Origin of the sequence: Butyrivibrio sp. VCB2001 (assembly GCF_000423965.1) — a bacterium.
Taxonomy (GTDB): Bacteria; Bacillota; Clostridia; order Lachnospirales; family Lachnospiraceae; genus Butyrivibrio.
Map to the genome: position 1 here is coordinate 230,686 of NZ_AUIZ01000002.1, position 57,671 is coordinate 288,356.

Annotated in this window: 50 protein-coding genes and 1 tRNA gene (2 of these 51 only partly in view); 6 read left to right on the plus strand and 45 right to left on the minus strand. The window is 43.5% G+C overall.

Annotation, left to right across the window (positions count from 1 at the left end):
- The 4 genes in view from glmS to nagB are tightly spaced (at most 7 nt apart) and all read right to left on the minus strand, a layout consistent with a single transcriptional unit that may run on beyond the window.
- Window positions 1-424 carry the 5' portion of a glutamine--fructose-6-phosphate transaminase (isomerizing) gene (gene glmS, locus G589_RS0103735; RefSeq protein ID WP_026521158.1) on the minus strand. The gene continues 1,448 nt to the left of window position 1, outside the view, so 424 of the gene's 1,872 nt are visible here — the first part of the coding sequence; its start codon is at window positions 422-424; its stop codon lies off the left edge, out of view.
- A 7-nt stretch (window positions 425-431) separates the two neighbouring features.
- Window positions 432-1,778: a phosphoglucosamine mutase gene (gene glmM, locus G589_RS0103740; protein ID WP_026521159.1), complete on the minus strand. Its 1,347-nt coding sequence runs from the start codon at window positions 1,776-1,778 to the stop codon at window positions 432-434.
- On the minus strand, window positions 1,778-2,440 hold the full coding sequence (locus G589_RS0103745) for an acyltransferase (protein ID WP_026521160.1): 663 nt from the start codon (window positions 2,438-2,440) through the stop codon (window positions 1,778-1,780). Before G589_RS0103745 ends, glmM begins: the two co-directional genes overlap by 1 nt.
- A gap of 2 nt (window positions 2,441-2,442) precedes the next feature.
- A complete protein-coding gene (nagB, locus tag G589_RS0103750; protein ID WP_026521161.1) occupies window positions 2,443-3,246 on the minus strand; it encodes a glucosamine-6-phosphate deaminase in 804 nt (267 codons plus the stop codon).
- A gap of 139 nt (window positions 3,247-3,385) precedes the next feature.
- On the opposite strand from nagB, the gene G589_RS0103755 reads away from it, so the two are divergent.
- Both G589_RS0103755 and G589_RS0103760 read left to right on the plus strand, forming a co-directional pair.
- The gene (locus G589_RS0103755; protein ID WP_196811843.1) at window positions 3,386-4,342 is read left to right on the plus strand and encodes an SH3 domain-containing protein; all 957 of its coding nucleotides are present in this window, start codon (window positions 3,386-3,388) and stop codon (window positions 4,340-4,342) included.
- A 72-nt stretch (window positions 4,343-4,414) separates the two neighbouring features.
- Window positions 4,415-4,487 (plus strand) — tRNA-Thr (locus G589_RS0103760).
- Window positions 4,488-5,700: 1,213 nt separating this feature from the next.
- Here the strand turns inward: G589_RS0103760 and G589_RS0103765 are convergent.
- The 5 genes from G589_RS0103765 to G589_RS18810 are packed head-to-tail and all read right to left on the minus strand — an operon-like array spanning window position 5,701 to window position 11,550.
- On the minus strand, window positions 5,701-6,219 hold the full coding sequence (locus G589_RS0103765; protein WP_026512577.1) for a DUF4364 family protein: 519 nt from the start codon (window positions 6,217-6,219) through the stop codon (window positions 5,701-5,703).
- 13 nt (window positions 6,220-6,232) lie between these two features.
- Entirely contained in the window at window positions 6,233-7,387 is a 1,155-nt protein-coding gene (locus G589_RS0103770; protein ID WP_026521163.1) for an NAD(P)-dependent malic enzyme, read from the minus strand.
- Window positions 7,388-7,414: 27 nt separating this feature from the next.
- Window positions 7,415-9,223 (minus strand): DUF5722 domain-containing protein, encoded by a 1,809-nt coding sequence (locus tag G589_RS0103775; RefSeq protein ID WP_026521164.1) that lies wholly within the window; start codon window positions 9,221-9,223, stop codon window positions 7,415-7,417.
- A 29-nt stretch (window positions 9,224-9,252) separates the two neighbouring features.
- On the minus strand, window positions 9,253-10,596 hold the full coding sequence (locus G589_RS0103780; RefSeq protein WP_026521165.1) for a replication-associated recombination protein A: 1,344 nt from the start codon (window positions 10,594-10,596) through the stop codon (window positions 9,253-9,255).
- Between the two features lie 60 nt (window positions 10,597-10,656).
- Window positions 10,657-11,550: a ComEC/Rec2 family competence protein gene (locus G589_RS18810; RefSeq protein ID WP_026521166.1), complete on the minus strand. Its 894-nt coding sequence runs from the start codon at window positions 11,548-11,550 to the stop codon at window positions 10,657-10,659.
- Between the two features lie 96 nt (window positions 11,551-11,646).
- Between G589_RS18810 and G589_RS0103790 the strand changes: the two genes are divergently transcribed.
- Window positions 11,647-12,066 carry a hypothetical protein gene (locus G589_RS0103790; protein ID WP_026521167.1) on the plus strand — a complete coding sequence of 140 codons (420 nt, stop codon included), beginning with the start codon at window positions 11,647-11,649 and terminating at the stop codon, window positions 12,064-12,066.
- Here G589_RS0103790 and G589_RS0103795 read toward each other — a convergent pair.
- The 32 genes from G589_RS0103795 to uxuA form a co-directional block, all read right to left on the minus strand.
- Window positions 12,063-13,502, minus strand: a complete 1,440-nt coding sequence (locus G589_RS0103795) for an MATE family efflux transporter (RefSeq protein WP_051192165.1) — start codon at window positions 13,500-13,502, stop codon at window positions 12,063-12,065. The two genes, G589_RS0103790 and G589_RS0103795, sit on opposite strands and share 4 nt — an antisense overlap.
- Window positions 13,499-14,446 (minus strand): DMT family transporter, encoded by a 948-nt coding sequence (locus G589_RS0103800; RefSeq protein WP_035775277.1) that lies wholly within the window; start codon window positions 14,444-14,446, stop codon window positions 13,499-13,501. The genes G589_RS0103795 and G589_RS0103800 overlap by 4 nt, the downstream gene beginning before the upstream one ends.
- Window positions 14,447-14,464: 18 nt before the next feature.
- Window positions 14,465-15,553: a YibE/F family protein gene (locus G589_RS18815; protein ID WP_242826410.1), complete on the minus strand. Its 1,089-nt coding sequence runs from the start codon at window positions 15,551-15,553 to the stop codon at window positions 14,465-14,467.
- A 52-nt stretch (window positions 15,554-15,605) separates the two neighbouring features.
- Window positions 15,606-23,249 carry a CehA/McbA family metallohydrolase gene (locus G589_RS20920; RefSeq protein ID WP_051192167.1) on the minus strand — a complete coding sequence of 2,548 codons (7,644 nt, stop codon included), beginning with the start codon at window positions 23,247-23,249 and terminating at the stop codon, window positions 15,606-15,608.
- Between the two features lie 130 nt (window positions 23,250-23,379).
- The gene (locus tag G589_RS18825; protein WP_051192168.1) at window positions 23,380-24,288 is read right to left on the minus strand and encodes an alpha/beta hydrolase; all 909 of its coding nucleotides are present in this window, start codon (window positions 24,286-24,288) and stop codon (window positions 23,380-23,382) included.
- A gap of 30 nt (window positions 24,289-24,318) precedes the next feature.
- Window positions 24,319-25,263 carry a TIGR01212 family radical SAM protein gene (locus G589_RS0103820; protein WP_026521170.1) on the minus strand — a complete coding sequence of 315 codons (945 nt, stop codon included), beginning with the start codon at window positions 25,261-25,263 and terminating at the stop codon, window positions 24,319-24,321.
- Window positions 25,253-26,287, minus strand: a complete 1,035-nt coding sequence (locus G589_RS0103825) for a hypothetical protein (protein WP_026521171.1) — start codon at window positions 26,285-26,287, stop codon at window positions 25,253-25,255. The genes G589_RS0103820 and G589_RS0103825 overlap by 11 nt, the downstream gene beginning before the upstream one ends.
- Before the next feature lie 100 nt (window positions 26,288-26,387).
- A complete protein-coding gene (gene hflX, locus G589_RS0103830) occupies window positions 26,388-27,704 on the minus strand; it encodes a GTPase HflX (protein WP_035775281.1) in 1,317 nt (438 codons plus the stop codon).
- 16 nt (window positions 27,705-27,720) lie between these two features.
- Entirely contained in the window at window positions 27,721-28,575 is an 855-nt protein-coding gene (locus tag G589_RS18830; protein ID WP_051192169.1) for an SMP-30/gluconolactonase/LRE family protein, read from the minus strand.
- Between the two features lie 20 nt (window positions 28,576-28,595).
- Window positions 28,596-29,633, minus strand: a complete 1,038-nt coding sequence (locus G589_RS0103840) for an aldo/keto reductase (protein ID WP_026521173.1) — start codon at window positions 29,631-29,633, stop codon at window positions 28,596-28,598.
- Window positions 29,634-29,653: 20 nt separating this feature from the next.
- Window positions 29,654-30,304, minus strand: a complete 651-nt coding sequence (gene sfsA / locus G589_RS0103845; protein ID WP_026521174.1) for a DNA/RNA nuclease SfsA — start codon at window positions 30,302-30,304, stop codon at window positions 29,654-29,656.
- Window positions 30,305-30,366: 62 nt separating this feature from the next.
- Window positions 30,367-31,131, minus strand: coding sequence for a hypothetical protein (locus G589_RS0103850; RefSeq protein WP_026521175.1), 765 nt, complete (start codon window positions 31,129-31,131; stop codon window positions 30,367-30,369).
- A 6-nt stretch (window positions 31,132-31,137) separates the two neighbouring features.
- Entirely contained in the window at window positions 31,138-31,560 is a 423-nt protein-coding gene (locus G589_RS0103855) for an HIT family protein (protein WP_026521176.1), read from the minus strand.
- A 79-nt stretch (window positions 31,561-31,639) separates the two neighbouring features.
- Window positions 31,640-32,389 (minus strand): nucleoside/nucleotide kinase family protein, encoded by a 750-nt coding sequence (locus G589_RS0103860; protein ID WP_026521177.1) that lies wholly within the window; start codon window positions 32,387-32,389, stop codon window positions 31,640-31,642.
- Window positions 32,390-32,455: 66 nt separating this feature from the next.
- On the minus strand, window positions 32,456-32,944 hold the full coding sequence (gene ybaK / locus G589_RS0103865) for a Cys-tRNA(Pro) deacylase (protein ID WP_026521178.1): 489 nt from the start codon (window positions 32,942-32,944) through the stop codon (window positions 32,456-32,458).
- Between the two features lie 15 nt (window positions 32,945-32,959).
- Window positions 32,960-34,600, minus strand: a complete 1,641-nt coding sequence (locus G589_RS0103870) for an NERD domain-containing protein (RefSeq protein WP_026521179.1) — start codon at window positions 34,598-34,600, stop codon at window positions 32,960-32,962.
- A 118-nt stretch (window positions 34,601-34,718) separates the two neighbouring features.
- Entirely contained in the window at window positions 34,719-35,711 is a 993-nt protein-coding gene (locus G589_RS18835) for an ATP-grasp fold amidoligase family protein (protein WP_051192170.1), read from the minus strand.
- A gap of 1 nt (window position 35,712) precedes the next feature.
- Window positions 35,713-36,621, minus strand: a complete 909-nt coding sequence (locus G589_RS18840; RefSeq protein ID WP_051192171.1) for a hypothetical protein — start codon at window positions 36,619-36,621, stop codon at window positions 35,713-35,715.
- Entirely contained in the window at window positions 36,602-38,050 is a 1,449-nt protein-coding gene (locus G589_RS0103885; RefSeq protein WP_035775283.1) for a lipopolysaccharide biosynthesis protein, read from the minus strand. The genes G589_RS18840 and G589_RS0103885 overlap by 20 nt, the downstream gene beginning before the upstream one ends.
- Window positions 38,051-38,133: 83 nt before the next feature.
- Window positions 38,134-39,255 (minus strand): EpsG family protein, encoded by a 1,122-nt coding sequence (locus G589_RS0103890; protein WP_026521181.1) that lies wholly within the window; start codon window positions 39,253-39,255, stop codon window positions 38,134-38,136.
- Between the two features lie 65 nt (window positions 39,256-39,320).
- On the minus strand, window positions 39,321-40,349 hold the full coding sequence (locus tag G589_RS0103895; protein WP_026521182.1) for a glycosyltransferase: 1,029 nt from the start codon (window positions 40,347-40,349) through the stop codon (window positions 39,321-39,323).
- A gap of 24 nt (window positions 40,350-40,373) precedes the next feature.
- Window positions 40,374-41,279: a glycosyltransferase gene (locus G589_RS0103900; RefSeq protein WP_026521183.1), complete on the minus strand. Its 906-nt coding sequence runs from the start codon at window positions 41,277-41,279 to the stop codon at window positions 40,374-40,376.
- Window positions 41,280-41,438: 159 nt separating this feature from the next.
- Entirely contained in the window at window positions 41,439-42,140 is a 702-nt protein-coding gene (locus G589_RS0103905) for a sugar transferase (RefSeq protein ID WP_051192172.1), read from the minus strand.
- Window positions 42,141-42,330: 190 nt separating this feature from the next.
- Window positions 42,331-43,248, minus strand: a complete 918-nt coding sequence (locus G589_RS0103910) for a Uma2 family endonuclease (protein ID WP_026521185.1) — start codon at window positions 43,246-43,248, stop codon at window positions 42,331-42,333.
- Between the two features lie 101 nt (window positions 43,249-43,349).
- Window positions 43,350-43,991: a hypothetical protein gene (locus G589_RS0103915; RefSeq protein WP_242826411.1), complete on the minus strand. Its 642-nt coding sequence runs from the start codon at window positions 43,989-43,991 to the stop codon at window positions 43,350-43,352.
- Between the two features lie 7 nt (window positions 43,992-43,998).
- Complete coding sequence (locus G589_RS0103920) at window positions 43,999-44,271, minus strand: helix-turn-helix domain-containing protein (RefSeq protein WP_026521187.1); 273 nt, start codon at window positions 44,269-44,271, stop codon at window positions 43,999-44,001.
- Window positions 44,264-44,515, minus strand: a complete 252-nt coding sequence (locus G589_RS0103925; protein WP_026521188.1) for a type II toxin-antitoxin system RelE/ParE family toxin — start codon at window positions 44,513-44,515, stop codon at window positions 44,264-44,266. Before G589_RS0103925 ends, G589_RS0103920 begins: the two co-directional genes overlap by 8 nt.
- A 43-nt stretch (window positions 44,516-44,558) precedes the next feature.
- Window positions 44,559-44,867 carry a hypothetical protein gene (locus G589_RS0103930; protein WP_026521189.1) on the minus strand — a complete coding sequence of 103 codons (309 nt, stop codon included), beginning with the start codon at window positions 44,865-44,867 and terminating at the stop codon, window positions 44,559-44,561.
- 9 nt (window positions 44,868-44,876) lie between these two features.
- Entirely contained in the window at window positions 44,877-45,362 is a 486-nt protein-coding gene (locus tag G589_RS0103935) for a hypothetical protein (protein ID WP_026521190.1), read from the minus strand.
- Window positions 45,363-46,371: 1,009 nt separating this feature from the next.
- On the minus strand, window positions 46,372-46,962 hold the full coding sequence (locus G589_RS0103945; RefSeq protein ID WP_026521192.1) for a zinc-ribbon domain-containing protein: 591 nt from the start codon (window positions 46,960-46,962) through the stop codon (window positions 46,372-46,374).
- A 72-nt stretch (window positions 46,963-47,034) separates the two neighbouring features.
- Window positions 47,035-48,648: a mannitol dehydrogenase family protein gene (locus tag G589_RS0103950; protein ID WP_026521193.1), complete on the minus strand. Its 1,614-nt coding sequence runs from the start codon at window positions 48,646-48,648 to the stop codon at window positions 47,035-47,037.
- Between the two features lie 283 nt (window positions 48,649-48,931).
- Window positions 48,932-50,002 carry a mannonate dehydratase gene (gene uxuA, locus G589_RS0103955; RefSeq protein WP_022769808.1) on the minus strand — a complete coding sequence of 357 codons (1,071 nt, stop codon included), beginning with the start codon at window positions 50,000-50,002 and terminating at the stop codon, window positions 48,932-48,934.
- A 137-nt stretch (window positions 50,003-50,139) separates the two neighbouring features.
- Here uxuA and G589_RS0103960 point away from each other — a divergent pair, with 137 nt between their 5' ends.
- Window positions 50,140-51,033, plus strand: a complete 894-nt coding sequence (locus tag G589_RS0103960; RefSeq protein ID WP_081647167.1) for an AraC family transcriptional regulator — start codon at window positions 50,140-50,142, stop codon at window positions 51,031-51,033.
- On the opposite strand, the gene G589_RS18845 is transcribed toward G589_RS0103960, so the two are convergent.
- Window positions 50,957-52,363: an MATE family efflux transporter gene (locus tag G589_RS18845; RefSeq protein ID WP_051192182.1), complete on the minus strand. Its 1,407-nt coding sequence runs from the start codon at window positions 52,361-52,363 to the stop codon at window positions 50,957-50,959. The two genes, G589_RS0103960 and G589_RS18845, sit on opposite strands and share 77 nt — an antisense overlap.
- Window positions 52,364-52,501: 138 nt before the next feature.
- On the opposite strand from G589_RS18845, the gene G589_RS20925 reads away from it, so the two are divergent.
- Together G589_RS20925 and G589_RS0103975 are read left to right on the plus strand one after the other, a co-directional pair.
- A complete protein-coding gene (locus G589_RS20925) occupies window positions 52,502-53,365 on the plus strand; it encodes an AraC family transcriptional regulator (protein WP_026521194.1) in 864 nt (287 codons plus the stop codon).
- Window positions 53,366-53,484: 119 nt separating this feature from the next.
- Window positions 53,485-54,522, plus strand: coding sequence for a glycoside hydrolase family 5 protein (locus G589_RS0103975; protein WP_026521195.1), 1,038 nt, complete (start codon window positions 53,485-53,487; stop codon window positions 54,520-54,522).
- 619 nt (window positions 54,523-55,141) lie between these two features.
- On the opposite strand, the gene G589_RS0103980 is transcribed toward G589_RS0103975, so the two are convergent.
- From G589_RS0103980 to G589_RS18855, 3 genes are all read right to left on the minus strand, one after another.
- Entirely contained in the window at window positions 55,142-56,563 is a 1,422-nt protein-coding gene (locus tag G589_RS0103980) for an InlB B-repeat-containing protein (protein WP_026521196.1), read from the minus strand.
- Between the two features lie 309 nt (window positions 56,564-56,872).
- Window positions 56,873-57,430, minus strand: a complete 558-nt coding sequence (locus tag G589_RS0103985) for a M48 family metallopeptidase (protein WP_022770605.1) — start codon at window positions 57,428-57,430, stop codon at window positions 56,873-56,875.
- A 14-nt stretch (window positions 57,431-57,444) separates the two neighbouring features.
- Window positions 57,445-57,671: the 3' end of a TIM-barrel domain-containing protein gene (locus tag G589_RS18855; protein WP_051192173.1), read on the minus strand. The gene runs 1,810 nt beyond the window's last position; the window shows 227 of its 2,037 coding nt (coding positions 1,811-2,037); its start codon lies off the right edge, out of view — the gene reads right to left on this strand; it ends in the stop codon at window positions 57,445-57,447.

Genomic DNA, 57,671 nt, shown 5'->3' on the forward strand with positions numbered 1-57,671 from the left:
TCAGAACCTCAGTATCAGTATCTGAATAGAACTTGTAATTATGTCTGATGAGCTTTTCCTTGAGTTCCTGGAAATTCTCGATAATACCGTTGTGAACACCTACAACCTCAGATTCTACTTCTCCGGAACCTGATCCTGTGCAGTTTCCGCTCACATGTGGATGTGCATTGATAAGGCTTGGTGCACCGTGGGTAGCCCATCTGGTATGACCGATACCACACTCACCTGCAAGTGCATATCCTCCGTTAGTTTTATTGGAGAGATTCTCCAGTTTACCTACAGCCTTTACGACTACTGCCTGATCTGAACCGTTTCTTACTGCGATACCGGCTGAATCATATCCTCTGTACTCAAGTTTTGAAAGTCCATCAAGCAGAATTGGTCCTGCCTGCTTATGGCCTATATATCCTACTATTCCACACATATATTATTTACTCCAAATGACCTTTCTTCTGGATCACATCAATTACCTGATCCACATATTTTTCGCAGATTTCATCGCTCTCTGCCTCAACCATTACACGAATAACAGGCTCTGTACCTGACTCTCTTACAAGGATACGTCCTGTATCGCCGAGGGCCTTAGCAACTTCATCAACTGCATTCTGTACATCAGGATCGTTCTGTGCATCAGGCTTACTCTTTACTCTTACATTCTTAAGAACCTGAGGATAGAAAACAACAGGAGCTGCAAGAGCGCTAAGAGGCTTCTCTTTTGCAAGCATAACCTCCATGAGCTTAAGAGATGTCAAAATTCCGTCTCCGGTGGTTGCATACTTGGTGAAGATGATGTGTCCTGACTGCTCTCCACCTACGCGGTGACCATAAGTTACCATGTTCTCGTAAACATACTTGTCACCAACCTTGGTCTTCTCGTACTCGATACCAACCTTATCTAGAGCCTTGTAAAGGCCAAAGTTACTCATTACGGTTGTAACAACCTTGTTGTTTGCAAGAGCGCCTCTCTCCTTGAGGTAAAGGCCGTAGATATAGATGATGTGATCACCTGTGATAACATTACCCTTCTCATCTACTGCAAGGCATCTGTCAGCATCGCCGTCAAAAGCAAATCCGACATCAAGGCCCTTCTCAACAACAAACTTCTGCAGATGCTCGATATGAGTTGATCCGCAATCTGTATTGATATTAAGACCGTCAGGCTCATTGTTAATAACATAAGTCTTGGCACCAAGTGCATCAAATACTGCCTTTGCAACCTGCCAGGAAGCGCCGTTAGCGCAGTCAAGTCCGACCTTCTTATCCTTGAAGCTGAACTTGGAGTTGGAAATAAGGTATCCTACATAGCGGTTTCTACCTGCAACGTAGTCAACTGTTCTTCCGATATCTGCTCTTTCTGCAACAGGGATCTCAATCTTGCCGTCGATATAATCCTCAACGCGAAGGATTGTCTCCTCGTCCATCTTCTCACCGTTGCCGTTAAAGAGCTTGATACCATTGTCATAGAATGGATTGTGAGATGCGCTGATCATGATACCACAGTCAAAATCATCAACTCTTGTAATGTAAGCAACTGAAGGAGTTGTGGTAACGTGCATGATATAAGCATCTGCTCCGCTGGCCATAAGACCTGTACAAAGAGCGTACTCAAACATGTAGCTGCTTCTTCTTGTGTCTTTTCCGATAACAACCTTAGCCTTCTTGCCATGGTTAGCACCATAGTACCAGCCAAGATATCTACCGATCTGTACTGCATGCTCAAAGGTCAGGTTCTTGTTAGCCTCTCCCCTGAAGCCGTCTGTTCCGAAATATTTACCCATTATCTCTCCTCCTTGTGGATGATCTCTCCACTGTTCTTATAAATAGAATTCTCAGGAACAACTCCTCTTACGCAGGAAGTCGGATAAACGTTGGAATTACGGCCGATCACGGTACCCGGGTTGCAGACTGAATTGCAGCCGACCTCAACGTGGTCACCCAGCATAGCACCGAATTTCTTCATGCCTGTCTCGATATTCTCAGTTCCGTTGTGGACTACAACGAGCTTCTTGTCACTCTTTACATTGGAAGTGATGGAGCCTGCGCCCATGTGTGAGTAGTATCCGAGGATACTGTCACCTACATAGTTGTAGTGAGGAGTCTGAACATGATCAAAGAGGATAACGTTCTTGAGCTCAACGCTGTTTCCTACTACGCAGTCAGCACCTACAAGGGCTGATCCTCTGATGAATGCACCGTGTCTGACCTCGGTGTTAGGTCCGATGATACATGGACTTCCAAGGTATGCGCTCTCAAATACAGTAGCGCTCTTGTGCACCCAGACATTCTCCTTAACCTCTGTATACTCATCTCCGAGCTTTGGTCCAAGTTCAAGGATGAGATCCTTGATTCCCTTTAAAGCCTCCCAGGGATAAGTGAATTGACGCAGATAGTCTGCGGCAAGTGTATGATCGAGATCATACAGATCTGTAATAGTGTACATAATTACAGCCTCTCTTTCTTCTCTATATCGAGGAAATACTTGTAAGTATCTACAGTAAGTTCCCCACAAGCCGGCTCATCGCAGGCTATGATAGCACCGTTGTGCATCTGAAGTGCACTGCAGGTCCATTTTGAGCTGACAGCACCCTCTACAGTTGCTGCAAGTGCTCTTGCTTTGTTATGACCATTTATAAGTATAAGAACTTCCTTGGAATCTGTTACTGTTCCAACACCAACAGAGAGAGCCTGTGCAGGTACTGCCTCAGGGTTGTTTCCAAAGAATCTTGAGTTGACAATTCTTGTATCAGATGTAAGATCTCTTACTCCTGTACGTGATGTAAGACTTGTGTATGGCTCGTTAAAAGCAATGTGGCCATCTACACCTATACCACCCATAAAGAGGTCGATACCGCCGTAGGATGCGATCTTCTTCTCGTACTCTTCGCACTCTTTTACCGGATCATCAGTCATGCCGTTAAGAATGTTGATATTCTCAGGCTTCATGTCCACGAGGTGATTGAAGAGATTGTCATGCATGAAATACCAGTAGGACTGGTCGTGCTCACGAAGAAGCCCTAAGTACTCATCCATATTAAATGTAACTACGTTGGCAAAAGAGATCTCTCCTGCCTTATTCATTCTTACCAGTTCCTTGTAAACCCCGATTGGGCTGGATCCTGTAGGAAGTCCAAGTACAAACGGACGATCCTTCTCAGGTCCATTGTTGTGTTCCCCAACACGCATCTTGATATAATTTGCTGCCCAAACGCACATCTTTTCGTAATTGTCCTGAATTACTACTCTCATAAGTTTCGTTCCTTTCTTAGGTTTTATGTGCATATAGAGTAATTATATGTTTTCACATTCTGTTAGTCAAATTACAGAAATTTGACATATTTTTAAGGCAGATGTAAAATTTCTACCGATGAAGAACAATCGTATTAATATGAAGAACTTAATATTGCTTTCTGCATTTGCAGCATCATTTTCAGTACTTGGATGTCTGGCAGCTTATTCAGACAGAGCACAGATAGACGCTGTTCCTGCTGATATATCAGGTGAGGAACTTACCGCTGCTGTTGCAAGCTCAATCGATGACGCAGCAGAGCAGGTGATCGCATCCGGTACAGATTTATCTACCGAGACATTTAATGTTACTACTGAAGAGACAAGTGCTACTCTTGAGAGAACAGTTTTTACCGTAACTGAGTATGAAGCTCCGGTCACAATGTACACCAGTGACACTGTTAACGTGCGCAGCGGTGCAGGAACCGACTACGACAAGATTGGCAAGCTCAGATGGGGGTCTGAGACCCAGGTTACAGGCGAGACCGACAACGGCTGGTATGAAGTTGCCTTTGGCGACACCACCGCATTTATTATTGGCGATTACATGGTCACAGAGCTTCCGAGCACACCACTGGTATTCGTCGGTGATTCAAGAACCGTTCAGATGCAGAAGGCCGTTGGCTCCACAGACAAGGCTTACATCGCCAAGATCGGTGAAGGTTACAGCTGGTTCAAGAACACAGCTCTTTCAGAGATTCCAAGCTATGCAGGAACAGGCACCACAATGATCATCAACTTCGGTGTCAACGACCTGGCAAACGCAAGCAAGTATATACAGCTCGTCAACAGCAACATCGACGCCTGGACAGAAGCAGGCATCACAGTCTACTACGCAGCCGTAACTCCGGTTGGTAACTGCAGCAGCGTTTCAAATGCTCAGATTGAGAACTTCAACGCAAGACTTCAGTCAGAGCTTGACCCGAGGGTTCAGTGGCTTGACGGCTACACATACCTCACTCAGACAGGTTTCTCAACCGCTGATGGCCTGCATTACAACAATGATACATACAGAAGTTTGTACTCCTACTACATGTCAGTGATCACTCAGGCTTAATTTTATTTTTCAATTGACATCGACTTCACATCCCGTTATAATAGTCTTTGCGATTGCCGAAAAGGCAAGCAAGCTGTTGTAGCACAGTCGGTAGTGCGTCGCATTGGTAGTGCGGAGGTCACGAGTTCGATTCTCGTCAGCAGCTTTTTTAAATTAAAAAGCTCTCAGTTCCATTCGGAACCGAGAGCTTTTCTTTTTGCATTCATGAGTCACCGGGGACGTTTCAGTTTGACTCATTGCATACAATGAGTCAATGGGGACGGTTCTCTTTGACTCCCTACAAAGTCTATTTAAACGAGTCAGGGGGACGGTTTTTTTGACTTCCTGCCATGGCTATCTATGCCCTGCTGCCCGAGGGTTGTAGCAGAAGTGGAAGTTCCCGGCTTTGGGACATGACAAATTCAGACAAATGAAACTCCTCCTGGCTTAAATCTGTGGCAAATACCCAGGTTATATCTACCGGGACATGAAAAATGCAAGCACAAGGGGCTCTTCCTGGCTTGAATCTGTGGCAAACATCTAGCTTATTGCTTCCGGGACATGAAAAATGCAAGCACAAGAGGCTCCTCCCGGCTTAAAATTGTGGCAAATAGCCAGATTATAGCTTCCGGGACACGAAAAACAAGCACAAGAGGCTGGTTCTAAGCAGGGGATTTGTGCTCAGGAAAGTGACATAACAAGTAGCAAAATCTATAATCTGAGGATTTTCTATACATATGAATAAAACCGGGGGCGGGATATGGAAAATGTGGAGGATCAAAAACTTTGGTTCTTGTTATTTCTATATATAGCTTTGTAACATGCCTTTAGGTATAGAAATCTGTTTACGGGCCCGAATAGCTTTCTATATATATGATCAAAAGTAAGTAAAAGATATAGAAATAAAGGCTTCCAAAGTTTTTGTGCAAATTTCTTTTCTATATATATCAAGTAAACTCCTCGCAGTGTATAGAAAACACAGCAAACAAAGAGTTTTTGAACAAAATCTTTGAATCCTTAGTCATGCAGAGCAAATCATTCGCAGGTGATATTTTTCTACAGCACATGCCTGTAGCACTGTGACGCAGAATTGGCACTCCCGGAATCACACTTTCCTTCATGACCCGCTTAGTGACAAAAAATGCCTTAGCAAATGAATGTCAATGGCACCGTGGAATACCGCAGCACGCTTTTTGCGAGGATATGCCGCGAAAGGCCATTGATATTTATTTGCTAAGGCATATAATTCCTAAGCCGCGAGTCATGAAGATGGGAAGTCACAAGAACCGTTCCCTGACTTGATGAAGGAAGGAGTCAAAGAGAACCGTCCCCATTGACTCATTGCGCGCAATGAGTCAAACTGAAACGTCCCCGGTGACTCATGACATAAGCTGTGAAAAGAGATATTGATAGATCTCTGTGTTCTTCTCCTGCCAGTTATCGATCATATGCTGGGCAATTTCTTCCGTGGGAACCGGAACTCTTATATCAATAAGATTCTGTCCGTTTTCCTTGGCAAGGAGCTGCACTGTGTATTCATTCTCTCCTACTTTCCTGTAATCGCCGAGGATTGAGGAATCGTTTCTGAGCTTCATGCTGTTTTCCTTAAGGTAATCATCAATCTGCTCTTTGATGGCAGGATTTATCCTGTTTCCGAAAAACTCCAGGGTCTGGGACCCTTCATCTGTTATCTCGAGATAGGTCCTGTTGGCCATGGTCTTTTCGGTTATGAGGTTTGAAGAAGCCAGTTCACTGAATACTTCCTGCAAAGTAAGGAAGGTCGTATACTCTTTTTCCAGAATAAAATCGTAAATCTGGGACTTGCTAAGGGTGACATCGCACCTCTTTAGCATGTACAGAACTATCATCTTGTATAACGTCAAATACTGCGAACTCAATTTAAAACTCCAATCAATCTACTACATGTGCCTTTACTGCTGCGCTGACAACATCAGCTACTCTTGGATCAAAAGCTGCAGGAAGGATGTTCTCATCGCTAAGTTCATCATCAGGAACAAGTCCTGCGATGGCTGTTGCTGCTGCAAGCTTCATCTCCTCTGTGATCTGCCTTGCTCTTGCCTCAAGTGCTCCCTTGAAGATTCCGGGGAATACAAGAACGTTATTTACCTGATTAGGGAAGTCGCTTCGTCCTGTGCCGATCACGCGAACTCCTGCCTCTTTTGCAAGGTCAGGCATGATCTCGGGAACCGGGTTTGCCATAGCGAACATGATGGCATCCTTGTTCATCTTCTGAGCCATCTCTTTGGTTACAATGCCAGGTGCTGAAACACCAACGAAAATGTCTGCTCCTACGAGAGCATCTGCCAGAGATCCCTTAATCTGATCCGGATTTGTCACATCCATCATCTTCTTCTGCATCCAGTTGAGGTCCTCAGACTCCTTGTGAAGGATTCCGGACTTATCACACATGGTTACATTCTTAAAGCCATATCTGAGAAGGAGCTTAGTTATAGCAATACCAGCGCTTCCTGCGCCATTTACGATAACCTTGCAGTCTTCCTTTTTCTTGCCGACAACCTTAAGGCCGTTTATGATTCCTGCAAGCACAATGATGGCTGTACCGTGCTGGTCATCGTGAAATACCGGGATGTCCAGCATCTCTTTTAACCTCTCCTCAATTTCAAAGCATCTGGGAGCTGAAATATCCTCCAGATTGATTCCGCCAAAGCCGGGAGCAAGGTATTTAACTGCCTTGATGATCTCCTCTGTGTCCTGAGTGTCCAGGCAGATAGGAACAGCATTAACGCCGCCAAACTCTTTAAAAAGAACTGCTTTGCCTTCCATAACAGGCATTGCTGCGTATGGTCCGATGTTACCCAGGCCAAGAACAGCGCTTCCGTCAGAAACAACCGCGATGGTGTTGGACTTAATGGTGTATTTGTAAGCCAGCTCTTTGTCTTCAGCAATCAGCTTACAAGGCTCAGCAACTCCCGGAGTATAGGCCAGGGCCAGATCCTCCTTGGAATTAACCTTGGACTTGGAGGTTGTCTCCAGTTTTCCCTGCCACTCTTCGTGGAGTTTAAGTGCTTTTTCTGCGTTTGTCATAATAATGCTCCCCTTTCAAAATCACAACTAGAAGGTCGTGCCTACTATATCATAGGCAAAAGAGACGACCTCGTTCCGTTTATCTGTATCAATATATTTAAAGACATTCCAGATCTGCTTCTTGCCTCCGCCGGTGGTCTGAAGACCAAGGGCAAGGCCAAGGGCCGCGATCTCATCGCCGGCATCGGTCTGTCTTGAGAGCATAAGTGCGTCGATATAGCCGTTCTTTTCCATTTTGGTGTAGGCGTAGGCAAATGCTGCTGCCTGAAGTGCCTGTCCGGAGCTGGATGAATAGCCAACCTCACTCAGGATAATGCTCCTGACATTTCCTGAGGAATCAAGCATCTCCGGCCTCTTCATGTAATTGGTAAGAACTTCTATGTTGTCCATGGTTATACATGGTGTGGTATCTGAGTGGTTAACGTACTTGGACGAATTCCAGAAAGCCGTATTTCCGTTGGGGAATGAGTACGGATGGGCAGCAAGGCCCCAGTCAATGTTTCCGTAATCAGACAATGATGCAGCGAATATATCAATAACGTCTTTTGCATCATAGTCGCCGGTCTTCTCGGTATTATAGGTCCAACGCTGGTCGATAGGAATATAAACCTTAGCTGCGCTGTTCTGGCTCTTAATGGCGTTGTAGAACACCCTGAAAGCCCTGGTGAAAGCAGCCGTGTAGGTGCCAACGTCAGTATAACTCATGTAATTGTACTCTTTTCTGGCATTGACCTCGTTGGCAATAATCCACATGCTGACATTGCCATGGCCTGAGCCTGAGTACCTGTTTGCAAGAAAGCTTCCGATGGCAGCCAGAGCCTTAACTCCGCTATCATTGGTCGCATTGAACATGTAGTAAGGCGCCGAGGATCCACTCCTTGCGCTGGGATGAGTGATCTCAGGAAACGCTGAAGTGCTGGCATTGTTGAGGATAATGGCCGCAACATCAATACCCATGCCATTAAGGCGCTTAAAGAGATTGTCGTAGTCGTTTATGATCTGTGCGTTGAAGTGATAAGTCACTCCGCCGTAGGAAAAAGGAATTCCACCCGAAGTTACCAGGATATTACTCAGCGGAATATTGTAGGCTGCATATTCACATCCAAGGTCAGCCAGCTCGCCGATCCTCAAAGGGTCAGGAAGAAGTCCCTTGATGGACTTGTGCTGCATTCCGCCGTAGCTGTAGCCTGCACAGGCACCGGGATTGGTGATGTACTTGGCGTGGCTGATGGAGACGAAGCTGTCGTTCATCTTGACCGCTACCTGGAACTTGGAAAAGAGCCTTGAATTAGCCGCACCCTTGTTGAGGTCCACACTAAAGGAAGTGTCATTGCTCTTGTAAACCTTGGCAATGGGCTCACTTCCCTCGACAATTCCGTCATCATAGGTTGCTTCTTCAAACAAGTAATAATACTTATCGTCACTCTTTGGTATTCCATCTGAAGTAACGGTTATCTCAACTTTGCCTGAGCTTACAATGTTGCAGCTCTCAATCTTGGCAAATTCCGCTGTGTTTTCCGCGGTCATTTCAACTGTGGCAGGTCTTTGTAAAAGAGCTTCCGACACCGTATGTCCGCCTTTGACAATGGCGTCAATAGTGGATTCGTTAATAAACTCTTCGTTCTTCTCTTCCTCTATTACCAAGGACGCCTCGAAAATCTCTTCCTGCTGGGCCTCCTCCTGCTCAGGACTCTTGCCTCCACCAATAAAGAGCCATCCCATCATGGCTCCAACCAGTACAACAGCAAATACTGCAAGTACCCCGGAGAGAATAACGATTATTCTATTTCTTCGGGCCTTCTTGCCCGTTCTGCGTTTGCGTTTCTTAATCTCCATCAAACCCGATAATTCCCTGAAAATTGTTATTAGTTATTGCTATCTTCGCCTTTATCCCTGTTCTTAAGTCTCTTCATGTGGTCTCTGATCTTCAGCTCATACCCGTTGCCTGTAGGATTGTAGAACTCTTTTCCATTAAGCTCATAGGGCTTGTACTGCTGCTCCACATAGTGGTCGGGATAGTCGTGGGCATACTTATAGCCTATGCCATGGCCCAGCTTACCTGCAGACTTATAGTGAGCATCCTGAAGATGCGGAGGGATAGGAAGATTACCCGTTTCCCTCACGGTCTGCATAGCTTCATCTATCGAAAGATATGCTGCATTGCTCTTGGGAGCAGTGGCAACATAAGTAACTGCCTGTGCAAGAGGAATACGACCTTCCGGCATTCCCACTCTCTCAACTGCAAGAGAAGCGGCAACTGCCACCTGAAGTGCCTGTGGGTCTGCATTTCCCACATCCTCTGAGGCGCATATCATGATACGCCTTGCTATAAACTTGGGATCCTCGCCGGCATTGAGCATACGTGCAAGATAATACACCGCTGCATCCGGATCCGACCCTCTCATACTCTTTATGAATGCGGAGATGGTGTCATAGTGGTTATCTCCGTCCTTGTCATATCTGGCAACCTTTTTCTGGATACACTCTGAAGCCACTTCCCTGGTGATATGGATAAGGCCGTCCTCACTTCTCTGTGTTGTGAGGATGCCCAGCTCTATGGCATTTAAGGCATGTCTTGCATCGCCGTCAGCTATATCTGCAAGGAAATCTGCAGCGTCAGGCTCAAGCACAGCCTTGTAGGAGCCCATTCCACGCTCTGTATCTGTGACTGCCCTGTTCAGCAGCACCTTGATATCATCGCTGGTAAGAGGCTTAAGCTCAAATATGATTGACCTTGATATAAGAGCCCCGTTGACCTCAAAGTAAGGATTCTCCGTGGTTGCACCGATGAGCACAACAGTTCCGTCCTCAACAAAAGGAAGCAGGTAATCCTGCTGGGACTTATTGAACCTATGAATCTCGTCTATGAAAAGAATAGTCTTCTTCCCATACATTCCCTGGTTATCCTTGGCTTTGTTTATGACATCTTCCATGTCCTTCTTGCCTGCAACCGTGGCATTTATCTGAGTAAACTCCGCCTTGGTTGAGTTGGCGATAACCTTGGCCAGTGTGGTCTTGCCCGTTCCGGGAGGTCCGTAGAATATTATTGAACTGAGTTTGTCTGCTGAAATTGCACGATAAAGAAGCTTGTCCTTAGCAATGATGTGCTGCTGCCCAACCACCTCATCAAGGGTCCTTGGGCGCATCCTTGCGGCAAGCGGAGATTCTTTTTCCATATTGTTTTCGCGCATATACTGAAACAAGTCCATAACACTACAATTCTACTATTTTTGCTCCGATTTTGCCATACCCATTAAATGACTTTGGCACTATTGTGTTATGGAGATGTTATCGGGTGACATGGTTATAGTAATATTGCCCTCGCGATTGAGATAAGTTGTTACACCTGCAGCCTCAAGAATCTGCATAACTTCCGCATCCTCAGGCTCAATTGTGCCGGAGGTAATGATGGCATACTCCGGAGATACCTTTTCAACCAGAGCTGCCATGTTCTTCTCGTATCTGCCGTGGTGCGGAACCTTTAAGATCTCTGCCTGAATATCTTCCATCTCAAGAAGCTCGCTTATGCGCAGCTTTTCTGCATCTCCGGCAAAGAGCATGTTGTTATCGCCGCAGCTCACCATTATTACAAGCGAAGAATTGTTGCTTGGATCCTTCTCATAAGTTGTGCTCTGAGGAGGATAGATATCATAAGAGACTCCGTCCATTTCAAAAGAGATCTCGTCTGTAACCACAGTTTCTGTAAGCCCCTTAGAACTGAGGGCAGCGAGATAATTATCGATCTGATCAGAGTCTTTTGACTTATAAGTAGTGTAGATAGTGCCTATATCAAAGGCATTTATCACATGATCCGCTCCGCCTACATGATCCTTGTCGAAGTGGGTGATTATGAGGTTATCAACCTTGGAAATACCCTGCTCTTTCATGAATGAGACAAGTTCCTCTCCATTCTCATCAAGCCCCGTATCTATAACAGTTACGTGATTCTCTCCTACGATGACAAAGGCATCATAAGCCTCGTCAGTCTCTGCCGAAAAGCCGGTTATAGTGACAGAAGGTCCGGTAGATAAAGACGCAGTCTCATCCGTCTGAGTCTCTACCTCTGTCTCAGTATTTAAAGAACCTGTATTTTCTGTATTTCTGCCGCATCCTGCCAGCAGCATAAGAGCCATAAACAGGCCTATCATCTTTCTAATCCGCATGATAATTCTCCTTTGACATGATTTGTTATGCGCATTATTATTGTATAGGCATTACCTAAAAAGAACTTTAAGCATTTATGAAAGGACACTAAAACAATGAAAGCAGCTAAGGCTTTTGGAATAACACTTTTTGTAGTTCTCCTAATCGGAGTGATCTTCCTCGTGGGCAGGAATTCAATCATGAAGGATGTAAAGAGCACACAGGAACAGGCCACTACCACCAAGACCAGCACAGCCAATCCCATAACCAAGGCGATTGTCAGCGAGGCACTTGATACCTACGCAGAGAACTCAACAGGTAAGACAAAAGAAATCTACGAATCAATGTCAGAAGAGGACAAGGATACAGTTACAGAGATCATCGCAAACAACGTAAGCATCGACTCCGTATCCGAGGTCCAGTCCTATGTAAACAGTGGAGATACAAACGGGCTTATGGAATACGCCAAGGACAATCTCTCCGAAGAAGAGGTAAAAGAGCTTACGGAGATCATGTCAAAGTACGTAATGCCCTAATCTTCTTTTACTATGTTTCTCACCCAGATACCACTCTTTACCAGGCAGAATCCAATAATGCACTTAATGATCTCCAGGCTGTTTACGATGATGAATATGTAAATTGCCGGGAGATTTGTATATCTACTGAGAATAAAGGATGCCGGTACTGAAACAAGCCATGCAAAGCAGCTGTCAAAGATAAATGTGATCAGCGTCTTGCCACCTGACCTCAGCGTGAAGTAAGAAACGTTTGCATAGGAATGAATCGGCATACAGCATGCCAAAACCAGGATAAATCTGGTTGCCAGCGCTTTTGTCTCGGGCGTGGTGTTATACACCTGAGGAATAAAAGGCGCAGCAAGCGCAAGGAGCGACCCCATAACAATAGTGCTCATAAAACTAAGAGCCGCCATTCTCCAGGCACTTCTTCTGGCTGAAACCAGCCTGTCAGCTCCAAGCTCCTGTCCTACTATGATTCCCGTAGAGTTTCCAATCGACAAAAAGACCTCGTTGAATATCTGAGATATTGTACTGCTGATGGTCATGGCAGATACAACCGCAAGGCCTCTTACCGAATATGCCTGAAGAAGTCTTGCCTGAGCAAAGGACCATAAAAACTCATTCAAAAACAGTGGCAAAGTCCTGGACAGGATAGGCCATATGAGACTTATCGGAATCTTAAAGCCGTTGTAGAGCCCCTTAAAGAAGGTATAAGACGTGCCCCTTCTGTGGGCGCCTATCACAACAATGGCAAATTCTACAAATCTTGAAATTACTGTTGCTACAGCAGCACCTCTTACTTCAAGTCTTGGAAATCCCAGATAACCAAAGATCAAAACAATATTGCACAGGAAGTTCACAACCATGGCTACCATACTGGCCACCATAGGCAGCGTTGTCTTTCCCGACTCTCTCATGGCGCTGGCGTAAACCTGCGTAAGAGAAAAAGGCACAAGGCCTATCAGCATTATGTGGAGATACGAAAGTGCGTACCCAAGGGTCTCAGCCCTGGCTGCATCCGTAGTGTCTTTTGCTATATAATCAAGGATCAGAGCCGGTCCGTTAAAGTACAGGATTGCGATGGCAACAGTAAATATCGTAATGGCTGTAAGGAGCTTGAACCTGATGGCATAGCGAACACCGTCCATATCTCCTTTGCCGAAAAACTGCGTGCTAAAGATACCTGCGCCGGCAAGCGATCCCCAGATGCACAGGTAAAAGACAAAAAGGAGCTGATTGACCACAGCCACAGACGGAATCTGCAGTGGTCCAAGGCGCCCTACCATTACGTTATCGAGTAGTCCCACAATGTTACTTAAGGTGTTCTGAATGATCATGGGAACCACGACCATTGCTACTCTTCTGTAGAAGGCAGCATCGCCAAAAAAGCATTCCTTCAATGTGAATTTATATCTAATTGCTTCTTCTCTGTTTCCGGTTTCAAATGTTGTCATGATTTCTTCTCAAACTTATAGTTGACCAGGAATATTCCCAGCGATACGAGTAACAGCGAGAGTATGCTTCCTGCCGAGAACGCTTCATTTCCCTCTCCCAGGAAAAGAGCTGACAGAAGAACTCCCATTATTGGATTGATAAAGCCAAGCACCGATACGCGGCTGACGGGGTTGTACTTAAGAAGTATTCCCCATAGCGTGTATGCACCGGCTGAGATAAATCCCATGTATATCAGATTAAGATAACATCCTGCGCTGTAGAACACAAGACTTCCGCCCATGATAAGTCCCACAAAGAACAGTACCAGGCCACCAATAAAGAACTGATAGCCGCTGAGGATTACAGGATTTTCATACTTGGAAAATATCTTGATACAGCACCCGGAGATTGCATAAAACAGGGCTGCGCAAAGCATAGCGCCCTCTCCGGCAAAGGTTATTCCGCCCTCTGTCAGGGATGATATTCCTCCAAAGAACAGGATTATCCCTGCAAATCCCACAGCACAGCCTATCAGTTTCTTGGCTGCAGGGGCTTCTAAGCGAAGTATGAACATGGCAATAAGAGGTGCCAGGAAATTGCCCGAGGCGTTGATGATGGATCCTCTGACTCCCGATGTATTGGCCAGGGACATGAAGAAAAAGTAGTACTGGCCGATGGTCTGGAACAGGGAGAGAATGATTATATACTTCCAGGATGTCTTTTTCGGAATAAGAGCCTCCCTGCTTATGAGAGATCCGAAGATTATGGCCATGACTCCTGCCAGCACAAATCTTGCTCCCGAGAGCATGAGGCGCGACGGCGTGTCAGATGCGTCTATCCTGAAAAGTTCATATGCAATTTTAATAGCCGGTGAAGCACTTCCCCACAGAACACAGCAAAAAACTGCAGAGAGTACTACCACCGGCATATATGTCCATAAACTTGTTCTATTTGATGATTTCAACTTAAGCTCCACCTATCCTTATTTCTTACGAGTGTATAGGAGGGCTGCGATGATTGAAACGCAGGGAACAGCACAAATGATTCCCACGCTTCCGGCAATTGCTCTGATGATCTCAATTGCCACAAAATCCGTATTAAGAAGCTGCCTTAGGCCAACTCCGTAGGAATAGATAAGTACGCACATATTCAGTGCACTTCCCACGTATGCCAAAACCAGCGTGTTAGCCATGGTTCCCATGGCATCCCGGCCGATATTCATGCCGGATTTGAACAGCTCTTTTGCATCCCTCTCAGGATTAATATTATGAACCTCCTCGAGAGCTGACGCAATAGACATCGCGATATCCATTACTGCGCCCATGGCCGCTATCAGTATTCCGCTGGTGAAAAGACCTCTAAGCTTAATGGCAGTCGTGCTCTTAAGAAGGAGCAGTGCTTCCGCCTCATCCATCTGGAAGGTAGAGATTCCGCCAATATTCGCTGCCACCTGCGCAAGCAGTGCTGCGATAAGGACTCCCGAAAAGCACCCCAGAGCCGCTGCTATGGTCTTCCTGCTGATTCCTCCGATAAGGTAGAAGCATACCACACTGGTGAAAAAGATGATCGCACAGGTGAGCGGTATTGGCTCTACACCTTTAAGAGTCAGAGGAAGCAGAATACCAAAGATGCAAAGGACTGTGTAAACAAGACCTGCAAATGCCTTAATTCCCTGAAGCCCGCCTATTATGGCAAGACTCAGGAAAAAGATGACTACAAGGGCAATTACCAAAGGTACCCTGTTGTAGTTATAAATGCTGCAATTGTAAATGCCATCTCCTGTTGTATCTATGCGGACACATACGGTATCTCCGGCCTTTACATCAACATTATAAAGAGCACTGAAATAGTTGGTAACAAAGCAGATATCGCCTTTGTACCTACCGGTGAGTATCTCTACCTTTAGCTCAGTGCTCCCTCTTAGGACATCTTCGTTGTCCCGGTCGATCACTGAGTTATCCTCAGTAACGGCCAGGACCTTGGCATTTTCATACTCAACTCCGGTTTCCCTTGTCGTGGTATATTCCGGCTTGTCCTTGTTAGCAAGGACAAGCGCAAGAATAAGTACCAATGAAAAAGCTATTATCACGAAGATATTTTTAATTGTTCTTTTTTTATCCAAATTATTTAATAACATGTAACAGTAATAACAACCTTCTGAGTCCGATTGCAGCAAGTCCAAGTCCTGAAGCAACAACTACTGTTGCTGCTGCAGCCTTGGCTGCCTTTTTAGCCTTTGATTCAGGCTTATCTGTTGTAGGGGTTGCCTCCTCAACAATTGTAGCAGTTTTGTCGTCACCTGTCTCTACTATAGCCTGCTGGTCATCTGTGTTCTGCTCGGGTGTCTCTACTGCTGCCTGCTGATCATTATCTCCGGTAACACTTCCGACTACTTCGCCTTCAGATGTGCCTGTTGTAGTCTCTGTAGTATTGTTCTTGTTACTTCTTCCGAAGATTCTGCCAACAAAGTTGTTGACTCTTTCTGCAACAGTGTTAACTACTGATTCAACAGCCTGCTTAATAGCTCCAAGAACTCTCTGAACAGGTGTCTGGTTAGATGAACCTGAACCACTGTTTCCACCGTTGTCTGAGGAACCTGATCCTGAGCCACTCTCTGAACCTGAGCTGCTGCCTGATCCTGATCCGCTTCCTGAACCTGACTCGCTGCCTGATCCTGATTCAGTTTCAGGAGCTGCTTTTACAAGCTCAATGTCGTCACAGTTACGAACTCTGAATACAGGAACTGAAACATCTGAGTCTCCTTCAGGATGCATGTAAAGGACACCTGCTGCTGAAACTTCAGCGCCAACCTTTACAAAGTCGTTAAGTGCTGCCTTACCCTCATCTCCTGTTGTACCTGACTTGATATAACCATCGATGAAGATTGCTGCCTCTACTCCTGTATCATCTGCAAGCCAGAACTCTTCGATGTTGCCGTCTGCTCCGACTGCTACTCTTGTAACCTTACCGGTTGTCTTAAGGAGTGATCCACCAAGAGCTGCATAATCCATAGCTGTCTTGGTATCAACTACCTTAGGCTCCCATACGTAAGGCTCATCATCAAGGATCTTGGAAGAAATAACCTTGAGCTCCATATCTCCCTGGTACTGGGCAACAAAACCTGTGATACGTACCTTGGTACCAATCTCAAGACCTGCTGTAGCATAAGGGAAGATATCAATACCTGCTGTCTCATCCTGGATGTAGATTGTATCAAAGAACGTTGTATCAGGGTTTGATGTTCCACTGGTTACATAACCTTCAACTGCGAATACTTCGTTCATCTGACCTGCACGAGCCTGTGCAATTGTTGATGTAGGAAGCTCTACAGTTACACCATCAAGGATGTTGTTGATGATTGTGTAGTTAGTGTAAGGAAGAGAATCTGCATTATCAATCTCTGCACTTACTTCAAAGTCTGAAATGAATACTCCGCCGGCTACGTAAATATCTCCGCCTGCCTTGGTGTGCTGGGTTGCGAGGAAAGTTACGTTTCCTTCGTTATCGTTCTTGATACCCTTTACGCCGTTAGGAAGTGCTCCTCCCTGAGAGTTACCTGAAGCATCCTTACAGTCAACTGAGTAAGTTGTGTCAAATCCCTTTACAATCCATTTAGCTGCATCTACAAAATCTGTCTCTGTAGCATTTGAAATATCTACTGAGCAGCCTGAGTACTGGCTGTACTTCTGACCATCACGAAGGCCTGCGAACAATCCTGCTGCCTCGTCTACGTTGTAGGTAGTAGGATACATTCTGTATACCTGACCACCGTTGTTTGTATCATCGCAAACCTCATCTGAGCCCATGCGGATTGTTGCTCCGATAGCTTCGAGAAGCTTGTTCTGCTCTGTAACAGTCTGGCCGTCTGTTGTGTCTGAATAATCCGCAAGACCACATACGATAACTGATCCGCCGCCTGCTACATAATCCTTAACCATTGCAAGGAAGTCATCTTCGTAGTGTGAAACAGTGTAGTCTCCTGCGCCGGCTGTTCCTGTCTTCTTGGCAGGTGCTGCAAGAACAAGAAGTGAGCATGCTTTCAGCATCTCAGGTGTGATCTTGCTTGTTACTACCTGAGCTCTGATGTTCTTCTGAGCACAGATCTTGATGAAGGATGACATGTTTCCGCCATAGTAGCCGGTCACATAGTCATTATAGTGTGTGCCGTCGATGAGAACATCTGTAACCATCTCAGGTACTACATAGCTTAATGTAAGCTTATCTGTATATTTCTTAGGAACACCGTTAAGTGTTGCATTTACTGTAACCTCATAGGTTACCTGTCCGGGAGTATCATATACAAAATCTGTCTTGTATGTAGCTGTACCATTAGGAGCAACGGCTGTGATGCCTGCTTCCTCTCCGGTAACATTTACAACGTCTGTCTTTTTGGCATCAACATCACTGAGTTGAATCTCAATGCTGTCGATCACAAGATCTTTTTCTTCGTTGTTGTAAAGCTCTACGTTAACATCAAGAGATTCTCCTGCTACTGCAAGAACCTTACTTGTGTATGTACGGTTAATACCACAAGCCTCAACATTACCAACCCATACAGGAGCTGTTACAGCGATATCACCGTCATTCTCTGTGATCTTCAGATAGTAGTATGAGTAAGCAGAAGGAACATTAAATTCAACTGTTGCTTCACTTTCAGCTACTGTCTGATGAGCGATGGACTGACCACCGTTTACGATAACTTCAACCTTACCGATAGAAGAATCTGTAGGGTCAACGATATCTGCCTTGATGTTAAGGTATTCACCAACAGCATCCTTTTCAAGGATTGTTCCCATGATATTACCTTCAAGTGTGTAATAGATGGAAAGATCGTTATCCTCTGTAGCATAGATACGGTAATTTCTCATCGCATCATAGATAGCTGTCTCATCATTTGTATCAGCAAGCATTACAGTACGTGCTGTATTTGCATCTCCCCACTTACCCTTGTGGTTATCCTGGTTGTTTGTAGGAGCTACATGCCATCCCTTATCAAGAGCACGTGTGTAGTACTCGTATGATGGGAAGTAACCGGAAGATCCGATTGTTCCTTCACCGTTACCAACCTCGATCATTGTGATAAGAGCATCGTTCTCTTCTGTGTAGTAAGAGAAATCCTGGAAATCACCAAAGGTTGTTCCGGGGTGGTTGAACTGGCTGATTGAATCAGGAACAGTTCTGAGTGCTGCATAGTAATTCTCAAGTGCTGTTGAGTATGTAGAATACGCTGTCTGTGTACGACTCTGGAATCCGGGAGTGTTGTAGGTGTTGATATGTCCAAGACCGTTACTCCAGGTCATCTCATAACCATAAGCAGCTGTAAAATCATCTGTTGTGTACTGCTTAACAAGGTTGTGAGCATATGTCCACTCATCATTTTCAGAAGTATCAACATTCTCGGTAATCTTAGAACCGGACTCATTATCAATTGAGTTACTGTGGTCAGTGATAACGATGTAATCAAGGTTATCTACGTTTGATGCATGCTTAAGTGCATCATCAAGTGATCCGGCGCCGTCTGAAATACTGGTATGTGCATGGATCTGACCAAAGTAGATGTTGTACTTAGCATTTTGTCTCTTAGTAAACTTAAGATTTGTTACCGGGCTTTCCTTATAGCCTTCCAGTACAGCCTTTACCTGCATCTCGCAAGGAAGATTCTCAAGCTTGATGGATCCAGAGTACTCAATCCAGTCATCATGTTGCTCTTCCTCAACTACCTCTGTAGTAGTTTCTGTTGTTGCCTCTGTTGCTCCTGTTGTAGCCTCTGTTGTTTCTGTTGTCTCTGTAGTTGTCTTATCTGTTCCTGCTGCGTCATCGGTCTTATCAGCTTCTTCACTCTTTTCATCATCTGCAATCTCTTGAGCAGTCTTGAATCTGTAAAGAATATGTGCGCCTTCTGTAGCAGTCTTGAATGAAACGAACTGGCCTTCAAATACTGCGCCGCCGTTTGGAGAAGCCTTAACTGTTGCTACTTGTGCCTGAGTATACTGATAATTTACTGTAATACTCTTTGTAAGGCCTTCCTTTGTTGCATAAGCTCTGATTGTTGCAGGAAGCTCACTAAGTACTACCTTATTCTCGTCGTCATACTTAGCAAACTCTTCGCCGTTTACTGAGTAGTAAATCTCTGCTCCCTCAGTATCTGATGAAAGAGTAATCTCCTGTCCTACAGGAACCTCTCCAGATGCAGGATCTGCCTTAACATAAGCTGTTACGGAAGAATCCACTACAGGGTTACCTGTTACCTTAACGCTGTCAACACGGATAACGCCGCCACTTGCAGGAGCTTTGTCACCCTTGGCGCTAAGTCCGCCTGTAGGTACAAGTCTGATCTGAAGATTCTCAGCGTTTGCTGCTGCGTTAGGAATCTCAAAAGTAAATGTTACGTAGTAAGTTGGTGCAAGAGATGTCTTAGCAATTCCGTCTGTGATATCACCTGATCCGCTTACTTCGAAAGGTTCAGAAATAGCCTTTCCCTCTTCATCTACCTTATCTGTCTTCTTATATGCTGTGTACTTATATGAGTAAGTACCCTTCTTTAAATTACTGAAATTCTCTCCGTCAGTTGAGTACTGAAGCTGGAATGCTCCGGCTCCGGTATTGGATGCTCTCATTCTGAACGCCAGGCTCATGTTGCCATAGCCGGCTGAAGGGAATGAAAACTCCATGTAGTCAGACTCAGTTGCTACTCCGGTTGAACCCATGTAGTAGTTTGTTGAACCGGTTGTAGTACTCTTTGCTGATGTCCATGGCTTGGAAATGCTTCCGTTTACTACTGCTGTGAACTTAGCGTTAGTATCAAGCATATCGTTGGTAGCATAAAGGTCACCATTGATATACTTATCTGAATTATCAGTTTCATCATAATGAGCATTACCTGCCCACTGAGCCACTGTAAGTGATGTATCCTTATCGTACTCAAAGCTTACGACCTTCTCACCTTCTTTAAGAGCATAGAAGCTGAACTCAAAAGCTTTGTCCTCTTTGAATCCATACAGTGAAAATCCGCTATAATACTCAAGGGCTTCAATATATGAACCACTCTTGGCAAACGCATTCTTTAAGTAATACTTTCCGGCTTCGCTGGCAGCCTCTTCAATCCAAAGGCTGTTATCTGTTTTTTCATCTGCAAGTATAAGATTTGCATATGTCTTCTTTTTGCCGTCTACTTCCTTCTCTTCAACTGTACCTGTAAGATACTTACCATCAGCAGTTGTGAAGTAATAGTATCCGTTATCATCAAGTGCAACAGTTAAAACAGCAGCATTTAAGTCTTTTGTCTCAAGTGTTCCATCTTCTGCCGGTGTAGCTGCGACATCCTTAAGTTTTCCATTTGTGGTAGCCTCAGAAGTCATGAGCTTCTTGCCTGCAGGATAGTAAACAACTACCTCATCACCATCATACAGTTCTCTTGTAAGAAGCTTAGCTACTGTGTTTACAGGTTCTTCTGCATCTGTGAATGCATAAGCTGTAAATGTGTATATATTCTTTTTGCTCTCGTTGAATCCATATGTTGTAAAGCCGCTGTAGAACTCAACATACTGGGAGCTGTTATTATAAGCCGCATTTACATTCTTGAGATAAAATGCTCCTTCTCCCTGATCCTCAATTGTCCAAAGACTGTAATCATCTTTTGTATCTACGAATGAAAGTCCGTTTCCTGTAGCCGGACATGTGAGGAACTTAGAACCGGAAACAATGTAGTACTGATCCTCAACATCAGATTTCTCAAGTTTTAATGTTGCATAGTTATCTGAATAGACAAGCTTCTCGTCTGCGCCAAATGTTGCATCAGCGCCGGCAAGTTTCTTACCTGATGCCTCAGATGAAAGAGTTTTCTCTTTATTGTATACAAGTGAGAACTCTGCGCCATTGTAGAGCTTGCTAAGATCAGTAACCTTAACTCCAAGCTTCTCTTCTACGGGAGTCTCAGCTTCTTCAAGCTCAGGCATTGTGTATGCTGCAAAGGTATAGATATTCTCTTTGCTCGTATTAAAGCTATATGTGGTAAAGCCACTGTAATACTCCAAATACTGAGGCTTTGTATTATTATAAAGAGCATTTACATTCTTTAAATAAAACTCACCTGTTTCCTTAGACTCAAATGTCCAAAGACTATATTCATTCTTCTCAGTCTCAAATGTAAGGCTACTTCCTGTAGGTCCTGATGTGAGATACTTGATTTCTGTTTCAGTTGTAAGATTGCCATTCTCTATTACAGGGAACTCAGAAGTGATGTAATACTGTCCTTCTGTCTCAGCCTTTTCGAGATTGAGTCCTACAAATGAAGCATTTTCATCTGTATATGTAAGATGCTTGTCATCATTAACCTTAACATCAGCACCGGCAAGTTTACTATCGCTTGCTGTTCCTGTAAGAGCAGTCTCGTTATTAAATACGAGAACAAAATCCTGGTCTGCTTCAAGCTTTGTTACATCAGTGATCTTAGATCCTGCTACGAGCTCATACTTAAACTCAGCTCTATCACTCTGTGTTCCATCAAGTTCAGCATATGCAGAAAGAGTCACGTTCTTAGTAATTTCAACTGCACTCTCATAGCTTTTGAACTCTCTGCCATCAAGGCTATACATGATCTTAGCGCCTTCTGTTGTGCAAGAAAGCTCTACCTTAGCCCCGAACTCAACCTTTGATCCGCTTTCTACAGATGCTGTAGGTGCAGCAACTGAAACAGAAGCTGACTCCTCAACAACATAGAAATCTACAAGGCAATAATTCTTATTATTTGCATTGTTAGTAAGAACTGAAAAAACATTATTCTTGCATGATAAATACTGATTCTTGTTATTAGACGTAAGAACTGTATTGCTCTTTACGTTAAAGTGGCCTGAAGCATCTTCCAAAAACCACTTGCCACAATCTGTGTCTGCAGAACCCAGCTCATCTGCAAATACAAGTCCCTGTGATGTTGCAGAAGGTGTAGCAAGGTATTTGCCTTCATCATTCTTAAATGCAACATAAGAATTTGCCAAAGACTCAACTGTAAATACTGCAACGTCATTATTCAAAGTTGCAACATCATCAGATACAGAAACTTCAACTGAATCAAGCTTATTGTTTGAAGCAGTAGTCTTAGTCAACGCTCTGTTACTAACAACAATGGCAACTTTGTCGCCGTCGTTCAATTCGCTTGCTTTAGTTCCTGTGATCTCAGCTGTAGCTGCAAGCGCTCTCATTACAGACTTGCTGTCATCAACTGCCTCAATAGCCTTGTACTCAAACTTAACCTTCTCTCCGTCAACGGCATCCATAGACTCTGAGTCATAGCTTGCGTATGCCCAGATCACGATGTCCTTGGAAGTATCAAGTTTGATCTTATCTTCATATTTTACAAAGCCGTTCTTGCCGTCTTCGTTATATGAGTAGTAGATGGTAGAACCCTCTACACCACAAGACAAAGTTACATATCCGTCCTCTTTAGACGCAGTAACTGTGAGGTCAACACTCTCCTGTGCATCTGTCTGTGCAACAGTTTCAATGTTTACCCCCTCCTTAATTTCCTCTGTCTTCTCGGAAGCATTACTCTCTTTAGTTACATCCCCGGTAACTGTCTCTTCCTTTGAAGCGCCGACTGTAGCTGTCTTTGTTTCACTGACAATTTCTGTAGCGTCAGTTTCAGCTGTCACAGTCGTTGTAATAGCTGTGGGCTCACTGGCCTCTGCAACTAAAAAAGCATTTCCGAATGTAGAGAACACAATCAGAAATGCTGATGCAAAGGACAAAAATCCCCTGGTCGCGCGTTTCATAACATATCTCTCCCTTCAACAAAATTTCATTTTTATCTGGTCCCCACCAAATAAAGTTGCGAGTAGGAGAATCGTACCAATATAGCATACGTTATGTCAACTAAAAAACGACCAAAGTTTTATAATTTTTTTAGACTTTTTTCATAATTGACTGCAATACTTTTTCAAGAAAATTCCCCACATGCTCACTGTAAGCATCCGGCGAAGCGATGATGGATTCAGCATGTCCCGCCCCGGGAATCATGTAAATTTCTGCATATCCGGCAGTTGCCTTCTTCATATCTTCTGAGTTCTTTGGAAGAATGAAATCATCCTCAGCACCGTGGATAAAGAGAATAGGCACTGTATTTTCCGGAAGAGAATCGATAGGTCTCATGTCTTTTAATGACAAATGAAACCTCATTCTTGCACCAAAGTCTGCAATATTAAAAAGCCACGCAGGCAGTTTCATGCTTACGTACGCACCTCTGATCACGTTCTCAATATCAGAAAATCCGCAATCTGCCACAACAAAGTCAATTTCAGGCTTATATTTCAGCGCTGTAATGGAAGTTGCAGATCCCAAAGACTCACCATGAATGCCAAGAACAGCTATATCAGCAAAGCGCTTTCTGGTATCCTCAATTACCTTACACAGGTCTTTTGCCTCATAAATACCGTATGTAGTGCAGGCAGGAGCATTCTTCCCGTGTCCGCGAAGGTCGTAGAGCACGCAGTTAAAGCCATAATCAAGGTACATCTTGACGTACTTAAGGTCGCCGTTCCTATTGTCCGTATAGCCATGGGAAATGATCATGTATTTGTCAGTAGGCTTAGGGTTCTTTAAGTAAAGTGCATGAAGAACGTAGCCATCATGCCCATCGATAGTATATTCTGTCTTCTCCAAGGGATCGTAAAATGTGGTGTCGTAGTGATCCTTCTGCCAGTCAAAGGCTTCCTCCAGAGTCTGCCTCTGTCCTGTCATCACGTAGCCTGCCATCCACCAACACAAGCCAAGAAACAGTATGATCAAGACTATAACAATGCATACCAAAATCATTTACTTCGTAACCCCCTACCCCTAATGATTTTATGTCAAAAGGCCTTTCGTCTTGGCCGTAAGCATGTTCAGAACCCGCTTTTTATCAAGGCTCCACAGTGGCTCCACAAGAAGCTTCCTCGGTCCGTCACCGGTCATCCTGTGCACAACAGTCTCTTTCGGCAAAAGAGCTATTGCCTGTGCCACAACATCAGTATACTCCTCCATGGACATAATGTGAAACTCTCCATCTCCTCTTTCTATGCTATCCATGTATTCCCCATACATGTCAGCCCCTTTAAGGATCTGGAGATTCTGTATCTTGATGCCATCAAGGATAGGCTCAAGGCCTGCCAGAAAGCGGATCGTATCAAGCATATCTTCTTTGCTCTCACCGGGAAGCCCGAATATCACGTGAACGATAACCGTTATTCCCGCCTCTTTCAGACGCCTGTAGGCATCCTCAAAAACAGACAGCTCATATCCCCTGCGGATCCTTGCTACCGTTTTCTCATGGATGGTCTGAAGTCCCAGCTCTATCCATACAGGTTTTATGGCCGAAAGCTCTTTTAACATATCCATAACTTCCGGTCCCAGACAATCCGGCCTTGTTCCGAGAGAAAGCGCCACTATATCCTCGCGGCTTATGGCCCTTTTGTAGAGCTCTTTTAACCGGTTCACATCGCCGTAGGTGTTGGTGTAAGACTGGAAGTACGCGATAAAATGCCGGGCGTCCGTCTTTTGGTGTATGAGCTCCTTGGCCCTTTCAATCTGAGCATCGATATCAAAAAACTCCGGTGATGAGCTATGGTCCTGATCTCTGATAAAACCCGGACCCTGTGCAAATTCACCGGAGCCACCCTCCGAGCAGAAACTGCAGCCCCCATATCCTATACGGCCGTCCCTGTTTGGGCAGCTGCAGCCTGAGGATAATGAGAGTCTGTAGATCTTCTCGCCATATGTATTTTTCAGATAAGTTGATAGTTTAACCGGCATTGTTGTTTGCGTAATTGCTGTTAGCCTGCTGAAATCTTAGCGCATTGAAATAGTTGCTGTTCTCTGCTGTATATCCGAAGCGCACCTGCGGATTGTAGTATTGGATAGCATTAAAGATCGTCATCTCAGCCTGTTTCTTCTTAGGTGTGAAAAGACTCATCTCAGCAATGCCAAGAGTTCTGAAATCGCTGGTAAATACCTGGATATTTGAATAGATCGGAATGAAATTGTATCTCTGTGTAAACTTGTAAGTCCAGAAAATATTTGCATAAGGAATAACAGCGCAACGGCTTCCAAGGCTTACAATAAATCTTGGTGTAAGATATGTATGCGCCTGCTTAACATAAACGGTCTGAGGACTGTCAAGCTCAGCTGCGATAAGCTGCTGATCCATCTCTGACATACGTCCGAATGCGCTACTGAATCTTGAAAGCTCGACGATACCTGCGATCAAGGTGATAAGTCCGAACACTATAAGCATCAATGTTGCAAAGAGAAGGATTCCCTCAGCATGTGTAATATCGTGCACAGAAAGCGCAACATCCTGGAAGTACCAGTCGAAATCTTCTCTGTTTATGATCTCTTCAGGGTCATCTTCGTCTTCGTTATATACCTCGATTGCCAGATCAATAACTTCCTCATCAAGCTTGGAGATAGTACCTATGCACTCATAGCTGCCGTTTTCTTTGACCTGCTGTGCTATCTCGTTATACTCACTCTCGCTGCACTCGATGATATAAAGATCGTAACCATCAGCTACATAGTAGAACTGACGCGCCTCTCCGTAGCTTCCGATACCATATGGCTCCTCTGTTATATCTATATAAACATAGATGTCTTCATCGAGCATCTCATCGTTGTAAGCCTGGGCAAAAGCGACCTTGTCAAATCTCCTGTCTACCCTGATGTTCTCCCTCACAAAGAAGCATGCAATTGCTGCAAGCAGCATTACTACTCCCGCAATAAGGCATACAATTTTCCCCCTGCGTGCCTTTCTTACCTTTGGATGATTCTTAAAATTCATTTTTAACTCCCACTTCCTAACAAAACTATTGTAATTTCAAACGTCATAAATCTACCATATTACGTCTTGGATTACAATGTCGAAGTGGGGGTTTTCCAAATCACGTCAAGTATTTCTCGTATTTCGAGATGTCTTTTGCGGTTAAAAGAGCTTTCACAAGAACGCCGTCTTCCTGATATTCGGAGGATTTTACTATGCCACGGCTGTTAAGCTCTCCAAGGATAGCGCCTTCCTTATAAGGAAGAAGCATCTCTACTTCTGTCTCGCCCTCGGCAAATTTTTTGTCGATTACCTCGATCAGCGCATCGAGACTGTCCTTGTCCTTGGCTGAAATATAAACCCTGTCAGCTCCTGTTCGAGGGAACTCAATTGGAAGACTTCCGCTTTCTATCTGCTCATCCTGAAGGATGTCTGATTTGTTAAAGACATAGATAACAGGAATTTCTCCTGCCCCTATCTCCTGAAGTGTCTGCTGGGTGACCTCCATGTGGTGCCTGTACTCAGGGTCAGAGAAATCAATGACTTCCAAAAGAAGGTCTGCAAACTTAGCCTCCTCGATGGTTGAGCGAAATGCTTTAACAAGGTCATGTGGAAGCTCGCTGATAAATCCTACAGTATCCGTTAAAAGAAACGGTCTGTGGTCCTTCGGTTCAATCTTTCTTACGGATGTATCCAGGGTTGCAAAGAGCATGTCTTTTTCAAAAACCTGCTTGTCTTCTGTTCCTGAAACGCCGTAGAGGTCAATGAGTCCGTTAAGTATTGTCGATTTGCCTGCGTTGGTATAGCCCACAAGAGCAACTTCCGGAAGACCCGAGCGCATTCTTCTGCCCCTTTGGGTGTCGCGCTCTTTTTTGATTCCTTCAAGATCGCGCCTCAGCTCTGCCATGCGGTGCTCGATGCGTCTTCTGTCCAGCTCAAGCTGTTTCTCACCGGAACCCTTGTTGGACAATCTTCCGCTTCCGCCTCCCTGACGGGAAAGAGATGTTCTCATGTGTGCAAGTCTCGGAAGCATGTACTGGAGCTGCGCAAACTCAACCTGAAGGCAGGCTTCACGGGTTTTGGCTCTTCTTGCAAAAATCTGAAGTATAAGACCTGTCCTGTCGATTACCTCAGTGTCCAGCGCCTTTTCAAGGTTTCTTGCCTGCATCGGAGAAAGAACTCCTCCGACAACCACAAGGTCGATGTCAAACATATCAAGAGAAGCGGCAATTTCTTCTACTTTACCGCTTCCTATGTAGGTGCTGCGATCGGGAGATGGCAGGGACTGAGTAACCGTCAGTGCCGTCTCAATGTCGATTGCTTTCACAAGCTCTTTTAACTCATCCATGGACCTGTCAAAATCGGATGAACTTATTCCTGTATTAAGTCCCACCAGAACTGCTCTGGTGGGACGTGTCTGTGTAATGTTTTCTATCATGTGTTTACTCGTTTCGTCAGATCATTGCGTAATCCGGAGCAAGGCCCTTCTCATCTACCTTGCAGGTAAACAGGCACCCGTCATAGTCTCCGGAGAGTTCATTTCCACTGGTTGTAATAAAGAGTTCGTCTAAGTTATCTCCAAAGAAGCAGCAGGAAGATACGTGCTCTGCAGGAACTTCTACAAGTGCAAGAAGTTCGCCGGTCTTTGAGCTTCTCTTTTCAATACGCCTTCCGCCCCAGACTGCGATCCAGAGGTTATCCTCACTGTCGATGCACATTCCGTCCGGCACTCCGTCTTCAATGTGGATCAGCTCCGTGCGGTTCGCAATATTTCCTGTCTCTAAGTCATAGTCATATACGAAGACTGCATGGTACTCGGAATCAGCAAAGTAGAATTTGGTTCTGTCGGCGCTCCACGCCATTCCGTTAGCAATGATGGTATCAGGCTGCATAAGCGCAACTCGTCCGTGTTCATTTCTGTAAAGATCACCTGAGGGTTCAATCCCCTCGCCCTCTGCCATTGAGCCAAACCAGAGTCTTCCTGCCGGGTCAGCCTTGGCGTCGTTGGAGCGGTGGTAAGTCTCATAGATGTCTTTTAAACTGCGGTTCAGAGAAATCTTTTTTCCGTCATAAACATAGAGTCCATCGGCAGCTGCAACCAGATAAGAACCGGCCTTCTCCGAAGGGACAGCTGCTCCGATCTTCTGACCAAAGTCTGCTTGTTTCATAAGGCCTCCGGCTTCTATTATGTAGAGCTTGCCTGCGATAATGTCTACAAAGGAGCGGCACTTTGTTCTTGGATCATAGAACGGTGACTCACCCAAAAGATATTTTCCAAGTCCGAAAGGTTCAGCTTTGTATGTCTTCATAGGTTGGCCCTCCTGTATTCTTAGTTTACGCGGCGATTGCCTGCAAGGACTTCACGGTAGTCCTCAAGGTTCTTTCTAAGAAGAGTAGGTATCTCAAGCTCGTACGGGCACTTTGAAAGACATGCTCCGCAGCCTATGCACTCCTCAATCTTGTTCATCTCTGCCTGCCAGTGGTCAGAAAGCCAGCTTTCACTGGGTGCTCGGCGAAGCATCAGTGACATACGGTTGCACTGATTTATCTGGATGCCAACGGTACATGGCATGCAGTAGCCACAGCCTCTGCAGAAGTCTCCCATAAGGTCTTTTCTCTCGGATTCGATGAAGGCCTTCAGCTCATCATCAAGCTCAGGGGTGTTGTCCATATATGAGAGCCACTCATCAAGCTCTTTTTCCTTCTGGATGCCCCAGATGGGAACCGCTCCGTCGAACTGACTGATGTAGGCCATTGCTGCCTTTGAGTTGGTTATAAGTCCGCCTGCGAGACCTTTCATGCAGATGAAGCCCACGTTGTTATCGTTGCACATCTTAATGAGGTCAGCCTCATGGTCAGTTGCAAGGTAACTGAAGGGGTATTGGACGGTCTCATAGAGTCCGGATTCTATCAGCTCTTTTGCAATGCCGATCTTATGAGCTGTTCCGCCGATGTGACGAATCTTGCCCTGCTCCTTGGCCCTTAGCATGCACTCGTACATGCCTGTGCCATCGCCGGGCTTCCAGCACTGTCCCATGAGGTGGAACTGGTAGATGTCGATGTAATCGGTCTTTAAGTTATTTAATGAAATGTCCAGCTGCTGCCAGAATTCTTCAGGTGACTTGGCTGCTGTCTTGGTGGCGATCACGATCTCATCTCTCTTTACATATCCGTCGCCAAACGCTGCACCAACCTTCTCCTCGCTGTCGGTGTAGGCTCTTGCTGTGTCAAAGAATCTCATTCCGCCATTGTAGGCCTTTCTGAGGATCCTGACTGCATCTTCCAGCGGGATTCTCTGGATCGGAAGCGCTCCAAAGCCGTTCTGTGGTACGGTTATGCCTGTGCGTCCAAGTGTTATGTTCTTCATAAGAAATCTCCTTCCGGATGTCAAACTATGTTTAAAGTGTCCGGTGTAACTTTGCATTTAAGGTTTAAAACCTGAACTCCTGCGCTTTGTGCCTCGTAAAAAGCCTTGGCAAATTCAGGGTCTGTCTCGGTGTTGGGCTCAACGCGATCGATACCCTCGCCCTGGATCACAAAGGCGATGATTGCTTTATATCCTGCTTCCTGTGCTTGTGCGAGTTCGCGGAGGTGCCTTGCTCCGCGCTCAGTCGGCGCATCGGGGAAAAGACCTATCCCATTTCTAAAGAGCGTACAGCCCTTTACTTCCATGAGGTATTTATCGGGGCCTTTCTCCATGTAAAAGTCTATTCGAGAGTCGCCGTATTTGTGCTCCGGTTTTACCAGGTCGTACTCACCAAGGCGCTCCAGATACTCTTTTACCACCTTGTTGGGTGCCTGGGAGTCGATGTTTATGATCTTGCCATCATGTTCGACTGCCACCAGGTCGTAAGGCGTCTTGCGCTCGGGATTCTGAGCCTTCTCAAGATATACAGTGCTGCCGGGGAGCAGAAGTTCCCTGCATCTTCCGGTGTTCTTGACGTGGACGGCGAGCTTCTTGCCATCAAGCTCTACGTATGCGATGAAGCGATTCGGGCGGGATATGAAGTTGGCCTGTACTACTTCGGTGTAGGTCATGTGGATCTCCCGGGTTCTGCGTCATTGTTCAGGCTCACTTGCGTTCGCCCTGTTCTGCTTGCTCAGCCACCAAGGAACTGGCTCAGATCAAACTCTTTCCCTGTATGGTTGTAATAGATTTCCTCGTAATTGCAGCCCTGGTCCTGGGGATCAAAGTCAACATCACGAGCGTGAGGCTTCATCGGATCGTCGTCGGAAATCATGACGTAGGCCAGGTTGTGGACTTCCCACTCGTATACCATGTCATCAGCCGTGCGGTAACTCACCATGTCTTTTCCATGGATCTGATGCTGATCGATGAGGGCCTGACATATGATATACATGTCAGCCTCGATGTTGATGTCGTAAGAGTCCTTGATCTTCCAGTGATCCGTGGTATGGATTGCTGTGTACTCTTTATTGTCGTAAGTAAATGTGTAGTTCTTGCCCTGATCGTCCTGTGGTGTGAGGGCGATGTCTGCAGCTGATGTCAGAAGACCGGTCTGCATGCTTGATAGTGCAGATGATATGTCCTCCTGGCTGGCATCGTAATTGCCGGCTTCTTCGATGGCCTTCTTTGCAGCTTCTTTGGCGCTTTCTTTTGCTTGCTGCGCAAGGTCCTGGGCCAAGTCTTTTGTATTTTCTGTCACCTGCTTGGCAGCCTCTTTCGCCGCTTCTTTGGTGGCTTCTTCTATCTTGTCTTTTGACTCATCGATGACCTGGCTTGCGAGGCTCTCAGCTGCTTCCTGGGCCTCCTGCGTAAGGCTGTCGGAAGATAGGCTGCAGCCGGCGAGAAGAGTTGCGAGCAGGGTTGATGCCACTATTTTTCTAAATAACTTAGTCTTCATTGTTCTTTAGAGATTGTCCTTTATTTTCTGGATAAGTTCCTCATACTCAGCATCTGTGAGGAACTTCTGCTGTGGGTTCATCTCGAATACACCGCCCCACTCAAAGCCATCCTTGTACTTAGGTACAAGGTGCATGTGAAGATGACAGCCTGTATCGCCGTATGCGCCATAGTTTACCTTGTCAGGATTGAAAGCCTTGTGGATAGCTTTGGCTGCTCTGTTAACATCTGCAAAGAAAGCATTTCTCTCCTCATCTGAGATATCAACGATCTCGCTTACGTGGTCCTTGTAAGCTACGATGCATCTTCCAAGGTGGCTCTGCTCCTTAAACAGGATCAGCTGGCTCACTCCAAGGTCACAGATCTTTATTCCGAACTTTGCGAGAGGCTCTCCTCCTACGCAGTATCCGCAGTTGTTGTCTATAGTCATTTTATTTTCCTCCGTTATGTTGTTTTTAATGTGTTTTGCTATTCTATTTTACTCTGTTATAGCTGTTGTAAAAAGGGTTTTATTGGGAGATTTTCTTTTCCACATAGTTATTATCTGATTTCAGAAATAGCTCCAGATCAGCTTTCTTGGAGTGGTCCAGGCAGAGCCTTACGTTTCGCATATCGCTATAGTCCACGAATTGCTCAGCCTTTTTGCGGCTGTTGCCACTCTTTTCCTTGCGGTCGATAAGGCGCGTTCTAAGCATTTCAGGGTCTGCGGCGATCTTGATTGTGTAGTCTGCAATGCTTGATAATTCGTCCCAGCCGGGAGCATCAAGAAGTAGATAGTTTCCTTCAAGGAGTAGAATATCTGCATCAAGCTTTATGGCATCTTCTACAGGATTATGAAGATGCCTGTCATAGGTTGGCCATGCTTTCCTTTTGCCTGCCAGGACGTCCTCTATGCTCTCTCTGAGCTTGTCCAGATCAAAGGTCTCAGGGCAGCCCTTTACATCAACCATCCTGACCTCTTGCCCGTCAACGATTGTTGTGTGTTCTATCAGATATTCCTGCCTGCGATGGAATCCGTCCATCCCGATGGCCTGTACCTTGAATTCCGGAATAATGTCTTTTGCCAAATATTCAAGAAAGCTCACCAGAGTGCTCTTCCCTGCTCCGGGTGGCGCAGCAAGCATAACAAGAAGCGTCTTGTTCTTGGTCTTACGCATGTTTGCCAGTTTGAGTAGCAGAGGCCTGAAGATGGTCTCTATTGAGTCCGCGTTGTAGCCTGCGTGTACATCTATGCCGTTGATATTGATGTTGTAGTCCATACAATCTCCTGTATTTAACAAAAGGGCCGACATGCGCCAGCCCCTGATTACCTGTTTTTGTGTCCTTTATTCTGCGTCAGCCTTAACCACATCGGCATACTTATAGCCTACCACTGACTGAAGATCTGCCGGTGTAAGTTCTACCTGAAAGCCGACTTTCCCTGCACTGACAAAGATATGGTCAAGCGCCTGTGCTGTTTCATGCACAAAGGTCGGAAATTGCTTCTTCATGCCAACAGGAGAACATCCGCCATGAACGTATCCTGTAAGCGGTAAAAGATCTTTTTGCTTGATCATGGCGATCGCCTTCTCGCCTGCTGCCTGAGCAGCTTTCTTAAGATCCAGCTCTGCCTTGACCGGAACAACAAAAACATAGTATGCTCCGCTCTTTGCCTGCGTCACCAAAGTCTTAAATACCTTTTCCGCATCCTCTCCGAGAATTGCTGCAATCTCCTCACCGGACATTGTTGCATCCGGCTCGTAGGAGTGGCTCTTATATTCTATTTTCTTCGAGTCAAGGACTCGCATTACGTTGGTTTTATCGTCTTTCTTCATAGTTACTCCGCTACATTACGCACTAAGCTTTGATTTCATGTGTTCATAGGCTTCATGCATCTTTTTGAAAGTATCTGAATCTCCGCTCTGTCCATCCGGATGGAAAGTCTTGCAGAGATTTCTGTATCTGGCATTAAGTGTATCAAGATTATCGCATCCTGCAAAGAACATCTCTTCTACACTCATATTCTGCTCAGGTTCAGGCTTTCTTTTCCTTCTGGCATTTTGATCCTGTGAATTTTGCCCGGAGCTCTTTTGCCTGTATTTCTCAGGAAGTACGTACTGTCTTCCCTGTCTCACGCACTCATAGGCGTCGCAGATATCTATAGGGTCATCAAGGCGAACCAGTATTCTTCCAAACTCAGGATCCCTCCAGCAGAGGTTGTTTCCTCTGATTTCAAGCACATCATACATACTTACCATGTATGCGCCACCCGGCAAAAGTCCCATTATGTGCAAGCCGTTGGACTTGATAAGACAACCTCTTTCTGCGTAGCTCTCAGCATAGAAGAAGGAATACGGGAACTTTTTGTACTTAACCTGCTCACGGTGCCTCATATTTATAAGCTTCTGCTCTTCGGTCATATTGATAAGAGGTAAAAGAGCTTTCTCAATCTTGGCCATGTGCTGAGGGCCAAGCATATCGGCATTATTATCATACTCGCCTCTGGCCTTTGCATTAAGGAGCTGATCAACCTGCTCTATAAAGCTCTGTGCCAAGGCTGAGTTTTTACAAATCTGATATGAGCCGAGTCTTAGTGTGTCAATTGTATCAGTTGCCATATTCCAGTTTATATCACCATCCCCTGCGAGAACGACATAGTTGAAATAATATGGGTTTATCTGAAGATCAGCTTTATCATTAAGGTAATGATCCAGAGCTGAAACGTGCTCATTATTCTGCATGAGCGGATTATACACGACGTTTCCGGATCCATCAGAGCTATATAACTCCCAGTCGTGATCTGAAATATGCGACATCATGAAATTTCCGCTTCGGTTTTTGGCCTCGATAACAAAAACTATCCCGCCAAAAATCATAAGTGCATCGATTTCCTGGAAGGACTGTCCATCCCGTTCAGGTATCTGAAGATTGTAATAAATTCTCGTCTGAATGCCCGGGCGTGCTGCCAACAGTTGCTGATAAGCAACGTCAACAAGGTATTCTCCCATCTTTCCTTTGTCACAGGCTACTGCTTCAAATGGATAACGAGTCTGATTGTAATAATTGGAATTGTAATAGTTATGAACATAACGTTCCGGATTGTCATAGCGAGTAGCACTGATTCCCGCAGCAACCAAAGAACCCAAAAAGCCAAAATTTGTTAATGCATTTCCCGCATAAGAAAGATAATTGGGGCCTATAATAGATGTCCCACAGAATCTGCAGTTCAGATCCCCATACTGAGCTGCTCTGATCCTGTCAACGTAACATCCGCATTTAAAGCAATAATAGCCTGCCATATTTGCAACTTTGGTAAGTGATGACTTAGCCATCATCGCTGTCTGCGCAGCACCTGCAGTTTGCGTGGTTCTAGTTGCTTGAGCGGATCCTGCAGTCCCCACTGCTCCGCTTCCTGCCTTGACAACCTTTCCGCACTGGTTGCAAAACTTAGCCGCATCCGGAAGCCAACCTCCACAATAAACGCAAAACATTATAGTTTCTCCTCCAACTCTAAGCGATATTTAGAGGGTAGCATGAAAGGTGGGGTGTGGCAAGGGAAACCGGGGAAGGGAAGATTGGGAATGGCACCAGAATATGAGACATAGACATTTACTGTCCAGAAATATCTATCAAATCTCCCACAGATCTATTGTTTTTGTAACTAATCCAGTTGCCGCGTCCCACGGCTGGAGTAAATGTCATTTCGCCAAATTTTATATTTCCATATGTAAGGTATAAATCAACACGAACATAATCGAATCCTTCACTTAGCTTAGCGGCAATGTCCAACATTTCATCAAGTTTCTCAGGCTTCTCAGGAGCTTTTTCATACTGTGTGAAGGTATGATACATACAATCATTTCGATTCCAATCAACATCAAAAAAAGCCTCCTTAGCCTCATGTGTGATCATATTCCTTTCTCCAATAACTTGTATTATTGTAGGCTTACCACTAAAACAGTGTATTTTGTAATCTTTGATTCCTCCTTCTTGTGATATGTATTCCTCGGCAAATACTTTTCTATCAATGCTAAAATAGTGGGGTTCTGGTCCTTTCCATCCAAAAAGGGACTTCATCCACGCATTTACAACTTTTTTAATATCACTTTTATTTACTCTATCCTTATCCTCTACTACTATTACAAATCCACTGCCGTGATTTGCTTTAATAACAAATCTGGAAGGTAAACATGAAAAGTCAATTTCTTCAGCGTTTTTCCAAGGCCCGCCAATAATCGGAATCAGATACTGATTACCTACTCTTTCCGCCACCCAATCTCTTACTAATACCTTATCTGAAAGAATCGATTTCAGATCACTATCATCATTTAACTCAAGGTATATAATTTTCTCATTGAATGTTTTGGGGGATTCTATATCTAATTGTTGATCACTCCAAAACACTCTATTCTGAATGAGACTTTCTTGTTTTATTCCATCTTTATTCAAATCAAGATAATACTTAAAAAAAGACTGATCCTTTGCTTGTAGAACAAGTAATTTGTTCTCAGATATCACCCCTGTTTTAAACAAAATACCACCAATAATATGCCACCATCCATTTCTTTTTATGTAATACCACATCTTGTGAAGTACATTCATTTCATGCCCCTTCTGTCGTTTCGATTATTGATCTGTATTCATCTCTTAGTATAGAATCAAGTTCAGGATATTCTTTTAACATATTGAAAAAATCTTTCCAAAAAAGCATGTCACCATAATCATTAATCTTGCATAATGCCCCATTCGTTTGTGAGCCTTTTACCGTCAAAATATTCTTAGAAAAGCTTTTCCTGACAGGAAAGACCTTTGTCCCATTAAGCACTCCCATCAACCAAAACCAAACGTCATCATTAGTTGTACACTTTTTCATGAATATATCTTCTCTGAATAAATCTTTGTAAAAACACCCCGGTGGATATAATACTCCACCAACTCCTGTTAGCTTATTTAAGTAACAGGCAAAATTCCAAACATCCACACCTCCTACAATGGTTTTATATTCATTATCGATTAGTACTATTTTTGTCACTCTATGCGCACAAATATCTTTAGGATTTTTTAAATGAGCTTCATATAGCTCAAGCAGCCACTTTTTTCTGTAATAAGTATCATCATCAGCCGTAACAATTATATCTTTTGGCCATTCTTTTACAGCCGGAATCAGTTTTTTATACGATTTCGTGTCTTTGCACCATCGTATCTCCAGTCCATAGTTTTTTAATTCCAGCAATTCATGTGGCAGTTCAGATTCAAGTCCTTTAAATTGTTCTTGTGATAGCCACAATATAATACGATCAGGCTTTAAAACCTGAAGCAGCAATGATTGAATAGTTTTGAAAACATAATTAATTCGCCCAGGATAAGACGTTAAAGAAACAATTATTCGTTCTTTTCTATCCCCTTTATAAACACCAAGTGGAGAATTGCTGCGACAAAATAACCACCAGCTTATAGTAATGCATATAAGGGAATACTTTTTTTCAAGAAAATTAACTATTTTTTTTATCACTTGAACGCTCCTTATATATCGCCAAAATTAGTTCTTTAAAGCATGTATTGGCAGTTATATGAAGCACGCTAGTTACCAATATATAAAAGAGCAACCCACATATAAACTGAAGTATTACAACCAACCCTGTTGTAACGGGCAAGAAACAAAAAAACCACACAACAAATCCGCTTAAAGCTGCGCATGTCACGCTGGGAATAATATCTTTTAATTGTGATAAATACCCGTACCCAAGCAGCTTCTTATTTGGGTAACTGTTTATAATTTGATTAAAAAAATTATCAATCAAATAACCGAAAATCACTGCTTTCATCCCATATTTTAGTGTCACCAAAAACACAATAATGCCTACGAATTTCTTTATCATTTCAATTCGTAAAACCAAATCACTTCGGCCTATCGCTTTTAATGCATTGATATTTGCAGTATGAATAGGCTGCATCATATATATTATGCAAAAAATCCGAACATACAGAACACATGGCAGCCACTTTTCTGTCAATAGAAAGCCAATCATAGTGTATGCAGAAAATGTCATCACCATAAGTATAGGCGCCATAAGATAATTGCTGACTATAATTGCTTTTTGAGTTATTTTTTTTACTTTTTCTGTATTATCTTGTTCTTTTGACAATACTGGAAAAAGAACACTGTCTATTGACGTGTTGATATTTCCTACAATAGTATTTGGAATGCTCCGCCCTCGATTAAAAAAAGCAAGATCATTTGGGAGAAACACTTTTCCTATTACCAATTGCATAAAATCACCATACACAGAATCAATTAGCGTTGATGCCAATAACTTCCATCCATAGCCCAATAATCTACGCAGCTTAGATAAAGAAAAAACAAATTCGGGTCTCCATCTTGAGGTGATTGATAGTACAAGTGTATCTATCATTGCGTTAGTAACAAATTGAGCCACTAATGCCCACGCACCATATCCATTTACTGCCATATTTATTCCTACTATGGCAGATACCAAAGTACCTATTATAGTGGAGAAAAAGAAGCATTTAAACCTTAGCTCACGTGTAATTATGGCCTGTTGAACATTTTTTACTCCTGAAATAAGAACAACTATTCCAGATACGCGAAGAAGACCGGTTAATTCATCACTACCATAAAAAGCAGCAACAAAAGGAGACAGAATAAAAAGTATTAGATATATTACAGTACAAAAAAATATATTAAAGAAAAACACTGATGAGCAATCGGTATTGTCAATTTCTTTTTGCTGGATTAATGCATTTCCCAATCCACCATCAATCAATACTTGCAAGATTGAAATGACAGCAGTAATGATAGCAACACTACCAAAAACTTCCGGTTCGAGAAGTCGAGCAAGCAATATAGTTACTATCAGCTGAATGCCCTGCGCTCCAGCTCTCTCAAGAAATCTCCATATAAAGTTGCTGAATATTTTCATTTGCACACTATGCACCCACAGAAAATCAGTCGGACAGAAATCAATTAAAGAATTATCAACAAGTAACTCAGTTTAATATAATATTATGTCTGCCAAAACGTGTAATATGGAATAACTGCATGCCACCCCTTAACTACAACTCCAAAAACCCAAACAGCAACTAATAGTCCTAGTATAAGGGTTTTTGCAATCGCCCTACTTTTCCAGTCATTACTGACAATCTTTAAAATCTGTGGGATTACAAATATTACCCAGATTTCAAAGAAACAAAAGACTCTCGATGCATATCCCATATTTTTAGTCAAAATAGTACTAATCAACAGTATAAACATCATATACAGTAAAAAAGATCTATTTATCCAAGTTTTTTGTAAACGTGTACAATACTTACAAAGCAATAGAATTATCAATCCGATAGTTCCAAACAATAAATATGTTTCATTGAAATTACTAGCTTTTGAAGACCATGCTAATGAAGAGCTGTAAGAAGACTTGGAAATACGAAATATCTTAACCAGATATATTCCTGTAGTTTTACCTAATGATACAAAGTTTACTGTTCCAAAAATAACTAGTGTACATACAATAAACTGATATAAAGTTTTTAGTCTACTTTCAACCATCCAGTAGACTGCATATATACATATTCCGATGATTGCAGTGTAATGAAAACTAATTGCAATACAAAGAAACAACAGCGAATTTAAGTATTTCTTTTTCATAAACTGGTTCAGGCCCAGCGCGATAAAGGTAATCGCTATTTGTTGCCTTACCACATTGTAACCTTGCACATAGTACAAAAACAAAAAAACCGCTAGAGTAATATCCGGTTCCATTTCAACTCTGGCTTCCCAAATCAAATAGAACATGGGAACAATAATCAAAGTCATGTTTAGCGCATGCACAAATGCAAAATGCCCCATACGTGCACCAATATATGTTACTAACGAATATCCTGGTTCCTCATAGCTCCATTTAAGAAATCTTGGCAAAGATTTTATTCTCAATGCATGAATATATAAATCTTTTTGATATACCAAAATATCCTTACCAACATGATCTCCCCTAAGAGAAGCAAGCAAAATAAGAATAAATGCCGAGAAAAATAGCGCAAGTCTAACATTTCTTGATGAAATTCCATCATTTTTATAGGCAATCCTCATTAGTACTATAGAGAATGTAAAGACAATTAAATAAATCGCCATGTTTTTCTCCGATCATAAACATCTATCAATTAGAATTATTCACTTCAAACTAATTCATATCATTTTCATTTGCCTTTATACTTGATTATCACCAAAACATATGCCAACAAATACATCCTAAGCTTCATAAACATCAAAAACAGATTTCGCCCAAAGGAATTAGACACAAAACAATAGTTATGACTTAATGCAGATTCGAAAGGCTCTGTTTTGCTCATTTTCGAGATTTCTTTCCTTTTTTCCAATAGTGATAACTTACACTCTTTTTTTGAATACTTAAGTCGTATTGCTTCGATAAGCAAAAGAACTGCTTTATACTTTACAGCTTCGTTGACTTTTTCACTTAGTCCTTCCGTTACTTCGTTTAAACAATCAATAATTTGAACTGCGTCTAATTCATATTTAGCATTATAGTTATTAGCTGTAGATTCTGGTCGACGCACGTATGTATATAGACTTTTATTAATATAAATCCCCTTCGATAACAGTTTAAAGCATTTTATATTAAAAATGAGATCTTGCATTCTTGGCATTCCGGGCTCAAAAAAAATATGGTTTTCTTTGATAAAACATGTTTTATATATTTTTGCCCATGGAGTACCTATATGGGTTTTCCTTTTGATATTATTGTCATACACCCCAATTGCTCGAGAAATAAGCTTTTCACTGTCATTTCTATCGAAAACACAATCCTTTTCAAAAAAACCATATTCACTAACTATCCCGTTATCATCATACCTATATCCACAAAAGACAATTTCTACATTTACATCCTCACTAAATGGTTCAAGCATCGATTCAATATACATTGAATCAAGATAGTCATCTCCATCCACAAAAGCAATGAAATCGCCCGAAGCCATTTCTAGCCCCTTATTCCTTGCAACAGAAACGCCTTGATTTTCCTGGGTTATCAGAATTATCCTGTCATCTTTCTGAATCCACGCCTCACATTTTTGTCTTGAACCGTCAATAGAACCATCATCAACAATTATCACTTCCAGGTCGTTATGAGTTTGAGAAACAACACTACTTATGCATCGATCTACATAATCAACCACATTATAGACCGGAATTATTACACTAACCTTCATACTCATACCTTCGAAACACTTTACTTAATGAACTATTATTTGCTCTGAAGTGGGAGAAAATCTAAACCCTTCTAAATATCCCGCAATCATTATTCTCAACTTTTCCTTCTTACCTTTAGGAGAAAACAAAACTATTTGAACGGCTGTATAGCAAAACTTCAAGAAAAGATATGCCCACCCTTTAATTCCTAATTGCCTGTAACAATGACAATCATTTCTGTACAAGTACCTATATCGATATAATCGATCAGCTGAATCTTTGGCAAAATTAGCTTTGCTATTTACTTTCATGGCATGAGTCACCTTGCTTGATGTAACCACATAGATAGGTGCTTTTTTTCTTACCCTACAGCAAAACTCATAATCCTCTGTATAAATGTAATACTCAGAGATGGGAAGCCCGACTTCTTTAACTATATCAGCCTTTATATACATTGATGCCAAAGATACCATTGCAACTTCTATAATGGACTTACTATAGTCATTCGGCTGCAAAAAACTAAAGACCCCTTTTTTCTGAATGTTAGCTTTGCATAAGCATCCATCTATCCAGTATGCAACACTGGATAGAATACCCCATTCTCCATTAAGTTCACAGTCAGCCTTCATCAACTCATGTAGTGTATCTTCATGAGGAATCACATCATCATCCATGACCCATATGTATTTGTAGCCTGCCAACACAGCCTCTTTTATACCTATTGATGTCCCGGCTGCACAGCCAAGATTCTCCCCCATGTTCAAATACTTAAGATTATCTGCAACAATTTTTTCTCTGAATAATGTTTCTGTCCCATCTGTACTTCCGTTATCGATAACAATGATATCGCAACTAGCCTCTTTTTGAGCCAATATTCCTCTTATGCAATCTTCAACCAAACTCTTTCTATTATAAGTAACCACTACTGCGCATATTTCATTTTTACTCATTCTAACCCCTTAGAATTTCCAACACTATTTCACTTTTATCCGATGACATTACGCTTCATAGCATAGTATAATTATAGACTATATCTAGTATTTTTCATAGAAAAAAGCGTAGATTTTGTATCAAATCTACGCTTTATACTATATATATTTCTATTTGTATCAGTATGCTCCATCCTTGCCAAACACAGCTGGGAAAGTCCTGAATATCAGCTCAATGTCCTTTGCAATACTCATGTCTTCAATATATTGAAGATCAAGTTCTACCCATTTATCCCATTTGATCTTGGCTCTGCCACATACCTGCCAGTAGCAGGTAAGGCCGGGCTTTACAATGAGGCGCTGCTTTTCAAAGCCGTTGCACTCTTCCATCTGATGATAAAGAATAGGTCTTGGTCCGACAATGCTCATGTCACCTTTAATGATGTTGAACAACTGAGGGAGCTCATCTATTGAGTATCTTCTGATGAATCTTCCAACATGGGTGATTCGAGGATCGTTCTTAATTTTGAACGCATGGCCGGTCTGCTCATTTTGAGCCTGCATACGTTCAAACATGGCCTCAGCATTTCTGTACATGCTTCTGAATTTATAGATTTTGAAACTCTTCATGTCTTTACCGGCTCTTTGCTGGGTAAAGAACACAGGGCCTCCGTCTTCCATTATGATTGCCAGGGCTGTGATTAAAAATATTGGAGAAAGTAAGATGAGCGCGATTGACGCAGCAACTACGTCGAAAGCTCTTTTGATCCATTTATAGATGTTGGGCTTATGGTCATAGATTTCCTGATAGTTCAGCTCAATGATCTTCCGTCCGGTGATGTTCTGCAGAGCTTCTTGACGAAGCGCAGCTGTTTTTGCCATATCATAACCCCCTTATAGGTTTTGATCTCATCCTGAGGAAATCCATAACGGCATCCGTGCCCACTAGTTATATCGGCATTCTAACCTAATAACATTAGGGTTGTTGTACTATTTTTCGCAAACAACATTACACTATTTTAATTATACCCCATATATTGTGATTTGTCATAAAAAAAGCATAGATTTTGTATCATACAAAATCTATGCCAATATCCACTAATCTAATCTTGAGCCTTGCATCGTATATATACACAGGCACTTCATCCTCAAACCCATAGATATGTGTCTCCATAGGTTGTCCTTCTGTAAAGGTCACAATTTTCTCCCTTTCAAGGTCGATAACCCAATATTCTCGCACTCCAGCATGCATGTACTTGTGCATCTTAAGGTCATAGTCATTGTCACGGGTGCTTGGAGATGTGACTTCGATAACCCAATCAGGAGCTCCGATTATGCACTTCCTATTCATCCTGCTCTTGTCACAAAGGACAACGATATCAGGAATCACAACCGTATAGTCATCTTCGTCAAGGCGGACATTAACGCCAACATTATACAATACGCATTTGCCTTTATTGGCACGAATAAAATCATGGATCACATATCCAAGGTTCTGCACAACCATTTGGTGATCCATGCCCGGGGCTTCATTTACTATAATGTGGCCATCAATGAGTTCCACATTTCTGTCTTCACCAAACTGAGCAAGGATCTCTTCGGTGACCCTTTTATCACCGAACAGCGCAAGATTTCCATTACTTGAGCTGATATTTCCGCCATTTTTCCTTGGCTTCGCGTACGGAATTGGGGCATCATCCAGATTGTGTTCTGCCCTATATTCCTTCTCAAACTTTATCTGGTCAATCTTCTTGCCCACATGCATCTGAATATAGGCAAGAAGCTCTTCTTTATATGCTGATACTCTTGCCACCATTTCTTCATGTGAAAGAGCATTATCAAGGAGTTCCAATGTTGCCATAGTGGGATTTTGGGTCTCACCTGTCATGATCTTGCTGACAGTTCCATAGGGAAGTCCTGCCTTTTTTGCAAGCTCTATGGTTGTTAACTTCAAAGCTTTTTTTCTTTCTTTAAGCTCTTTTACATCCATAACAAAAGCACCTCCTTTGCCTATATTTTATAGTTTGGAGATGCTATCGTCAATAACTTTTACCCGTTCTCGGGTAATTCTATGTTTATAATTCTTGGCAGTTAAATTCTCGCGCACTCATACGCATCAAGCGGAAGTGCAAGGAGTTCAACTATCTTAAGCTCGTCGCAGGCGTCATTTACTGCGTTGTGAGTCTCGCGATAGCTACCATTACCTGTTAGCATGTGCATTATTGGCTCAACCCCGTAGTTAGTCTTAAGGCGCCCGGTTTTGCAGCAAGGTGCAGTCTCGGGAATAAATTTGTTGTACTGGCGATACGCTGCCATCCTCATGATGTCGAACCATTCAAAGCCGCAGAGTTCGGGAAGATGGCCAAGGTCGAACTTGGCATTATAGGCAAATATCCTGCTGATGCCACTATCCATCAGAAATTGTCCTATGTCTGCCATAGCCTCATCTCTTGTACAAGTGATGGCCTTTGCGTCTGTCTTGTACATAACTCCGGAAAACATCCCGCCTACGCGACACTCAGGATTAAAGATGTAATATCTTTTACCAAGTAAGGCAAACGTCTCGGCATCTGCAAGTGCTACGCCCAGGGACATGACTTCGTCACGCCAGTTGGTCTCTGTGTCGATGACCGCGATCATGTCTTTTGATGATGGCTGAGCAGCCTTAGTTCTTGGACTAACCGAGGGGGTCTTTATCATATTAAGGAAATCGAGTGAAGAATTTACGTTCATGGTGGTATTATACCATCTCTATCTTAAGGTGTTTACCTAAACCTTTTGCAAGTTCGCTAAGTGTAGTTAACGTAGGAACACATGCTCCTTTTTCAATTCTACTAATATTTGACTGCCTTACTCCGGATTTCTCTGCCAGTTCTTTTTGAGTCATGTGCTTTTCAATTCTTGCTGCTATCAACATTCTTTGAATCTGATACTCAAGTTCAGTTGCTTCCCAAGCTGCAGCAAATTCCGGATCCTTTAATTGCTCGTTTAACAATTCATCGATATCACTCATCACTTAACCTCCTCAAATAATCTCCCCTATATTCTTTTGCCTTCTCTATAATATCCCTGGGAGTATTCTGCGTTTTCTTCAAAAATCCATTTGTAACAACGGCTTTATTGCCTATTACAAAAAAGTAAAGGCATCGAGCTATATCGCTTCCTTGAACAGCCCTTAATTTCTTGTCTTCAATGGAATTGATAAAAGCTCCTGCAGGCTTGTACCCATCTATAGTTTTATAAAACTCAACTATCATTTATTCCTTTCTAGGAATATTTTAATTCCTACTATTATTCATGTCAAATGCCAAACATCTCCATAACATTTTCCCTAATATCTTTGATATTAAGAGGGCAATACTCTGTTTCAAACGTCATGAGCAAATTCTTGCCAAAATAGATTCCGCTCTTGCTGTAATCATTAAGTTTGATAAAATTTTTAGCTCTATATTCATCATCTTCCAGAATTCCCAAATGCTCGTGATAAATCACTCTTCGCCTCTTTACATCAAGCAAAGTGAAATCAGGGTACTTGGCTCTGCCATCCTTTAAAACCAGCTTACATTCATATCTGTATGGAATCCCTAAGTCGTAATACATATCTGCCAACAGTTCTTCTTATTTTGAGCGAACCATATCACCCTTATTTGTTGGATAAATCTTTTCCTCGGGTTTGTAGGTGCTGGCTATGAATGATTCGTTTTCCCATGATTCTGTGTAGGATTTTTCATCAAGAATATAAGGGGAAATATACTTTCTTTTGCTTTTATGCAATTCTTCCTCAGACTTTTCAGCTAGCTCTTTACTCTGGAATTCAATCAAATTATCGATAAGCTCAATTTCTTTCCTGGCTCTTTGCAAAAAAACTCCATCGTATTCCTTTTGGATCAGAGCTGATACAAGAGGCTTGCTCTTCGCATTCATATACTTCCCGCTAAAGCCGGTCTTGCTCGTAACATGGTAAAACTGCTGAAACCCATTACCATTTTGGGATGCTCTGATCCTGCCTTCAGGCGCATGCTTTAAATCTGCTTCTGCACATTTGAGTGCCTTTAAGAGCTCTTGTTTTCTATTTTGCAAAGCTTGTATGTATTCGTGATTCAATTTTCTACTCCTTTGGTATTTGGGGGTTATCTATTTCATATTTGGTGGATTTGTAGGACTAAGAAGGGATTAGAATGAAATCAGTCCGCAGTAATCAGGTATAATACTTGATCGATTCATTGCTTTGTCGGCCCATATAACTAATGAGTTTGTATTAGTCCGATATGACACGCGAACTGTATCGGACTGTATTTCTGCTCGTCATGAAGCAGTCCGATTTCTTATTTGTAAAAGACATTTTCAACTTGATTCTGTCGGCTTGATTCAAATAGAGTGAACTTCTAGTCCGACACACTCTCTAAATGTGAATCGTATCAGCGAAATATGTCGGCCCAAGATGCACCTGTGCACAACGCCAGTCCGCAAAATAAAATAAAAATCCCAGAAAGTGTCCAATTCCAGTCCGCAAAACAGGAAAAAAGGCCATAAAACATCCTTCAAAAAGAAATTCCAACAAACATGCAGGAACCAAAAGACACTCATCCCGGGACTCGGCACAGAACCGCGTCCCACAAAGCTATGGCGCCACATCCCCCGGCACATGATTCTAATAAAATCACGTCCAGGTCGCCAAAAGCCCACAAAAAGGCAAGCAAAAGAACGCTGCAGAAATCGCAGCAAACGCACCCAAAGATGGTTCCTACATGTTTATTGTTTGAAGATATCACCCGGCAAAGAAACAGCGAATTCGACACGCTGCATGCCACGGATTCTGCGCAAAAGCCTCTTCTCCAAAGCTCTATGATGACTTAAGAGTCATCAGTCAAAATCCTGAAGTGATTGCTCCGAAAGGAGCAGAACTATGTTCTCCGTTTCACCTAGGCCACATTATCATCTAAAAAAAGACTTGTAAATAGGTTTGCTGCAATCTTAAGAAAATCTATCGCAAATCTTAAGAAAGTCATAAGAATTACGCGTTTTTACGCACACACACAATCGGCGCAGCGATATGCATCAGCAAGAACAAAAAAAGACTGCGAAGCGTCATGCCTCGCAGTCCCAAATTTAATTACTTTCCAAACTTAAGGAATCCGATTGATCCAACAAGTGGAGCGTCCTTAGCCTTGCCCTGGAATACATATACGATAGAAATGATTCTGCATACAAGGATAATGATCTCCAAAACGCCGCCAACGATCCAACCTACGATAGGAACAATGAAGAACAACAGAGCAAGAATTCCTGCAATGTCATACTGGATGTTAACCTTGGTGTGGAACTTGATGAACTCTGAATCCTTTACATAGATTCCTGCAAGGATACCAACAAGGCATGAGAAGAAGTAAGGAAGAGCTGCAAACAACTTGTTGTCTGCGATATCCTTAGCATCAAACTCAGCTGTGTGATCGCTTGGATCAAACTTCTGGTACTGCTGGAATCCGGGCTGAGGCTGGAAACCGGGCTGTGGCTGGAAGCCCTGCTGAGCCTGGAATCCCGGCTGTGGAGCCGGAGCAGGAACAGGAGCAGGTGCAGGAGCTGTCTGACCAGCTTCAGGAGCAGGTGCAGGAGCAGGCGCACTGTCTGTCAAAGCACTTCCACAATTATTGCAAAATACTGCATCATCAGGAACCTGAGTTCCGCAATTAGCACAAATCTTCATCTTTTTTCCCTCCATTTACTGAATTTTCATACTTCACTATTTTACATTGATGATTCAGTAAATTCAAGTTTATCAGCAGTATTTCTGAAGGGTCTTTCTTACAGCACCTGTGCCGGCGATGAGTTCCATAAAGTAATCAATAACTCTGTCTGAGAGACCAATCTTCTCAAGATCAACACCGAAAATGGTAGCATCTTTAAGAAGTGGTAGAACTGCTGCCTTTACCTTATTTCTGTCGCTCTCACCAAGCGCAATATCCTTAACATAGCTCTGAGCCTTCTCAAGCATAGGATCAGGACTTGGCTCAAATGAAGCACCCTCATCATTTACACCCATGAGGTAGCGCAGCCATCCGGCATGAACCAGAGGAATGAGCTTAAGGTTATTGACATCAAGTGTATCTGAAACAGCATAAGCCTTGATCGTCTCACCGAATCTGATAGGAAGCTTCTGTGAAGTATCGCAGGCGATACGCTGAGGTGTATCAGGCATGAACACGTTAGGGATTCTCACATTAACAACTGTATCAATGAACTCCTTAGGGCTGATTACACCTGGATCTGTCACAACAGGAAGTCCCTCAACATAGCCGATCTCCTTGACCAGTTTAACGAGGTTCTCATCCTTCATCTCATCTGAAATCTTGGTAAATCCAAGAACGCATCCGTAAATAGCAAGTGCTGTGTGAAGAGGATTAAGGCATGTGCAAACCTTCATTCTCTCAACCTTATCAACAGTCTCCTTCTCGGTAAAGATAACGCCAACCTTCTCAAGCGCAGGTCTTCCGTTAGGGAACTTATCCTCGATAACCAGATACTCGCTCTCCTCAGCATTCACGAAAGGTGCAACCCAGGTCTTCATGGAAGTAACCACGGGCTCAAGCTCCTCAACGCCATCCTTTTTAAGGATCTCGTTGACTGAGTCGTCGGGTCTTGGTGTGATCTTGTCGATCATTGACCAGGGGAAGCTTACCTTGTCCTCGTCGTCGATATATGCCTCAAATCCGGGATCTGCCTTGCCTGCAAGTACCCATTCCTTGGCAAAAGAGCTAACGGCTGCATATAACTTATCTCCGTTATGTGAGCAGTTATCTGTGCTTACCATTGCAATCTTCTTCTCGCCTGCTTTGTATCTTGCATACAAAAGAGCTGCAACCTTACCGATATAGCTCTTTGGAGCCTCAGGTCCGTTCTCAAAATCTTCCTTAACAGCAGGAAGTGTCTCACCTGCAGCATTTACAAGGCTATAGCCCTTCTCTGTAATAGTAAATGTAGCCATCTGAAGAGAATCAGCTGTAAATATCTCCTTCAGTCTTCCAAACTCATCAGCTCTTGCAGAATCAAGAATGCAGGACTCAGCAATACTAGCAATAACAGACTTCTCAACATTACCGTCAGCCTTGAGAGTAACCAAGATTGAAAGATTATCATGAGGTCTGTACATCTTTTCAATGATCTCATAATCAAATCCCTCAACTACAGTAAGGCCTTTTGTAGCATATCCTTCTTCAAGCATTCTCTGTGCAAGATTTGCCTGGAATGCTCTAAAGATATTACCTGCTCCAAAATGAACCCACTGTGGAGCTGCAACAGTCTCAGCTACCATCTTCTCCCTATCATAAGAAGGAACAAAATAACCCTTCTCTTTCCATACACTATCCTTTAACGCATCATTATTTAATACCATTTCTATTACCTCTCCTATAACTCTCTAAATTACAAAAACAAACAACATCTGTTCTCAAGTAAACTGTACAATTCAACCACACACCTATATACCTATAGCTATCGATGAACAGCCCGGACCAATATAATTAACCATCCGGGCGATTTTGATGTTGTGGAGCTTAGACATATGCATCATAAGTGGCTCTCCACGCAATGATGCATGCCCATGGCTAAGCGGAGCGCTTAACATCACGAGCCCGGGTGGTCAATTATATTGGTCCGGGCGTCACCCTTCTATATGTTCAGCGTGTGTGCTGCTTCTCGATTGCTTCCCAGAGACCGTTGATGTAAGTTGCACCAAGGGCTCTGTCGTAGAGGCCGTAACCGGGCATTGCTACTTCGCCCCAGATCATTCTTCCGTGGTCAGGACGGATAGGTCCATCAAAGCCTGTCTCGTAGAGAGCCTTAACGATCTCGTACATATCGAAGGTTCCGTCTGATGAAAGGTGTGCTGCCTCCTCAAAGTTTGTAGGTGAGATGAACTTGAGGTTTCTTACGTGTGCGAAGTGGATTCTGCCCTCAAGTGCTCTGATCATGTGAGGAAGGTCATTCTCAAGGCTGGTTCCGTATGAACCTGAACAGAAGGTTACACCGTTGTGTACATCATCTACAGCCTTCATAAGCTTTAAGATGTTCTTCTCATTGTTGATGATCCTTGGAAGTCCAAATACTGACCATGCAGGATCGTCGGGATGGATAGCCATCTTGATATCATATTTGTTGCAGACAGGCATGATTGCCTTAAGGAAATAAACAATATTTTCAAAGAGCTTGTCCTCATCGATTCCGCTGTAAAGCTCAAAAAGCTCTTTTACATGAGCCATTCTCTCAGGCTCCCAGCCAGGCATTACAGTGCCGTTCATCTCACCTGAAATTGACTCAAACATCTTCTCAGGATTGATGGCATCTACTGCTTCCTGGGTGTAAGCAAGTACGGTTGAGCCGTCAGCTCTTTTCCTTGCAAGCTCTGTTCTGGTCCAGTCGAAGACAGGCATGAAGTTGTAGCAGACCATGTGGATGTCTTCCTTACCGAGGTTCTCGAGAGTCTTGATGTAGTTGTCGATGTGCTCGTCTCTGTCCTTGGTTGCAGCCTTGATGGCATCTGAAACGTTGACTGACTCGATACCTGAGATCTTCATATCCTCTGCAGCAACGTCTGCCTTAAGGGCCTTTATCTCATCCTGTGTCCAGAGTTCTCCGGCCTGCTTGTTGTAGAGGGTTGTGATAACTCCCTTAACTCCGGGGATCTGTCTGATCTGCCAAAGCTTAACAGTGTCGAATTCCTTGCCGTACCAGCGAAGTGTCATTTCCATAATCTGTAATCTCCTTTTCTATAAAAAACAATACTACTTGGCGTTTGTTCCTATGGTCCTAGCATAAACTTCCTTGCAAAAACTTAGAATAGAATTACTTGTTGCCAACTTTGCAAAAGTTGTTGTACAATCATGGCATGAAAAATAAACTACGATCATCCTTTAATTCAAGACAGTACATGGTATCCTCAGATTTCGAGGTCTTTTACTACTCCGACAGGGACTTTAAGACCTTGAGTCCCCATGCCCATAACTACTACGAGTGCTACCTTTTCATCGAAGGCGACATCACCATGGAGATCTTCTCGGGAAAAGACAAAGTGGAGCGCCACAAGATGTCCCAGGGCGACCTTATGATAGTCCCTCCCGGGATCATGCATCACGCTCTCATGAACGATCCTTCCCAGAATTACAGAAGGTTTGTTTTCTGGATCAGCAAACAGTGCTGTCAGAGCCTCATGGACGAGTCCGTGGACTACATGTATCTTATCCAGAAGGCCGAGGCCTTTCACAAATACATCTACCACCTTCCGCCGGCAGAGTTCCACCAGGTGGAATCCAAGTTTCTGCGTCTTCTTGAGGAGATATCCAGCGAGCGCTACGGGTCTGACGCTGCGCGCCACCTGTGCTTGTGCGACCTGATCCTTACCATCAACAGAGTCATCTACGATGAGGATCACAAGGAAAGCGGATCGGAGGAGCTCTCTCTTTTCCAGAACATCCTCTCCTACGTTGAGAGTAACCTTGAGGACACCCTCTCTCTTGACGACATCGCAGGCCAGTTCTACGTCAGCAAGTACTATATCTCCCATCTGTTCAAGGACACTCTGGGAGTATCACTCCATCAGTACATAATAAAAAAGCGCCTTTCGGAGTGCCGTAATGCAATCACCGGTGGCGAGAGCATCACAGCAGCCTACGAGCGCTTTGGCTTCAGAGATTATTCAAGTTTTTTCAAAGCCTTCCGTAAGGAGTACGGTATGTCCCCAAAGGAGTACCAAAACCTTTATTCGAATCGCCTTTTGAAATGATCCTTTTCCAGTTCGGGGAAAAGATATAGTAGCCAATCATGCAGAGCATTCCAAAGGCAAAGGATACCGGGAAGCACAGCATGATGTAGGTTCCGTCAAAGAATCTGTTAATGATATACGCGCAGGGAATCCTGACTGCCCATAGCATCATGAGGTTTATGAGAGTCGTGTACTTTACAAAGCCCACGCCGTTTACGATGTTTGAAATGCAGTTGAACACCGCATAGCACCACTGGGACAAGAGCACAGCGACCACGTATCTGCCTGCGTACATGAGCACAGTTTTATCCTGAGTAAAAAATCCAAGTATCGGCATTCTGAAGGAAATGAACATAAGGCCAAGGGCCAGTGTTGCAATTCCGTTCAGGGCCGGTATTTTTATGTACCCTTCTCTTAATCTGTCGTAATTCTCAGCACCGAAGTTCTGTCCGGAGAAAGTGGAAGCTGCTGAAGATACAGCAGTAATGGCGACGTTGGTGATACCTGTGATCCGCCCTGCCACTGACGCTCCGGCCATGAACCGGTACCCTTGCGCATTCACCAGGGTCTGCATCGCCATATGCCCGAAGGAAAACAGCGAGTTGTTTAGACCGATGGGAACACCTATTGCAAGTATCTGCTTCATTTCCTGCATATTCAAAGCCCTTGGGAGGAAACTAAATGAAAGCTCAGGAAATTTCTTTTTTATGTAAAAGACACTTACAATCCACGAAACAAACATGGAAATTCCGGTAGCAAGCGCTGCTCCCTGAACATCCATCGAAAGTCTTGCAACGAACAACAGATCAAGAATTATATTGGTCACGCAGGAAACCACCAAAAACCACAGAGAAGCTACGCTGTCTCCCAGGCCTCGCAGGATTCCCGCATTCATGTTGTATCCGATATTTCCCAGAGCGCCCAGGAACACAACTCTTGTGTACATAAGAGCTGCTGCTTCTACATCCTCCGGAACACCCATGAACCGTAGGATAGCCGGTGCCAGCAGAAAGCCTAGTATTGCAATCGGGATTCCACTCATATAGACAAGTGAAGTGGAGGCATGAGCGATGTCTTTTACCCGCTTATCATCTCCTGCGCCGATCCGCTGCGAAACAAGAATGGATGCACCTGTGCCGATTCCAAGAAACACACACAGTAAAACTTCTACCGGCTGAGAGCTCGTTCCCACAGCCGCCAGGGCCTTATCACCGCAATATCGCCCAACTATCAGCGTATCTACCGTTGTATACAGCTGCTGCAGAATGTTTCCGAGGACGATGGGAATCGCAAACAGGATCACATTCTGAATTATGCTGCCTTTTGTCATATCAATCTTCTTCGTTTTCATGCCTCTATTGTGCTTCATAATCTAATAATTTTCTTATGGATTTATTCCCTCATGCTGTCAAAAATAATGAAATCATGTCATTTTGATGCTATGATTAATGACACAGCAAAGCGACTTTTATTCACGGAGGACACATATATGGCACTTCCTCTGCCTCAGGGCAAACAGTTCACCATCATATACCGCATGCTCTCATCCGACTTTGAGATGACATCCATGGAAGTGGCTTCAGACCACTATTCCTTGGGTTTTATCATCCACGGCGACAGAAAGGTCATAACGCCCACCAAGACCTTCATGCTCCACGCAGGCTTTATCAACGGAATGCCGCCCTACGCCTATCACCGCACCATTCCGGGGTCTTCCGATTATTACGAGAATTACCTCATCAAGTTTTCACCTGATTATGTAAAAGAGCTTACAGATAGCCTGGGTGCCCAGTTTCTCGATAATCTCTATGCGCAGTTCCCAAAGGAGTTTGACGACGAGGACAGGAAAGAGCTCTTTTCCCTTGCAAAGACCCTTCTTGATGCCTACGATCACCTGAATAAATGCGACAATCCCGAGGACGAGCGTGTCGCGCAGCTAAAGGTAAAGCACCTCTTCTATGCACTTCTTCTTATGATAAATGACAAGGGGCGCAGCGCCCGGGAAAAGACTGTGCTCCACAATAAAGCGCTGTCTGAGCCCATCATGGAAGCTGTCTATTTTGTGGAGAAGAACTATAAAAAGAGTTTAAAGATCGAGGATGTGGCTGCCATTTCCGGGTACTCCGTTACATACTTCTCAAAGCTCTTTTGCGCACAGCTGGGGAAGCCCTTCTCAGAGTATCTGTGTCTTACGAGGTTAAAGCATGTGCAGAATCTTCTGCTGTCGACGGACATGTCGGTGATGGATATCTCGCTTGAGTGCGGATTTTCCTATCCCGGCAACATGACAGCCAGCTTTAAAAAGGAGTTTGGCATGACTCCTCTGCAGTTTAGAAAGCAGAACAAAAACTAAAAAAAATTTCACAAAAAATTACGTGCAACTTAAACGTTTTCGTGCTAGGATTGAAGTGAATTGATCAGTTACTTGATTGTAATGAAAATTTACACAATATAGATAAGGGGAAAACGTCTATGAGAAAATTTGAAGGTTACCAAAAGGGAGTAAACCTGGGAGGATGGCTCTCTCAGGCAGATGAAAAGACAAAGCAGCACTACGATACTTTCATCGTAAGAGAAGATATCGAGAAGATCGCAAGCTGGGGCTGTGACCACGTTCGTCTCCCAATCGACTACATTGTCATTGAGAGCGAAGACGGTGATATGCTCGAGGATGGCTATGCTTATGTTGATAACTGCATCAAGTGGTGCAGAGAGTTTGGCCTCAATATCCTCATCGACATGCACAATACATACGGATACACATTCGATCCGCTTGAGGTTAACGGAGACAAAGAGATCTTCTTCCACAACGAAGATCTTCAGAAGAGATTCTATCAAATGTGGGATCGCATCTCCAAGAGATACGCAGGGCAGAAGGATGTTGCCTTTGAGCTTTTGAACGAGGTTATCTCTCCTGATATCAAGGACGAGTGGAATGCCATCGCTGACAAGGCAATAGATACTATCAGAAAGAATGCGCCTGACACCTATGTTGTTGTTGGCGGTGTTTGCTACAACAACGTTCGCAGCGTACCTTTCCTCAATTCTCCCAAGGATGACCACGTAGTTTACAACTTCCACTGCTACGAGCCTATGATCTTCACACATCAGAGAGCATGGTGGATGGACAACATGCCCAAGGATATCACTGTTGAATATCCTGCAACCACAGCCGAGTACTCAGAAAAGAGCAAAGGCCTTGACCCTGACTGGGCAGGCGCAATCCTTAAAATGAAGGTTAAGGAGATGGGTGCTGACTACTTTGCAGAGCTCTTCGAGCCTGCTGTAGAAGCTGCCACCAAAAACAACGCTCCTCTCTACTGCGGAGAGTACGGCGTAATCGACCAGGCTCCGGCTAATCCTTCAACCATCAACTGGATAAAGGATATCCACGATGCCTTTGAGAAATACGGCATCGGCAGAGCCCTCTGGGTTTACAAAGAGAAGGACTTCGGTATCGTTGGTCCTCACTATGACAGCGTAAGGGATGAGATGATCAAGAATCTTTGAGTGATTTGATTTGTAAATATTGAAAAAACGAGCAGCTCCTGCATTGGCAGGAGCTGTTTTTGATTGTGGCAGGTTCCGGTGAGTCACCGGGGACGTTTCAGTTTGACTCATTTTGAGTCAACGGGGACGGTTCTCTTTGACTCATTTTGAGTCACCGGGGACGGTTCTCTTTGACTCATACATCACAAGGATCATGTAATTTGTGTCATGGTTGGAAACGTAATATCGACCACCCCACAATTTGTTTCCATGTAAAAATTAGTTGGAAATTACAGAAAAGAATTTTGGAACGATTACGGCGACTACATCACATGACATCCGTAGGCCGGTAGTTGTGATGCATGAAAAGCGTTAGGCATGAAGTTTTCTTAGACCATGGCCAGAAATAGATTTTGTAATTTCCAACCAACTCCTCATAGGAAAATTTTTGTGATGCATTTCAAAAATCGATTCCAACCATCAAGTCTGTATAGCACGTCATGTGATGCAAATTTACTATGTGTTATGACCTTGTTTTCATTTAGAACTTTTATACAACCTCAACTAGCCCACATGCATTCACATGTGAGCTAGTCTCGTGGGTTGTGTCATATGAGGTATGTACAGGATTAAACCTGGATCATTCGATAATTGTGAATCCAAGAATTGCTGCAAGTCTTAAGAATCCGCAGTATCCATTCTCATCAAGCAGTGACTGCACATCATAGCCTGCAGGAATTACAACTTTCTTCTTAAAACCATCATGCTTGAATACGATGATGTAAGAAACGTCGTTGCGCTCTGCCATAGCCTCAATGATATTCTTATCAAAAGTTGCAACTTCGTTAGTCTCAATAACTGCTACGCCCTGTGTGGGTACAGCCTGTACAGTATTTTTGATTGTTTCCACATATTGAGCAGGTGCAACCTTAGAAAGATCAAGACTTACACTCTTTGTAACTGCCTCAGCATTTCCAAGCTCAGTTGTAGGAAGTGCTTCACCTGCCTCTGTGGTGATGATATTGATACCTTCGTTACTGATCTCTTCTTCAACCATCTGAGCAACTTCTTCAATAGTTACGCTGGGATTAGATGCCTTAATAAGCTGCCATAATGCATAAAGCTTAAGGTCGTTTTCAAGCATACCTAAGTCAATTGTTTCACCGCCTTTATACTTGGCAGATTTTGCATTTTCTGATAAGCCCCATCCTGCAAATTTGTAGCCTTCTTTTGTCATTTCTCCGGCGTTCTTTTTGATGACGATTTCCCGAGAGGTTCCACCGATTACAGTTGTTCCTGCGATTTCACCTATACCGGTATTGGCATCGTATGAAATCTGGCGAAGGACAATATTACCGATTTTGAATACTGCAGTACGAGTTTCTGTCTCTCCTGCACCTACGTTGATAGTCCATGAATATGCCATGCCACTATCACCGTTGAATTCTGACTGATTTTCTTGCTGGTTAAATATGTTTCCATCTACATAACCACAGTCACCATACCAAACAGTACTAAAATTATCCTGATCAGAAAGAGGTGTGAGTGTAAAAGATACACGATCACCTTTCATATAAATGCCGGTACCGTCATTTATAAATCCTATAGGTGCACAATCAACTTCTCCTATCTTGGTATCGGCACCCGACCCGATTTTTACCTCTTTAGCTTCATTTCCGGTATTGGTTACTGTATAGGTTACATGAACCTCATCATTGCCTGCACCCTCTATTGTCTTTGCTTCTGCCGTGATCTTAGTTGTAATTCCAGTCTGACCGGCGTATTCAGTTCCATATGAAAAAGCAGATGATCCCTGAATTTTGCTGCTAGTATTATCATCCTGATAAGTAGCATATCCCTGATTCCGAAAAGTTGTCTGTATATCTGAAGAATTGGAATCCTTACCAACTACATTAAATCCGGCATCACCTACACCATAACCAATCTCGCTGGTTGCATCACTCTGAGGCACGGTCTCATTAGCAAATGCCACAACCGGTGCCTGCATCATCATAGCAGCACTCATTCCTAATGCTAAAACTGACTTGTACTTCAAATTCATTTCAAAAGACCTCCTTTTCAATGGCTAAGGAGCATATCATGCTCCCACGCTCCATCGCCGGTTACACATTGCACATCCGTTTGCAATGCAAGTTCCAAATCACGTAAACTTATAATACTCCCCACTGCATTACACAACCATTACAAAAAAGGCCCTGTTTCTGATTAGTTCATAAACATTGTTAAGAAACCATAAAATTAAAATAAGTTTTCTAAATGAGTCAATCTGAAACGTCCCCGGTGACTCAAAAAAAGGATGCAACCTGCTCCCCGAGCATCTGCGCTCGATTCAGCTGTTGCATCCTTTCTATTATCCTGTAGTTATTTCATTGCCGTGGTCCTTGAGCCACTTTCTTCTCTCCTTGTAATCGGGAAAGATCTTTTCAACCTCCGCCCAGAATCTGGGGGAATGGTTCATCTCTTTTAAATGACAGAGCTCGTGCACTACCACGTAGTCGATGATCTCATCCGGGGTGCGCATCAAAAGGCAGTTAAAGTTAAGGTTGCCCTTACCTGAGCAACTTCCCCAGCGGCTCTTTTGCATCCTGATGGTTATCCGTCCGTACTCTACTCCCATAAGATTTGCGTAATACCTTACTCTCTGAGGGATGATGCGCTTAGCCTTTGTTGTAAGGAGCTTTATCTCCTGCTTGGTCAGTTCAGGCTGTGGCGCTTCTGCTCTCTCTTTTTGCTTCTCCTGCATCTTGCGCAAATGCTTATCAATCCAGTCCGCCTTCTCTCCAATGAGGCGGTTGATCTCGCTGACCGAGGCGTACTTCGGAGCGCGGACTATTACTCTTGCGTCCGGCGTGATCTCTATGCAAATGGTCTTTCGTTTACTTCTTATTAGTTCTATTTCTTTCGTCATATTCACGTATTATATCACTTATCAAAAACCTGTGCTCCCTTTCTTACAAAGAACACCGGGATATCCCTGATCGTGCATGGTACCACTACAGTTTCCCCGCCTTTATATTCCAAAAGCACTTCGCCCTTATCCGAAAGCTCTTTTACCAGACACCACTCACCCCCCGGAAGTGTCACTGTGACTGACGTGGCTCCCTCATCAAAGACAGGGCATGCAAGTACGTCTCTTCCAAAGAAAAAGA

Coding starts and splice junctions, on each gene's coding strand:
- glmM (WP_026521159.1), bottom strand. CDS start 1,778: ATGGGTAAATATTTCGGAACAGACGGCTTCAGGGGAGAGGCTAACAAG.
- G589_RS0103745 (WP_026521160.1), bottom strand. CDS start 2,440: ATGTACACTATTACAGATCTGTATGATCTCGATCATACACTTGCCGCA.
- nagB (WP_026521161.1), bottom strand. CDS start 3,246: ATGAGAGTAGTAATTCAGGACAATTACGAAAAGATGTGCGTTTGGGCA.
- G589_RS0103755 (WP_196811843.1), top strand. CDS start 3,386: ATGAAGAACTTAATATTGCTTTCTGCATTTGCAGCATCATTTTCAGTA.
- G589_RS0103770 (WP_026521163.1), bottom strand. CDS start 7,387: ATGACAAACGCAGAAAAAGCACTTAAACTCCACGAAGAGTGGCAGGGA.
- G589_RS0103775 (WP_026521164.1), bottom strand. CDS start 9,223: ATGGAGATTAAGAAACGCAAACGCAGAACGGGCAAGAAGGCCCGAAGA.
- G589_RS0103780 (WP_026521165.1), bottom strand. CDS start 10,596: ATGGACTTGTTTCAGTATATGCGCGAAAACAATATGGAAAAAGAATCT.
- G589_RS18810 (WP_026521166.1), bottom strand. CDS start 11,550: ATGCGGATTAGAAAGATGATAGGCCTGTTTATGGCTCTTATGCTGCTG.
- G589_RS0103790 (WP_026521167.1), top strand. CDS start 11,647: ATGAAAGCAGCTAAGGCTTTTGGAATAACACTTTTTGTAGTTCTCCTA.
- G589_RS0103795 (WP_051192165.1), bottom strand. CDS start 13,502: ATGACAACATTTGAAACCGGAAACAGAGAAGAAGCAATTAGATATAAA.
- G589_RS20920 (WP_051192167.1), bottom strand. CDS start 23,249: ATGAAACGCGCGACCAGGGGATTTTTGTCCTTTGCATCAGCATTTCTG.
- G589_RS18825 (WP_051192168.1), bottom strand. CDS start 24,288: ATGATTTTGGTATGCATTGTTATAGTCTTGATCATACTGTTTCTTGGC.
- G589_RS0103820 (WP_026521170.1), bottom strand. CDS start 25,263: ATGCCGGTTAAACTATCAACTTATCTGAAAAATACATATGGCGAGAAG.
- G589_RS0103825 (WP_026521171.1), bottom strand. CDS start 26,287: ATGAATTTTAAGAATCATCCAAAGGTAAGAAAGGCACGCAGGGGGAAA.
- hflX (WP_035775281.1), bottom strand. CDS start 27,704: ATGATAGAAAACATTACACAGACACGTCCCACCAGAGCAGTTCTGGTG.
- G589_RS18830 (WP_051192169.1), bottom strand. CDS start 28,575: ATGAAGACATACAAAGCTGAACCTTTCGGACTTGGAAAATATCTTTTG.
- G589_RS0103840 (WP_026521173.1), bottom strand. CDS start 29,633: ATGAAGAACATAACACTTGGACGCACAGGCATAACCGTACCACAGAAC.
- sfsA (WP_026521174.1), bottom strand. CDS start 30,304: ATGACCTACACCGAAGTAGTACAGGCCAACTTCATATCCCGCCCGAAT.
- G589_RS0103850 (WP_026521175.1), bottom strand. CDS start 31,131: ATGAAGACTAAGTTATTTAGAAAAATAGTGGCATCAACCCTGCTCGCA.
- G589_RS0103855 (WP_026521176.1), bottom strand. CDS start 31,560: ATGACTATAGACAACAACTGCGGATACTGCGTAGGAGGAGAGCCTCTC.
- G589_RS0103860 (WP_026521177.1), bottom strand. CDS start 32,389: ATGGACTACAACATCAATATCAACGGCATAGATGTACACGCAGGCTAC.
- ybaK (WP_026521178.1), bottom strand. CDS start 32,944: ATGAAGAAAGACGATAAAACCAACGTAATGCGAGTCCTTGACTCGAAG.
- G589_RS0103870 (WP_026521179.1), bottom strand. CDS start 34,600: ATGTTTTGCGTTTATTGTGGAGGTTGGCTTCCGGATGCGGCTAAGTTT.
- G589_RS18835 (WP_051192170.1), bottom strand. CDS start 35,711: ATGAATGTACTTCACAAGATGTGGTATTACATAAAAAGAAATGGATGG.
- G589_RS0103885 (WP_035775283.1), bottom strand. CDS start 38,050: ATGAAAATATTCAGCAACTTTATATGGAGATTTCTTGAGAGAGCTGGA.
- G589_RS0103890 (WP_026521181.1), bottom strand. CDS start 39,255: ATGGCGATTTATTTAATTGTCTTTACATTCTCTATAGTACTAATGAGG.
- G589_RS0103895 (WP_026521182.1), bottom strand. CDS start 40,349: ATGAAGGTTAGTGTAATAATTCCGGTCTATAATGTGGTTGATTATGTA.
- G589_RS0103900 (WP_026521183.1), bottom strand. CDS start 41,279: ATGAGTAAAAATGAAATATGCGCAGTAGTGGTTACTTATAATAGAAAG.
- G589_RS0103905 (WP_051192172.1), bottom strand. CDS start 42,140: ATGGCAAAAACAGCTGCGCTTCGTCAAGAAGCTCTGCAGAACATCACC.
- G589_RS0103910 (WP_026521185.1), bottom strand. CDS start 43,248: ATGGATGTAAAAGAGCTTAAAGAAAGAAAAAAAGCTTTGAAGTTAACA.
- G589_RS0103915 (WP_242826411.1), bottom strand. CDS start 43,991: ATGAACGTAAATTCTTCACTCGATTTCCTTAATATGATAAAGACCCCC.
- G589_RS0103920 (WP_026521187.1), bottom strand. CDS start 44,271: ATGAGTGATATCGATGAATTGTTAAACGAGCAATTAAAGGATCCGGAA.
- G589_RS0103925 (WP_026521188.1), bottom strand. CDS start 44,515: ATGATAGTTGAGTTTTATAAAACTATAGATGGGTACAAGCCTGCAGGA.
- G589_RS0103945 (WP_026521192.1), bottom strand. CDS start 46,962: ATGAAGATTTGTGCTAATTGCGGAACTCAGGTTCCTGATGATGCAGTA.
- G589_RS0103950 (WP_026521193.1), bottom strand. CDS start 48,648: ATGGTATTAAATAATGATGCGTTAAAGGATAGTGTATGGAAAGAGAAG.
- uxuA (WP_022769808.1), bottom strand. CDS start 50,002: ATGGAAATGACACTTCGCTGGTACGGCAAGGAATTCGACACTGTTAAG.
- G589_RS0103960 (WP_081647167.1), top strand. CDS start 50,140: ATGAAAAATAAACTACGATCATCCTTTAATTCAAGACAGTACATGGTA.
- G589_RS18845 (WP_051192182.1), bottom strand. CDS start 52,363: ATGAAAACGAAGAAGATTGATATGACAAAAGGCAGCATAATTCAGAAT.
- G589_RS20925 (WP_026521194.1), top strand. CDS start 52,502: ATGGCACTTCCTCTGCCTCAGGGCAAACAGTTCACCATCATATACCGC.
- G589_RS0103975 (WP_026521195.1), top strand. CDS start 53,485: ATGAGAAAATTTGAAGGTTACCAAAAGGGAGTAAACCTGGGAGGATGG.
- G589_RS0103980 (WP_026521196.1), bottom strand. CDS start 56,563: ATGAATTTGAAGTACAAGTCAGTTTTAGCATTAGGAATGAGTGCTGCT.
- G589_RS0103985 (WP_022770605.1), bottom strand. CDS start 57,430: ATGACGAAAGAAATAGAACTAATAAGAAGTAAACGAAAGACCATTTGC.